Source organism: Paenibacillus sp. MAHUQ-63, assembly GCF_028765165.1.
In the GTDB taxonomy this organism is placed as follows: domain Bacteria; phylum Bacillota; class Bacilli; order Paenibacillales; family NBRC-103111; genus Paenibacillus_E.
This window is the reverse complement of sequence record NZ_JARADB010000001.1, coordinates 1,211,104-1,265,645: the sequence shown is the minus strand read 5'-3', so window position 1 is coordinate 1,265,645 and position 54,542 is coordinate 1,211,104. Positions and strand designations below refer to the sequence as shown.

General features: G+C 52.5%; 63 protein-coding genes (2 of these 63 only partly in view). 35 read left to right on the top strand and 28 right to left on the bottom strand.

Features of this window, described 5'->3' with window-relative positions:
- A protein-coding gene (locus tag PUT07_RS05570) for a helix-turn-helix domain-containing protein (RefSeq protein WP_274466823.1) crosses the window boundary here: on the top strand, positions 1-327 show its 3' portion. 15 nt of this gene lie to the left of the window's left edge; 327 of the gene's 342 nt are visible here — the last part of the coding sequence; the start codon falls outside the window, past its left edge; it ends in the stop codon at positions 325-327.
- A gap of 19 nt (positions 328-346) precedes the next feature.
- On the opposite strand, the gene PUT07_RS05565 is transcribed toward PUT07_RS05570, so the two are convergent.
- Positions 347-526, bottom strand: a complete 180-nt coding sequence (locus tag PUT07_RS05565; RefSeq protein ID WP_274466821.1) for an anti-repressor SinI family protein — start codon at positions 524-526, stop codon at positions 347-349.
- 201 nt (positions 527-727) lie between these two features.
- On the opposite strand from PUT07_RS05565, the gene PUT07_RS05560 reads away from it, so the two are divergent.
- Positions 728-1,594 carry a metallophosphoesterase gene (locus PUT07_RS05560; protein ID WP_274466819.1) on the top strand — a complete coding sequence of 289 codons (867 nt, stop codon included), beginning with the start codon at positions 728-730 and terminating at the stop codon, positions 1,592-1,594.
- Between the two features lie 91 nt (positions 1,595-1,685).
- On the opposite strand, the gene PUT07_RS05555 is transcribed toward PUT07_RS05560, so the two are convergent.
- Entirely contained in the window at positions 1,686-2,099 is a 414-nt protein-coding gene (locus PUT07_RS05555; RefSeq protein ID WP_274466818.1) for a hypothetical protein, read from the bottom strand.
- Positions 2,100-2,334: 235 nt separating this feature from the next.
- Between PUT07_RS05555 and PUT07_RS05550 the strand changes: the two genes are divergently transcribed.
- Positions 2,335-2,841 (top strand): tyrosine-type recombinase/integrase, encoded by a 507-nt coding sequence (locus PUT07_RS05550; RefSeq protein WP_274466817.1) that lies wholly within the window; start codon positions 2,335-2,337, stop codon positions 2,839-2,841.
- Between the two features lie 217 nt (positions 2,842-3,058).
- Here the strand turns inward: PUT07_RS05550 and PUT07_RS05545 are convergent, their stop codons facing one another.
- Positions 3,059-3,430 carry a helix-turn-helix domain-containing protein gene (locus PUT07_RS05545; protein WP_274466816.1) on the bottom strand — a complete coding sequence of 124 codons (372 nt, stop codon included), beginning with the start codon at positions 3,428-3,430 and terminating at the stop codon, positions 3,059-3,061.
- Positions 3,431-3,561: 131 nt separating this feature from the next.
- Between PUT07_RS05545 and PUT07_RS05540 the strand changes: the two genes are divergently transcribed.
- Complete coding sequence (locus PUT07_RS05540; RefSeq protein ID WP_274466815.1) at positions 3,562-3,990, top strand: hypothetical protein; 429 nt, start codon at positions 3,562-3,564, stop codon at positions 3,988-3,990.
- A gap of 412 nt (positions 3,991-4,402) precedes the next feature.
- Here the strand turns inward: PUT07_RS05540 and PUT07_RS05535 are convergent, their stop codons facing one another.
- Positions 4,403-4,831 (bottom strand): DUF2621 domain-containing protein, encoded by a 429-nt coding sequence (locus tag PUT07_RS05535; protein ID WP_274466814.1) that lies wholly within the window; start codon positions 4,829-4,831, stop codon positions 4,403-4,405.
- Between the two features lie 126 nt (positions 4,832-4,957).
- Here PUT07_RS05535 and PUT07_RS05530 point away from each other — a divergent pair, with 126 nt between their 5' ends.
- The 4 genes from PUT07_RS05530 (at position 4,958) to ppnP (ending at position 9,617) form a co-directional block, all read left to right on the top strand.
- On the top strand, positions 4,958-6,085 hold the full coding sequence (locus tag PUT07_RS05530) for a deoxyribonuclease IV (protein ID WP_274466812.1): 1,128 nt from the start codon (positions 4,958-4,960) through the stop codon (positions 6,083-6,085).
- 21 nt (positions 6,086-6,106) lie between these two features.
- On the top strand, positions 6,107-7,006 hold the full coding sequence (gene purU / locus PUT07_RS05525) for a formyltetrahydrofolate deformylase (RefSeq protein WP_274466811.1): 900 nt from the start codon (positions 6,107-6,109) through the stop codon (positions 7,004-7,006).
- A gap of 182 nt (positions 7,007-7,188) precedes the next feature.
- Positions 7,189-9,210, top strand: a complete 2,022-nt coding sequence (tkt, locus tag PUT07_RS05520; protein WP_274466810.1) for a transketolase — start codon at positions 7,189-7,191, stop codon at positions 9,208-9,210.
- Positions 9,211-9,299: 89 nt separating this feature from the next.
- Positions 9,300-9,617, top strand: a complete 318-nt coding sequence (ppnP, locus tag PUT07_RS05515) for a pyrimidine/purine nucleoside phosphorylase (protein ID WP_274466809.1) — start codon at positions 9,300-9,302, stop codon at positions 9,615-9,617.
- Between the two features lie 72 nt (positions 9,618-9,689).
- Here ppnP and PUT07_RS05510 read toward each other — a convergent pair whose 3' ends face one another.
- From PUT07_RS05510 to PUT07_RS05500, 3 genes are all read right to left on the bottom strand, one after another.
- Complete coding sequence (locus PUT07_RS05510) at positions 9,690-10,052, bottom strand: hypothetical protein (protein WP_274466808.1); 363 nt, start codon at positions 10,050-10,052, stop codon at positions 9,690-9,692.
- The gene (locus tag PUT07_RS05505; RefSeq protein WP_274466807.1) at positions 10,027-10,659 is read right to left on the bottom strand and encodes an ImmA/IrrE family metallo-endopeptidase; all 633 of its coding nucleotides are present in this window, start codon (positions 10,657-10,659) and stop codon (positions 10,027-10,029) included. The genes PUT07_RS05510 and PUT07_RS05505 overlap by 26 nt, the downstream gene beginning before the upstream one ends.
- A 91-nt stretch (positions 10,660-10,750) precedes the next feature.
- Positions 10,751-11,158 (bottom strand): helix-turn-helix domain-containing protein, encoded by a 408-nt coding sequence (locus PUT07_RS05500; protein ID WP_274466806.1) that lies wholly within the window; start codon positions 11,156-11,158, stop codon positions 10,751-10,753.
- A gap of 153 nt (positions 11,159-11,311) precedes the next feature.
- On the opposite strand from PUT07_RS05500, the gene PUT07_RS05495 reads away from it, so the two are divergent.
- From PUT07_RS05495 to PUT07_RS05485, 3 genes are all read left to right on the top strand, one after another.
- Positions 11,312-11,719, top strand: a complete 408-nt coding sequence (locus PUT07_RS05495) for an ArpU family phage packaging/lysis transcriptional regulator (protein ID WP_274466805.1) — start codon at positions 11,312-11,314, stop codon at positions 11,717-11,719.
- Between the two features lie 217 nt (positions 11,720-11,936).
- Positions 11,937-12,800, top strand: a complete 864-nt coding sequence (locus PUT07_RS05490; RefSeq protein ID WP_274466804.1) for a minor capsid protein — start codon at positions 11,937-11,939, stop codon at positions 12,798-12,800.
- Between the two features lie 14 nt (positions 12,801-12,814).
- On the top strand, positions 12,815-13,213 hold the full coding sequence (locus PUT07_RS05485; RefSeq protein ID WP_274466801.1) for a phage holin family protein: 399 nt from the start codon (positions 12,815-12,817) through the stop codon (positions 13,211-13,213).
- Positions 13,214-13,614: 401 nt separating this feature from the next.
- Here PUT07_RS05485 and PUT07_RS05475 read toward each other — a convergent pair whose 3' ends face one another.
- Positions 13,615-14,907, bottom strand: coding sequence for an NAD(P)-binding domain-containing protein (locus PUT07_RS05475; protein ID WP_338000741.1), 1,293 nt, complete (start codon positions 14,905-14,907; stop codon positions 13,615-13,617).
- 126 nt (positions 14,908-15,033) lie between these two features.
- Between PUT07_RS05475 and PUT07_RS05470 the strand changes: the two genes are divergently transcribed.
- The 6 genes from PUT07_RS05470 (at position 15,034) to PUT07_RS05445 (ending at position 19,253) form a co-directional block, all read left to right on the top strand.
- The gene (locus PUT07_RS05470) at positions 15,034-16,389 is read left to right on the top strand and encodes a glucose-6-phosphate isomerase (protein ID WP_274466799.1); all 1,356 of its coding nucleotides are present in this window, start codon (positions 15,034-15,036) and stop codon (positions 16,387-16,389) included.
- Positions 16,390-16,559: 170 nt separating this feature from the next.
- Complete coding sequence (locus tag PUT07_RS05465; RefSeq protein WP_274466798.1) at positions 16,560-17,201, top strand: YigZ family protein; 642 nt, start codon at positions 16,560-16,562, stop codon at positions 17,199-17,201.
- Between the two features lie 54 nt (positions 17,202-17,255).
- A complete protein-coding gene (locus PUT07_RS05460) occupies positions 17,256-17,912 on the top strand; it encodes a TetR/AcrR family transcriptional regulator (RefSeq protein ID WP_274466796.1) in 657 nt (218 codons plus the stop codon).
- Between the two features lie 120 nt (positions 17,913-18,032).
- A complete protein-coding gene (locus PUT07_RS05455; protein WP_274466794.1) occupies positions 18,033-18,257 on the top strand; it encodes a DUF1128 domain-containing protein in 225 nt (74 codons plus the stop codon).
- Between the two features lie 136 nt (positions 18,258-18,393).
- Positions 18,394-18,747 carry a hypothetical protein gene (locus tag PUT07_RS05450; RefSeq protein WP_274466793.1) on the top strand — a complete coding sequence of 118 codons (354 nt, stop codon included), beginning with the start codon at positions 18,394-18,396 and terminating at the stop codon, positions 18,745-18,747.
- 242 nt (positions 18,748-18,989) lie between these two features.
- Entirely contained in the window at positions 18,990-19,253 is a 264-nt protein-coding gene (locus tag PUT07_RS05445) for a hypothetical protein (protein ID WP_274466791.1), read from the top strand.
- A 27-nt stretch (positions 19,254-19,280) separates the two neighbouring features.
- On the opposite strand, the gene PUT07_RS05440 is transcribed toward PUT07_RS05445, so the two are convergent.
- The 8 genes from PUT07_RS05440 to PUT07_RS05405 all read right to left on the bottom strand — a co-directional run bounded on the left by PUT07_RS05440 (position 19,281) and on the right by PUT07_RS05405 (position 23,866).
- Complete coding sequence (locus PUT07_RS05440) at positions 19,281-19,610, bottom strand: hypothetical protein (protein ID WP_274466790.1); 330 nt, start codon at positions 19,608-19,610, stop codon at positions 19,281-19,283.
- Between the two features lie 23 nt (positions 19,611-19,633).
- Positions 19,634-20,227 carry a hypothetical protein gene (locus PUT07_RS05435; RefSeq protein ID WP_274466789.1) on the bottom strand — a complete coding sequence of 198 codons (594 nt, stop codon included), beginning with the start codon at positions 20,225-20,227 and terminating at the stop codon, positions 19,634-19,636.
- A gap of 8 nt (positions 20,228-20,235) precedes the next feature.
- Positions 20,236-20,454 (bottom strand): hypothetical protein, encoded by a 219-nt coding sequence (locus PUT07_RS05430; RefSeq protein WP_274466788.1) that lies wholly within the window; start codon positions 20,452-20,454, stop codon positions 20,236-20,238.
- 142 nt (positions 20,455-20,596) lie between these two features.
- On the bottom strand, positions 20,597-21,040 hold the full coding sequence (locus PUT07_RS05425; protein WP_274466787.1) for an Hsp20/alpha crystallin family protein: 444 nt from the start codon (positions 21,038-21,040) through the stop codon (positions 20,597-20,599).
- A gap of 97 nt (positions 21,041-21,137) precedes the next feature.
- Entirely contained in the window at positions 21,138-21,431 is a 294-nt protein-coding gene (locus PUT07_RS05420) for an alpha/beta-type small acid-soluble spore protein (protein WP_274466786.1), read from the bottom strand.
- A gap of 20 nt (positions 21,432-21,451) precedes the next feature.
- Complete coding sequence (locus PUT07_RS05415; protein WP_274466785.1) at positions 21,452-21,898, bottom strand: GtrA family protein; 447 nt, start codon at positions 21,896-21,898, stop codon at positions 21,452-21,454.
- 2 nt (positions 21,899-21,900) lie between these two features.
- Complete coding sequence (locus PUT07_RS05410) at positions 21,901-22,923, bottom strand: glycosyltransferase family 2 protein (RefSeq protein ID WP_274466784.1); 1,023 nt, start codon at positions 22,921-22,923, stop codon at positions 21,901-21,903.
- Positions 22,924-23,260: 337 nt separating this feature from the next.
- Entirely contained in the window at positions 23,261-23,866 is a 606-nt protein-coding gene (locus PUT07_RS05405) for a DUF2087 domain-containing protein (RefSeq protein WP_274466783.1), read from the bottom strand.
- 186 nt (positions 23,867-24,052) lie between these two features.
- Between PUT07_RS05405 and PUT07_RS05400 the strand changes: the two genes are divergently transcribed.
- Both PUT07_RS05400 and PUT07_RS05395 read left to right on the top strand, forming a co-directional pair.
- Positions 24,053-24,691 carry a futalosine hydrolase gene (locus PUT07_RS05400; RefSeq protein WP_274466782.1) on the top strand — a complete coding sequence of 213 codons (639 nt, stop codon included), beginning with the start codon at positions 24,053-24,055 and terminating at the stop codon, positions 24,689-24,691.
- A gap of 1 nt (position 24,692) precedes the next feature.
- Entirely contained in the window at positions 24,693-25,532 is an 840-nt protein-coding gene (locus PUT07_RS05395) for a 1,4-dihydroxy-6-naphthoate synthase (protein ID WP_274466781.1), read from the top strand.
- 908 nt (positions 25,533-26,440) lie between these two features.
- Here PUT07_RS05395 and PUT07_RS05390 read toward each other — a convergent pair.
- Together PUT07_RS05390 and PUT07_RS05385 are read right to left on the bottom strand one after the other, a co-directional pair.
- Positions 26,441-27,397 carry a D-2-hydroxyacid dehydrogenase gene (locus tag PUT07_RS05390; RefSeq protein WP_274466780.1) on the bottom strand — a complete coding sequence of 319 codons (957 nt, stop codon included), beginning with the start codon at positions 27,395-27,397 and terminating at the stop codon, positions 26,441-26,443.
- Positions 27,398-27,499: 102 nt separating this feature from the next.
- Positions 27,500-28,513, bottom strand: coding sequence for an RluA family pseudouridine synthase (locus PUT07_RS05385; RefSeq protein WP_274466779.1), 1,014 nt, complete (start codon positions 28,511-28,513; stop codon positions 27,500-27,502).
- 196 nt (positions 28,514-28,709) lie between these two features.
- On the opposite strand from PUT07_RS05385, the gene PUT07_RS05380 reads away from it, so the two are divergent.
- Complete coding sequence (locus PUT07_RS05380; protein ID WP_274466778.1) at positions 28,710-29,687, top strand: hypothetical protein; 978 nt, start codon at positions 28,710-28,712, stop codon at positions 29,685-29,687.
- A 143-nt stretch (positions 29,688-29,830) separates the two neighbouring features.
- On the top strand, positions 29,831-31,312 hold the full coding sequence (locus PUT07_RS05375) for an alpha/beta fold hydrolase (RefSeq protein ID WP_274466777.1): 1,482 nt from the start codon (positions 29,831-29,833) through the stop codon (positions 31,310-31,312).
- A gap of 197 nt (positions 31,313-31,509) precedes the next feature.
- Here PUT07_RS05375 and PUT07_RS05370 read toward each other — a convergent pair whose 3' ends face one another.
- On the bottom strand, positions 31,510-32,535 hold the full coding sequence (locus PUT07_RS05370) for a LacI family DNA-binding transcriptional regulator (RefSeq protein ID WP_274466776.1): 1,026 nt from the start codon (positions 32,533-32,535) through the stop codon (positions 31,510-31,512).
- Between the two features lie 133 nt (positions 32,536-32,668).
- Here PUT07_RS05370 and PUT07_RS05365 point away from each other — a divergent pair, with 133 nt between their 5' ends.
- The 5 genes from PUT07_RS05365 (at position 32,669) to PUT07_RS05345 (ending at position 38,655) form a co-directional block, all read left to right on the top strand.
- Positions 32,669-34,012, top strand: a complete 1,344-nt coding sequence (locus PUT07_RS05365) for an FAD-dependent oxidoreductase (protein WP_274466775.1) — start codon at positions 32,669-32,671, stop codon at positions 34,010-34,012.
- A gap of 129 nt (positions 34,013-34,141) precedes the next feature.
- Positions 34,142-34,366: a hypothetical protein gene (locus tag PUT07_RS05360; RefSeq protein ID WP_274466774.1), complete on the top strand. Its 225-nt coding sequence runs from the start codon at positions 34,142-34,144 to the stop codon at positions 34,364-34,366.
- A 97-nt stretch (positions 34,367-34,463) separates the two neighbouring features.
- Complete coding sequence (locus PUT07_RS05355; protein ID WP_274466773.1) at positions 34,464-36,227, top strand: B12-binding domain-containing radical SAM protein; 1,764 nt, start codon at positions 34,464-34,466, stop codon at positions 36,225-36,227.
- A 406-nt stretch (positions 36,228-36,633) separates the two neighbouring features.
- Positions 36,634-37,059 carry a pyridoxamine 5'-phosphate oxidase family protein gene (locus PUT07_RS05350; RefSeq protein WP_274466772.1) on the top strand — a complete coding sequence of 142 codons (426 nt, stop codon included), beginning with the start codon at positions 36,634-36,636 and terminating at the stop codon, positions 37,057-37,059.
- Positions 37,060-37,155: 96 nt separating this feature from the next.
- Complete coding sequence (locus tag PUT07_RS05345; protein WP_274466771.1) at positions 37,156-38,655, top strand: IMP dehydrogenase; 1,500 nt, start codon at positions 37,156-37,158, stop codon at positions 38,653-38,655.
- A gap of 57 nt (positions 38,656-38,712) precedes the next feature.
- On the opposite strand, the gene PUT07_RS05340 is transcribed toward PUT07_RS05345, so the two are convergent.
- From PUT07_RS05340 to PUT07_RS05325, 4 genes are all read right to left on the bottom strand, one after another.
- Positions 38,713-39,678 (bottom strand): type I phosphomannose isomerase catalytic subunit, encoded by a 966-nt coding sequence (locus PUT07_RS05340; protein WP_274466770.1) that lies wholly within the window; start codon positions 39,676-39,678, stop codon positions 38,713-38,715.
- A 53-nt stretch (positions 39,679-39,731) separates the two neighbouring features.
- Positions 39,732-40,310, bottom strand: coding sequence for a class I SAM-dependent methyltransferase (locus PUT07_RS05335; protein ID WP_274466769.1), 579 nt, complete (start codon positions 40,308-40,310; stop codon positions 39,732-39,734).
- A gap of 31 nt (positions 40,311-40,341) precedes the next feature.
- Positions 40,342-40,977, bottom strand: coding sequence for a c-type cytochrome (locus tag PUT07_RS05330; RefSeq protein WP_274466768.1), 636 nt, complete (start codon positions 40,975-40,977; stop codon positions 40,342-40,344).
- A gap of 82 nt (positions 40,978-41,059) precedes the next feature.
- Positions 41,060-42,019, bottom strand: a complete 960-nt coding sequence (locus PUT07_RS05325; RefSeq protein ID WP_274466767.1) for a TIGR01212 family radical SAM protein — start codon at positions 42,017-42,019, stop codon at positions 41,060-41,062.
- Positions 42,020-42,173: 154 nt separating this feature from the next.
- Here PUT07_RS05325 and PUT07_RS05320 point away from each other — a divergent pair, with 154 nt between their 5' ends.
- The 3 genes from PUT07_RS05320 to trmB all read left to right on the top strand — a co-directional run bounded on the left by PUT07_RS05320 (position 42,174) and on the right by trmB (position 44,444).
- A complete protein-coding gene (locus tag PUT07_RS05320) occupies positions 42,174-42,833 on the top strand; it encodes a WGxxGxxG family protein (protein WP_274466766.1) in 660 nt (219 codons plus the stop codon).
- Positions 42,834-43,434: 601 nt separating this feature from the next.
- Entirely contained in the window at positions 43,435-43,638 is a 204-nt protein-coding gene (locus PUT07_RS05315) for a hypothetical protein (protein WP_274466765.1), read from the top strand.
- 74 nt (positions 43,639-43,712) lie between these two features.
- Positions 43,713-44,444, top strand: coding sequence for a tRNA (guanosine(46)-N7)-methyltransferase TrmB (trmB, locus tag PUT07_RS05310; protein ID WP_274466764.1), 732 nt, complete (start codon positions 43,713-43,715; stop codon positions 44,442-44,444).
- Between the two features lie 69 nt (positions 44,445-44,513).
- Here the strand turns inward: trmB and PUT07_RS05305 are convergent, their stop codons facing one another.
- Positions 44,514-45,647, bottom strand: a complete 1,134-nt coding sequence (locus PUT07_RS05305; protein ID WP_274466762.1) for an MGDG synthase family glycosyltransferase — start codon at positions 45,645-45,647, stop codon at positions 44,514-44,516.
- A 4-nt stretch (positions 45,648-45,651) separates the two neighbouring features.
- Complete coding sequence (locus tag PUT07_RS05300) at positions 45,652-46,179, bottom strand: phosphatase PAP2 family protein (protein ID WP_274466761.1); 528 nt, start codon at positions 46,177-46,179, stop codon at positions 45,652-45,654.
- 274 nt (positions 46,180-46,453) lie between these two features.
- Between PUT07_RS05300 and PUT07_RS05295 the strand changes: the two genes are divergently transcribed.
- From PUT07_RS05295 to rplT, 5 genes are all read left to right on the top strand, one after another.
- Positions 46,454-46,636 (top strand): hypothetical protein, encoded by a 183-nt coding sequence (locus PUT07_RS05295; protein WP_274466760.1) that lies wholly within the window; start codon positions 46,454-46,456, stop codon positions 46,634-46,636.
- A gap of 346 nt (positions 46,637-46,982) precedes the next feature.
- Positions 46,983-48,218: a glycosyltransferase family 2 protein gene (locus PUT07_RS05290; protein WP_274466759.1), complete on the top strand. Its 1,236-nt coding sequence runs from the start codon at positions 46,983-46,985 to the stop codon at positions 48,216-48,218.
- A 229-nt stretch (positions 48,219-48,447) separates the two neighbouring features.
- Entirely contained in the window at positions 48,448-48,948 is a 501-nt protein-coding gene (gene infC, locus PUT07_RS05285; protein ID WP_274466758.1) for a translation initiation factor IF-3, read from the top strand.
- A 43-nt stretch (positions 48,949-48,991) separates the two neighbouring features.
- The gene (gene rpmI, locus PUT07_RS05280) at positions 48,992-49,192 is read left to right on the top strand and encodes a 50S ribosomal protein L35 (protein ID WP_274466757.1); all 201 of its coding nucleotides are present in this window, start codon (positions 48,992-48,994) and stop codon (positions 49,190-49,192) included.
- A gap of 46 nt (positions 49,193-49,238) precedes the next feature.
- Positions 49,239-49,598 (top strand): 50S ribosomal protein L20, encoded by a 360-nt coding sequence (gene rplT / locus PUT07_RS05275; RefSeq protein ID WP_274466756.1) that lies wholly within the window; start codon positions 49,239-49,241, stop codon positions 49,596-49,598.
- A gap of 239 nt (positions 49,599-49,837) precedes the next feature.
- Here the strand turns inward: rplT and PUT07_RS05270 are convergent, their stop codons facing one another.
- Genes PUT07_RS05270 through PUT07_RS05260 form a run of 3 tightly spaced genes read right to left on the bottom strand, consistent with a single transcriptional unit; the run spans position 49,838 to position 53,740 of the window.
- Positions 49,838-50,953, bottom strand: coding sequence for a GerAB/ArcD/ProY family transporter (locus PUT07_RS05270; protein ID WP_274466755.1), 1,116 nt, complete (start codon positions 50,951-50,953; stop codon positions 49,838-49,840).
- Positions 50,954-50,977: 24 nt separating this feature from the next.
- Positions 50,978-52,201 (bottom strand): Ger(x)C family spore germination protein, encoded by a 1,224-nt coding sequence (locus PUT07_RS05265; protein ID WP_274466753.1) that lies wholly within the window; start codon positions 52,199-52,201, stop codon positions 50,978-50,980.
- 18 nt (positions 52,202-52,219) lie between these two features.
- On the bottom strand, positions 52,220-53,740 hold the full coding sequence (locus PUT07_RS05260; RefSeq protein WP_274466752.1) for a spore germination protein: 1,521 nt from the start codon (positions 53,738-53,740) through the stop codon (positions 52,220-52,222).
- A gap of 515 nt (positions 53,741-54,255) precedes the next feature.
- On the opposite strand from PUT07_RS05260, the gene ilvB reads away from it, so the two are divergent.
- Positions 54,256-54,542, top strand: the 5' end (the start) of a protein-coding gene (gene ilvB / locus PUT07_RS05255) for a biosynthetic-type acetolactate synthase large subunit (RefSeq protein ID WP_274466751.1). Its footprint extends 1,459 nt past the window's final position; only the first 287 of its 1,746 coding nucleotides appear in the window; its start codon is at positions 54,256-54,258; its stop codon lies beyond the right edge, outside the window.

The window sequence follows — 54,542 nt, the reverse complement described above, 5'->3', positions numbered from 1 at the left end:
GTTCAACAACTGAGAAAAGAGAAGGGCCTGTCATTGACGGAGCTGGCTGAACGTGCAGGCGTAGCCAAGTCTTACATTAGCAGCTTGGAACGCGATATTCAGAAGAACCCTTCGATTCAGTTTCTTGAGAAGATTGCAGCTGTTCTGAAGGTACCTGTCGAGAGGCTCATCGATGAACAAGATGCGGCGGCACAGGATACGCTTGAGCTTGATCAGGAATGGTATGACATTATCAAAGAAGCGATGTCATCTGGGGTAGATAAACAGCAATTTCGGGAGTTTTTGGATTTCAACAAATGGAGAATGAAGCGACCGAACGACGAGTAGTAAGATGAATCCAGAGGATCTATGGGGACATACAAGGATTATTTTCAGTTGGCACCGGTAATTTTTGTGCCGGTTGGAAAGGGCTTCTTAGAAATGCACGGATATCTTCCGTTGTAAGACCCATCTTACGAGCGCGCATAATAAGATCGACCCACTCCACATCATACTCTTCGATATTTATCTGATTTATCTTAGTCACAAGCGACCCCTCCAAAACCGTTCTGGTGTGATACAATTCGTATCTCGTAATTTATTATCGCACGTTTTTTCAGCGAAATCAATCCTGCTAATATTAAAATTATACAAAATGTATCGGTGCTTGTGTGAATCCCCCTCGACAAATACCGCGTGAGCATCCGACATTAGGACACAAATATGGAGGAGCGGAGGGGATCATACCGTGAACGAGAAGCCTTTTAGCCGGAGGCAGTTTCTCAGATATGGTCTGAAAACCGTCGGATCTTTGGGGATTATGGCGGGAATCGGCGGTCTCTACGGCATTTGTGGGGAGCGTTATTGGATTCAGCTGCAAACGGTGCGACTAGCATACCGCCGGTATCCGGCAGCTTTGGGTGGCGTGCGAATCGTTCAGTTCAGCGATACCCATCTCGGCAGCTATTACAGCCTGGGACAAATGGAAAGAGTGGCGGGGCTGATTCAGAAGCAAAAGCCGGATATCATCTGCTTCACGGGGGATCTGTTCGATTCCAATCACGGCGAAGTGAATGAGGATGTCATCCCGATCCTGTCGCGGCTGCAAGCTGGTTTGGGGAAATACGCGGTCCTCGGCAATCATGATATGCGGCTGTCGCCCGGCAAGGTCAAGGATGTACTCGAACGATCCGGTTTTACCGTCCTGGTCAACGGCAACCGAACGATTGAGCGAGGGAATGGACGCATGCATGTGGTCGGGATCGATGAAATCTTTCATGGCAAGCCGGACTTGCGTCTCGCACTCCAAGGCGTTCATAAAGACGAGTTCGTCCTGCTGCTTGCGCATGAGCCGGATTTTGCCGATATGGCATCGGCCTATCCGGTTGATCTTCAGCTCTCGGGACATAGTCATGGCGGCCAGATTCGAATCCCCTTGTACGGCAGTCTCTTTACACCGGACCTAGGTCAAAAGTACCCTATGGGGCTTTACGCATTCGACAATAGAGAATTTTACGTTTACACAAATCGCGGGCTAGGGACAACCTTGTTCCCGATTCGATTTAATTGCCGGCCTGAAATTACCGTATTCGAACTGGCGGCGAGGCCGACATAAACGCACACAACTCCGGCAGTTGCTGCCGGAGCTGCGGTTCGTTGAGCATGAACCTGCCTCAATGCGCTTGTCCTGAAGAGCTTATCCTTATTTAGTAGCAGAACCACTTTTTCCAAATATCATAGGAATCGAAGCAATCGAGATCCTCCCAATCGATGTCGTCCCAACAGTCTTCCCAGTCTATATCGTCCAAATCCCAGTCTTTGTCATCGTTGTTGTTGTTGTTGTTGTTGTTGTTGTTGTTATTATTGCCGTTGTGGGAGTTGTCGTTGCTGTTGTGGTTATTGCTGTTATTATTGTTGTAGTTGCTATTGCTATTATTATTGCTGCTGCTGTAGGTACTTGATCCAAATAGCTTGCTTAAATCGAAAAATGAAGTAATCTTCGATAGAATGCTAGAATTTTGCGAGCTTCCCGAATTGTAGCCTGAGGCATAGGCGGATACGGGAAATGTGACGACACTCAAGAGCATGACAATGCATAGTAGTCGTACCAGTTTGAACAATATACATGGCCTCCCTTCATGATTTATTCACAAACTAGCGTTCTTTATTAAGAATTATATCGCAGGGATCGGGATTTGAGAACAGGAAAAGGCATAGATCATTTATCAAATTTGTGATACAATATGTAACATAAATAGGAGGGAGGATTGATAGAGCCATTATAGTGTCCAGCTACAGCATAAATACATAAGTAACATACAAGGTACGCGAATAAGGTTATGTGAGGTGCTATTCATGCAAGTAGTACAACCTATTAGAGATCAAGAGAAAATCGAGCAATTACAAGAGGTTTTGAAAGAACAGTCGATTCGGGACTGGCTGCTCTTCACGATCGGCATTAACTCGGGACTCCATCTTAGCGATCTGCTCTCTTTGAAAGTAAAGGACGTGATGGACCGCAACGTTGTCAGCGTCCGGGAGGAGAAGACCGGCAAAATCAAGTCATTTCAGCTCTCACCGCAACTTAAGACCTATATCAAAGAATACATTCAGTACATGGACGAAGATAATTACTTATTTCCGTCCCAGCGTACGGGCAATCCGATCAAGAGAATCCGTGTTTACCGTATTTTGAATCAAGCGGCCAAACAGGTGGGGTTGACGGATATCGGCACGCATACACTACGTAAGACCTATGGGTATCACTATTATTTAAAGACAAAAAACGTCTCCGTGCTCCGTGATTTATTCAATCAGTCCGCTCCTTCAGTGACCTTAAAGTATATTGGCGTGAATAAATAGTGATGAAATGAATGTGAGTCGACTTGACATCCAGGATACATAATGTATCATAAAAGATAAAAAAAGCTGGTGCTTTTTAAGAAAAGCTGAGCGTTAGGAGTAGTGCGTTATATGAAACAGGAATCGAAGATTTCCGTCGATATTGAAGAGATTCTTGCCCATCTGGGAATCGACATACAGAAATTTCAAACTCAAGATCACAGCGGCTCTTCCCCATCTACTCCAAAGAACGCTCAGCCCTTACAAAAGCAATGAATCGTTTGGCTTCTTCAGGCGATAATTTGCGGCCATCCACCGTCAAAGAAAACTTTTGTAAAATCGTTTCATCCGTTAAATCCAAATTCTCAACAAAGTCCCGGACATCGTGGTCGAGAACGGTTTGCTGCTGGTTCGTACGCCCAAGCAAATAGTCGATAGAAACGTCAAAGAAGTTAGCAATCTTGTTAATGGTTTCGTAATCTGGTTCACGGCGGCTTGTTTCATAATGAGAAAGAGATGCTCTAGATATTCCGATTTTGATGGATAGTTCTTCTTGCGTCAGTCCTCTTTTTTCACGTAAAAGAGCAATACGGTCTCCGTACTTCAGCATGATCATTCCTCACTGTAAGTTTTTTCTACCATTATATCCATTGGCTTTAACGAATTATACCAGAAAACTATTATAACAAAGCAGTGATTCATTTGACTAGATACAAAGTGTATGATGAGGTGCGTGAAGCTATGGTTTTCCAAAAAAGAACGAAATTAGGTTTGGTAACCCCTCTGCCAGGAAGACTGACCATCATTCAAATCCGCCAGAAGCCCATTCATACGAAACAAGCGATGATTCAAATTATGGAATTGGAGAAATCGCAATTTACTTTTGAAAGTTCATTGATACTGCCGACAGATCGTGAAGTGCTCTACGGTTTTGAGTTTTCGATGATAGGCCGAGTGTTTCGGAGCGAAGGCTGCATCAGACAGGTAAATCAAGTGAATGACAGCTGCATCTATACGGCCCATCTTCAACCTGTGAATTATGCAGAATTTGAGATGCTATATGCCATTAACCGGCTGGCTTCGATACAAAATAAAGAATTCGGCAAGTTGGCCAAAAGCTACGATTACGAGCATCTGCAGGATGACATGCTTGTTGATTATAGCTGCTAAATAAACATCTCCTTGATAAGTTACATAATGTATCTTATAATCTTTTATATATATACATATTGTAACGTGACGTGGCATATGGATGATTAAGGGGTGAAATTTATGGGCAATTTGAAAAAGGTGTTTTGTATCGAGTGTCATTCCATCATGGCTGAATGCTATGCCAAAAAAATATTTAAAACAGGCTTCTACCAAACGACAATTCCTCTGGCTCATTGTATAAAGTGCGATTCATTACGTACGGTCTGCATACATAGTTATGACGAGATAACTTCGGAGCGTTGGATTTGATGATTAAGGCGGGATTAGCTTGCTAGTGTTAGAACGGAACTATGGGAAATACGGGAGCCTCCATGATAACGACAAATAAAGCCGCTCTTTCTTGAATAAAGAAATGAGCGGCTTTTTATTTTTATTGCAATAAATGCTTATATGCGCTGTAATCGATCCGTTCTTTCTCCAGGAAGCTTGTTAAGCTCCGGTAATCGCGGCGCGGCGTCGCCAGAATGTAGCCCTCGATACAGTGCTCTCGCGTGACTTCGCTCGCTTGAGCCTCCAGCGCAACCTGTCCGATCCGGGCGGCGATGGAATGCTTGGCAATATCCCGGAAAGCCGTCGGTACCGGCGAGACAAGCTGGTCGAGAAATGCTTTGGACTCCTCCGTCCATAAATGGCGGGAGCTGTCGACATAATGATTCTGCCAGTCGAGCTTGGACTTGCCGTCTTCCTTGGGCAGCACCTTCAGAAATTTGCGAAACATGAAGTATCCGCCTACGCTCATGAAGAAAAGCAGGACGAACACCCAGAAAATAATGAACCACATGAAAAAATCGTTGGACATATATCGGTCACCTCACTAGCATCCAGTCATCTGTGATAAGAATTATACCTTATTTCTAGATTTCTTGCGACAATCCGAGTAAAATAGGAGGGTAGTAGACAGAAACTCATAAAGGAGTTAAAGATCATGCCCAAAATCGGTTCACACGTTTCGTTTTCGGATAAAGGCTTGTTAAATGCAGCTGAAGAAGCAGTTTCATACGGTTCTTCCACTTTTATGATATACACTGGCGCACCGCAAAATACACGCCGCAAACCGATCGAAGATCAATTCATCGAAGAAGGCAAAGCTTTGATGGACAAGCATGCCATTAACGAAATCGTCGTGCACGCGCCTTACATTATTAATCTCGGTTCTTACAAAAACGATACCTTCGAACTCGCCGTGCGCTTCCTGCAGGAAGAAATTCGCCGGACCGCGTACATCGGCGTGCGCAATATCGTTCTGCATCCGGGTGCCTACACGGACAAAGATGCGGAATACGGCATCGCCCGGATTGCCGAAGGTCTGAACGAAGTGCTTGCCGGTGTCAAAGATACGGATGTGAACATCGCGCTCGAGACGATGGCCGGCAAAGGGACGGAGATCGGCCGCAGCTTCGAGGAAATCGCCGAAATCATGGAGCAGGTCGAGTTCAACAACAAGCTCACCGTATGTTTGGACACCTGCCACGTGCATGACGCCGGTTATGATATCGTGAACGATCTCGACGGCGTACTGCACCATTTCGATAAGGTGGTCGGCCTCGAGAAGCTTGGCGTCATTCATTTGAACGACAGCAAGAACGCCCGCGGCGCGGGCAAAGACCGCCATGCACCGCTCGGCTCCGGCTGGATCGGCTTTGAGGCGATGAACAATGTGGCGAGCCACGAGAAGCTGCAGCATCTGCCGATGATTTTGGAGACGCCATGGATCGGCAAGGAAGACAAGACGCAGCGTCCGATGTACGAAGCGGAGATTGCGCTGCTGTCCGGCAACCTCAAAGGCCGATTCGGCGAAGAGTTCTTGGATCATGTCGAGCGCATAGACCACATGTTCGGCAAGAAGGATATCCATTTCCGCGACTATGTCCTGAAGACTTGGGATATCCTGAAGAACGACGCGAAAGCGAAAAAAGCCGACGGCCGCGAGCCGCTCGAGCGCTTGTACGACATTTTGCATGAAGAGAGATTGCTGGCTGACCTCAGCGAGGAGCAGCTTAACCAGCGTCTGATCGTGTGGCTTGCCGGCCAGGAAGTACTCAAGAAAGCTTAAAGACAACATAGGGGGATTCACATGGAACGGAGTAGTACGAACAGCTCAGCTCGCAGGGAGAGCGAATGGGCGAATAGAGCGAGAATGCTGATCTCTTGCCCTGATCAGCCCGGCATCGTGGCGGCGGTGTCGCAGTTTTTATTTGAATACGGCGCGAATATCGTGCAGTCCGATCAGTATACGATGGACCCGGAGGGCGGCATGTTCTTCATCCGGATCGAGTTTGATCTGGAGCAGCTGGAAGAGCGTGTGGAACAGCTCAAAGCCGCTTTCTCCGCGGTTGCGGACAAGTTCTCCATGGAATGGAGCTTGTCGCTGGCCAGCCAGAAGAAGCGGATCGCGATCTTCGTCTCGAAGGAGGATCATGCGCTGCTGGAGCTGCTCTGGCACTGGCGGGCAGGCGATTTGAACGCGGATATTGCGATGGTGATTTCCAATCATCCGGATATGCGTTCGCTGGTGGAGCCGTTCGGCATCCCTTACCACCATATTCCGGTTACGGCCGATACGAAGGCTGAAGCTGAGCGCCGGCAGCTGGAAGTTGTTGGCGATAAGGTGGATGCGATTGTTTTGGCGCGCTATATGCAGATTGTTTCGCCGTCCTTCATCAAGCACTACACGAATCGAATCATTAATATTCACCATTCGTTCTTGCCTGCTTTCGTAGGCGGCAAGCCGTATGCCCAAGCGCATAACCGCGGCGTCAAAATTATCGGCGCAACGGCTCACTACGTAACGGAAGAGCTGGATGGCGGCCCGATTATCGAACAGGACGTTCAACGGGTCAGCCACCGTGACAATGTGGAGGATCTGAAGCGGATCGGCCGTCATATCGAGCGGATCGTTCTCGCCAGAGCGGTTGCTTGGCATGTGGAAGACCGCATTATTGTTCACAATAACAAGACTGTAGTTTTTAATTGATGGGAAAGCTAGGCTGTATCCGTTAGGATGCAGTCTTTTTTTTGTAGAAGAAGCGAATTGTTTAGCGGTTTATTGTGGCAAAGCCTGAAAGCAAATGGTACAATAATGCAAGCGAGAAAAGTCACTTGTATGTACAAGTTAAAGACTTAGGTTAGTAAGATATATAGGAGGGAAATTTCGAAATGACAGCAACGAACAAAACAATTGAGCAATTAGCGGTCGACACGATTCGCACATTAGGAATCGACGCCGTTGAGAAAGCCAAATCCGGTCACCCTGGAATGGTCATGGGGGCTGCCCCAATGGCTTACGTATTGTGGAAACAGCATATGAAGCATAACCCGGCTAATCCGAAGTGGGTTAATCGCGACCGTTTCGTGCTTTCCGCGGGGCATGGTTCCATGCTTCTATATAGCCTGCTCCACCTGTGCGGCTATGACCTCCCGCTGGAAGAGATCAAGAACTTCCGTCAGTGGGGAAGTGCGACGCCAGGACATCCGGAATACGGTCACACCCCGGGCGTTGACGCAACAACAGGTCCGCTTGGACAAGGGATCGGTATGGCAGTCGGTATGGCAATGGCTGAGGCTCACTTGAGAGAGACTTACAACAAAGAGAACTTCCCGGTAATCGACCATTATACATATGCAATTTGCGGCGATGGCGACATGATGGAAGGCGTTTCTTCCGAGGCTGTTTCTTTGGCCGGTCACCTGAAATTAGGCAAATTGATCATGCTTTACGATTCCAATGATATCTCGCTCGACGGCGAGTTGAACATGGCGTTCTCCGAGAACGTGCAGAAGCGTTTCGAAGCTTACGGCTGGCAAGTGCTGCGCGTAGAAGAGCAGAACGATCTGGCTGCGATTTCGGCCGCGATTGCCGAAGCGAAAGCAGACACGACGCGTCCTACGCTGATCGAAGTGAAAACGACGATCGGTTTCGGAAGCCCGAACAAAGGCGGTAAAGGCGGTCATGCAGGTCCTCACGGTTCCCCGCTTGGCGGCGACGAAGTGAAGCTGACGAAGCAAGCTTACGGCTGGCCGGAAGAGCCGGACTTCCTCGTACCTGACGAAGTTCGCGCACACTATAACGAAATCGGCAAAGAAGGCGCTGCGGCAGAACAAGCTTGGAGCAGTCTGCTGAACGACTACATCAAGGCTTATCCGGAGCTTGGCAAACAATTCAGCGCAGCTGTGAACAATGAGCTGCCTGCAGGCTGGGATGCCAACCTGCCGGTATACAGCACGTCGGACAAGCCAATGGCGACTCGCGTAGCGTCCGGTAACGCCATCAATGCGATTGCGCCTCTGCTGCCGCAGTTGATCGGTGGTTCCGCTGACCTTGCGAGCTCCAATAACACGATGATCAAAGGCGAAGGTAACTACAGCGCCAGCAACTACGCAGGCCGCAACCTCTGGTTCGGCGTTCGCGAGTTCGGTATGGGTACGGCGATGAACGGTATGGCCTTACACAGCGGCGTAAAAGTATACGGCGCAACGTTCTTCGTCTTCTCCGACTACCTGCGTGCCTCCATCCGTCTGGCAGCGCTGATGAAGCTGCCGGTCATCTATGTTCTGACGCATGACAGTATCGCTGTCGGCGAAGACGGTCCGACGCATGAGCCGATCGAGCAATTGCCGGCGCTTCGCGTTATTCCGGGCATCACGGTTATTCGTCCTGCGGACGGTAACGAGACATCCGAAGCTTGGCGCTATGCGATTTCGCAATCCGAAGGACCGGTTGCACTGGTGCTGACTCGCCAGAACCTGCCGATCCTCGAAGGAACCGTAGAAGGTGCCAAAGCGAACCTGAGCAAAGGCGGATACGTTGTATCCGATGCAGCTAACGGTAAGCCGGATGCGCAAATCCTGGCAACGGGCTCTGAGGTGCAGCTGGCTGTCGCGGCGCAAAAGCTGCTGCAAGCCGAAGGCATCAACGTACGCGTTGTCAGCTTGCCAAGCTTGGAACTGTTCGAGAAACAGTCCAAAGCTTACAAAGATTCCGTCATTCTGCCTGACGTGAAGAAGCGTCTTGCAGTTGAGATGGCATTCCCGCTTGGCTGGGAGCGCTATGTTGGCGACGAAGGTTCCGTTCTGGGGATCAACACGTTCGGTGCGTCCGCGCCTGGCGACCTGGTTCTGAAAGAGTACGGCTTCTCGCCTGAGAACGTAGCTGCCAGAGTGAAAGCACTGTTGGCTTAATCCAGCCACTCCGTTTAGGTTAGTAACCATGCCATAGCCCGCCTCGTGCGGGCTTGGCATTATTCATATTAGAGGGGGAATTATTCATCATGTCCAGCTTTGAAAATGTAACGGTTTTAACGAAAGCTAACGTTTATTTCGACGGTAAAGTCACGAGCCGCACGGTTCAATTCGCCGACGGCACGAAGAAAACACTGGGCATCCTGCTTCCGGGCGAGTACGAGTTCGGTACGGATACCAAAGAAATCATGGAAATTCAAGCCGGCGAGCTGAACGTATTGCTGCCAGGCAGCACGGAGTGGATATCCATCAGCGGTCAAGGCGAGTTCACGGTCCCTGCGAACGCGAAGTTCAAGCTGGATGTCAAAACCGTCAGCGATTATATTTGTTCTTATATTAGCGAGTAAAATAAAAATCCCATACACTTGTGAACCTGGTTCACGGTGTATGGGATTTTTTGTCGTCTGGGGAGGCTCCGCTCAACGATACCAAGCGCGTACGTCCATCTGCAGCACTTCTTCAATATCGCTAAGGCGCAGCCACAGCTGCTGGATGTCGGAGAGCTGACCCTGCTCAGCGGAATGCCGCTGCTTAATGCGGGCGAGCGAGATGCCGATGGCATGGGGGCGCTCCGGATGCACGAGCAGGTCCTCCAGGAGGACCGTGATGCCTGCATCGAATTCGCCTAACTCTTCCATGGCCAGCTGCCGAAAGGGGCCCCCAAGAGGCACGTAGAGCGAGCTTTTGCCGAAGTCGAGCTCACCTGGCCGGAACCGGAGCGACAGGATCATCGGCGCGATGCCTTCTTCGTGATAATCATAGAAGACGGTTAGCTTGGCCACTGGACATCGCTCCCTTCGACTTCAATTGCTCCAGCTTAGCCATAATGGCGCAGGTTGCGTCCGACCAATTGGCCGGATTGTAGGTGCTCGTCCGGCTCTGGGCATATTGCTGGTATTCATAATCCAGTAGGCCCTGCAGCACACGCCGCTGAATCTGATCGATTCGCGCCTTGGCCAGACGGAATGTGACATGGAACTCCTCGGAGAGGTAAGCGATCATTTCATTCTTCTGCTCGGGCAGCGGCAGTTTCTTCAGCATGGAGAGAGGAAGCGCCGCGTAGAGCTGGAAAGCCGTAGCGTCCTGCTCCTGCCAGTTCACATAACGGTCCGGCATAACCATCTGATTGCCGGCGTGCCGGAGTACATGACACAGCTCATGCAAGAAGTCTTCCCACTGCTCCGTTGGGGACAGCCTTCGGTCCACATTGATGCTGAATTGCCCGTTATTCTCGATAGCCATGCTGTTCATATCCAGCGTGTAGACCCATATACGCAATTTGGCCGCCAAATGGGACATGCAAAGCTGAGCGGGGGATGTGATTTCATACTGCTCATATAAATCTTCGACCCACTGCTCCAGAGGGGTAGTTTGATAGTGTGTAAACATGACAAACACCTCGGTCTATTTGATAATGGGAATATATGTTCGGTACAACGCCATAAAGAAAAGCCCTAAGGGCCTGACTTCATTGTTGATGTTATTGTTGTTCACTATCGGGTGTACGATGCTGCTGCTGACTCTTGATAAAATGCCAGAAACGAAGCATCTCATCCCGCCGCTCTTTGGGGGCGCTTTGGAAATCCTTAAAAAATAAACTGACCTCAGGATCATCCGCATCACCAGCCCTGATCTCTGCCGGAGCCTCCAGCGCTTCTTCTTCGGTCGGAGCGAATCCGGCGAGCAGCAAGAGCTCGTCCTTGTCGGCACGGTTCAGCGCATCGGCGAGTGCGATCACCGTTTCCCTCGATGGATTGAAGCGGTTGTTCTCTATGGAGTTAATGAACGAATAACTGACACCCGACCGTTCTCCAAGTTCTCTAAGGGTTAAATGGTTCTGCTTCCGCAGCTCCCGGATCTGGCGGCCGAACTGGACCATATCTTTCATAGATTCATCACCTGTTACTTATTTTAAAGCTTGCGGCACAGAAAAAACAAGGCCATTTTTTTGTGCTTCAAAACTTTTGTGTTGAAATATTGAACAAACGCAAGTATGATTTGTTTAGAATCCCAAAACAGAAAAATAAGGGAGATGATCAGAATGTTGGAAAAATGGCTGGCGATCGGGCAGGATGAAGTGGACAAGCGGGCGACCCGCAAACGGGTGGAGAGCCTTCTCGAGGCCGTTCGGTTATCGCAATCTCTTCGTGCCGTGAGGCTTGGTCAGAGCCCATCTGCGGAGAAGATCGCGGAAAGCTCCGGCGGGTATGAAGACGCCTCTGAGGAGCTAGTATGCGCGCAGGTTGAGCAGGCATTGTTACAGTTAGATGAGCAGGAGCAGGCTGTCATTCGCGGAAGGTATTTGCATAAGAACCAGACATTCGATTACATGCTGTGCTACGAGCTTCATCTGAGCGAGCGCACCTATCGCAGGGTGAAAGCCCGGGCGATGGACAAGTTGGCCTACATGCTGCGGGCGGAGGTGATGCGGGAATCAATTGGCCGTTAGTTGGCAGTCCGCTTCGGCTCAGCCATGGTAAGATCATGACATGAACCATGAGAGAGGGTGACGCCGCTTAACAGGACGGATGTGAATCGCTCTAAAGGATCCGATAGCAAGGCCATCCAGGAGCAGGGACCGAAGGAGTGGTCAATAAAAAAATGTTTTGAATTTCAAAACAACATGGAGGAGATTACTTCCATATGCAGAGGAGTGAGCATAGTGAATGATTAACATGGCCAACCAATTGGCGATGTATTTGCAGAGGGAAGGCGAGGGCATGCCGGGCTACGATCTGTTCGTAGACAGCGATTCGCCGGCACCCGATGAAGCGGTCTTCATCAGCCATGCGGGCGGCAGCTCGGCATGGAGGCTGGATGCGCCGGGCAGCTGGCGCAAGCTGAGCCTGTTGGTTCGAAGCGCGACCCCCGGGGAGGCGGAGGCACGTATGTGGCGCATCATCGGCAAGCTTCAGGAGCCGGCGACAGGCCTCATCGAGGGGGAGGGCGGGCCGTACACGTCGCAGATTACTGCGCTACCGGCCGTGCAAGCTTTGGACAGCGCCGGCAGGTATGCGATGAGAGCCGTCCTGACGCTTAGTCAGGTCAAGCCTGTCGCCGAGTCATGGCTGGAAGCTCTGTCGCAATTCACCGAAGGTGCGCTTGGCGGGCAGTGGCGCGTCTATCGCGGCTTCAATGGCACCTGCCGGCCGTCGGTTTCCTGGCAGTGCACAGGCTGGCACAGCGCAGCCGCTTCCAGAGGGGCTTACCAGTTGTCCAAGCAGTTCGCCGGACAGCTCGCCGCAAGATCGGCTAACGAGGTGCAGTTGGCCGCTCAGTTGCTTATGCTCGGGCTGTCCGAGCAGGTCAAGCTGCCACTAGGCGGCCCGGGCTCCGGCGGCCGCTGGTTGACGGTGCTGAGCGCAGAGGCATCGATGCGTTCGGGGGATCTGTCTACGGCTTCGTTGACCGTAACATTGACCGGGGCTGCGCAGGGTGCGGGGCCTTTGATAGACAGAGCGGCCGGGAATCATCACATGCATAGGAAGGAGACATTCATTTGGCAACACCACCCCTCCAATCACCAATGAAAGGAGCAAAAAGTATGAACCAAATCATGTTCAGTTCAATCCTAGCTGTGCTCGGCGCCTGTGTGTCCTATGGCTTCGGCGGATGGAGCGAGCTGCTCTCCCTCTTTCTGATGGCGATCGCTGTCGATTACATCACGGGCATTGCCGCTTCGATGAAGGAGCAGCACGGTCTCCGCAGCCAAGCGGGCTTCTGGGGCCTGACGCGCAAAGGCTTGATGCTGCTCGTTATTATGCTGGCGCACCGGATGGATCTTTTGCTTAATACGGATCTAGTCATGACCGGAGCCATCTACTTTTATTTGGCTAATGAGTTCATTTCCATCACGGAAAACTTCGGACGGTTAGGGCTGCCGATGCCGGCGTTTTTGAAGCAGGTGATTCAGGTGCTGCGCAGCAAGGGTGAAGGGTTGTGAGCGATTGGGGCGGCCGCACAGGGTGATATGCGGGAATTTATCATACTGGTTAGTACGGACGGGGCAAGTCTTGATATATCCGTTTTGATGAGGGTACGGTGTCCTTCATACCTAACGGACAGGGAAGCCCTTATTTGACGAATTTGAGCAAATTCTGATTCTAACGGACACCAGCGCCGCTATTTCGCCGATTCCAGCACATTTATGCCCTTGAATCGGCAAATAAGGGCTCCTGTGTCCGCTCGATTTCAAAAGGGGCGATTTTGCCCCAAATAACATCCGTGGTGACCGTTAGATTGATCGGCGTCAACGAGACGCCTGGAAATGCCCCATCCCAGTAGGCGTCGCATCTGAATGTTCAAAAAACCCACACCATTCATTTGAATAGTGTGGGTTTTGCACTACAAAGCATGCTCAATATGAGCCTGAATATAATTCTCCAGCTTGATCCGCACATAAGGCGGCAGACCCGAAAGCATACAGCCGTAGCGGAACTTGTCGCCATCCGTCTCAATCCGGATCACCCGGCCGGTGATCGGCGGGAGCTCCGCTTCCTGCGGGAAGTGGATGACGATGAACATGTCCGGCGCCAGCGGCGCAGCGGTCGTAATCTGCAGGCCGCTCTCCGACAGGTCGAAGAGGGTGCCGTCGATGTTCTGGCCGGAGAAGGAGCCCTCCTGCTCCCATTGATAGATGGACAGCTTCAAGTTGATGTCCAGCTTCACGCGCGTATTCCGGCGGCGTTCGCGGCCGGACAATGGGGACGGTGGAGCCGGTGTTTCTTCGGCCTCGACATCGGGCTCGCCAGGCTTGGCGACCTGCCGGCCGATCCACTCTTCATAGACCTGGATGAGGGAGCTCATATCCTCGTCGCCCAAGCCTTTGCTTAGGCCCATCTGGAATAAGCTTGCCGTCGTTTGCAGCATCGGTGCCGGCAGTTGGAACGCTCCGGTGAGTCCCTGCGCGATTAAGAGATCCTTGAGCATGAGCTTCAGGGAGAACTGATTGCTGAAATCGCGGTTCAGAATTTTATCGCCTTTGAGATCGACCATGCGGCTGTTCGCGCCGCCGGATCGGACGATCTCCAGGAATTGATCAAGGTTAAGCCCTGCTTTCGTTGCGATCGATAAGCCTTCGGCAAGTCCGGCGAGATTAATGCCCACCATCGTGTTGTGGGCCAGCTTCGCGTAAGAACCGGAGCCGGAGGGTCCGAGGTAAAGCGCTTTGCGGCCCAGCGCAAGGAAGAGATGGTTATGTTCTTCGAACACTTCCCGGCTGCCGCCGACCATGAATGTAAGCGTGCCTTCTTCGGCATGAGGCTTACTGCCTGTAACCGGTGCATCGAGGAAGTCGACGAAGTGCGCCGCGAGCTCCTCGGCCAGCTTTTGGCTGGTTTGCGGGGAAACGGTGCTGCAATCGATAATCGTCAGAGCCGGATGAATGCCGCTCAGAATGCCCTGCTCGCTGTAAAAGGCATCCAACAATGCAGTGTCATTACTAAGCATGGTGAAAAGTACATCCGACTGACGGGCAGCCTCCGCAGGGGTGGAAGCGACTTCCGCTCCGAGCCGGGCCAGCTCGTCCGTTTTGGCGGCAGTCCGATTATATACAGTTACCATAAAACCTTTGTGAATAAGGTTAGCAGCCATGGGTTTACCCATCGTGCCAAGTCCGATAAAGCCGATACGTTTCATGATCATTCACCTCTGGAATCATTTTAACATGGGAAATCTAACCTGTGAATGCCTTCTTTACTTGCTTTTGTAGGAGCAAATAAGTATGCTAGGAAAAGGAAAAATATAGAGATGGAGGCGAGCATATTGAGCTCTAAGCTACAATTTGACTACAGCAAGGCGTTATCCTTTTTATCCCAACATGAGGTTGACTATTTGTCGGCTCAGGTAGAGTTGGCGCATAATCAACTCCATAACAAGACAGGTGCAGGTTCTGATTATTTAGGATGGGTAGACCTTCCTGAGAAGTACGACCGCGAGGAATTCGCACGCATTCAAGCGGCAGCGAAGCAGATTCAATCCGACTCCGAGGCGCTTGTCGTGATCGGAATTGGCGGTTCCTACCTGGGGGCGCGTGCTGCGCTGGAGATGCTGTCTCATTCTTTCTATAACGTTCTGCCAAAAGATAAAAGAAAAACACCTGAGATTTATTTCGTAGGAAATAATATCTCTTCTACATATGTAACTCACCTGATCCAAGCGCTGGAAGGCAAAGACTTCTCCGTCAACGTCATTTCCAAATCGGGCACGACGACCGAGCCTGCGATTGCTTTCCGTATTTTCCGTGAATTGCTCGAGAAGAAATACGGCAAAGAAGCCGCTCGCAAACGTATTTACGCAACAACGGACCAAGCAAGAGGCGCTCTGAAAACATTGGCGACGGCGGAAGGCTACGAGTCCTTCGTCATTCCGGACGATGTCGGCGGACGTTACTCCGTGCTGACGGCTGTCGGTTTGCTGCCGATTGCGACAGCAGGCATCAACATCGAGGCGATGATGAAAGGCGCAGCGGACGCACGACGCGAGTACTCGAATCCGAAGCTTAGCGAGAACCAGGCGTATCAATACGCAACAGTACGCAACGCGCTATATCGCAAAGGCAAAACGATCGAAATTCTCGTTAACTACGAGCCGTCCCTGCATTTCGTTTCCGAATGGTGGAAGCAATTGTTCGGCGAAAGCGAAGGCAAAGATTACAAAGGCATCTACCCGGCTTCCGTCGATTTCTCGACCGACCTTCACTCCATGGGTCAATTCGTTCAAGACGGCAACCGCATTCTGTTTGAAACGGTCATCCAAGTGGATCAAGTGCAGGATCATATTACGATCGGCACGGATGCGGACGATTTGGACGGGCTGAATTTCCTAAGCGGGAAAACGATGGATTTCGTGAACAAAAAAGCATTCGAAGGCACTATGCTGGCGCACACGGACGGCAACGTTCCGAACTTGATCGTGACGCTGCCAGATATGACGCCTTATACATTCGGATACATGGTTTACTTCTTCGAGAAAGCATGCGGCATCAGCGGCTACCTGATGGGCGTGAATCCTTTTGACCAACCGGGCGTTGAAGCTTACAAGAAGAACATGTTCGCGCTCCTGGGCAAACCGGGCTACGAGAAAGAGAAAGCGGAGCTGGAAGCGCGCCTGCAGAAGTAAAACGAACAGCAATGACAGACAAACGATCGATCCTTACGGATGGGTCGTTTTTTCTAATTTATAAATTTCCATTATTTATGTGGTAAATTTTCTTTCTATATTGTCGAGATCATTAGATGTGTGTAGAATGTAATGAAACAGTTGTTTCCTTCTACCAAGAAAGGTCGGCTATGCTAGCACATTTCAAAACAGTCCAATCGTACGGATCGTCCGAAATCATCATCAAGAAGTCGCGTTTCATCGGTCATGCCAAGCCCGTAGAGTCAGAAGAAGAGGCTATAGAGTTCATTGAAGCGATCAAGAAGGAGCACAGGGCGGCAACGCATAACTGCAGCGCCTATGTCATCGGGGAGAGAGACCAGATTCAGAAGCAGTCTGATGACGGGGAGCCGAGCGGCACGGCAGGCAAGCCGATTCTGGAAGTGATCAAGCATCAAGGGCTCAAGAATGTTGCGGTCGTCGTTACCCGCTATTTCGGCGGTATCATGCTCGGCGCGGGCGGACTCATTCGTGCTTATACGGATGGAGCCGTGGCGGGCATTGAAGCTGCACAACCGATTTACCAAGTGAATCATCAGCAAGTAATGATCGAAGTGGATTACACGTGGTATGGCAAAATCGAGAACGAGCTCAGGAACCAAGGCATGCTTCTGGGAAATATCGATTTTACCGACAAGGTCACGGTCACCTGCTACCCATTGGCTGCGGCGGCGGATGCTTTTATTCACTGGGCAACAGATTTTACGCAAGGTCAAGGCTTGATTATCACTGGAGAGAACGAATACATCGTTCACAAGAACCTGCCGGAATAGGCAGGTTCGAGACTAGAGAAAAATTACATAGGCTAAGGATGCGGAGGGATAGGAATGGCTAGAAAAGCAGTCGCGCAAGAGCTTAGCAGAGAACGAATACTTTCCGAGGCGCGGGAATTATTCGCTACTTTTGGCTATCGCGCTTTAACGATGCGCAGCATCGCAAAAGCAATGGGGTACAGTCATGGGGCGTTATATTATCATTTTAGCGAAAAAGCGGAGTTGTTTTACGCGTTAATTAAAGATGATTTCTCGATGCTGATGCAGCGTCAACGGGAAATGATCGTTCGCGAGCATGGGTTTAGCGTGAATCTGCTTCAGAAGTTAATGATGGAGTTCATCTGGTTCGGCCTTACCAATCCGAATCACTATGAAATGATGTTCATGCTGAATGAACCTGAACTGCAGCAATATTCCCGAACCGAGCAAGCGCAATGCCTGGAAATGTTCGCCATCGTCATTCGTCAGGTCGTTGCGGACCAGCCAGGTTACGACAGCCGGAAGTTTACACTTCCTTGGAATTTGTTTATGTCATTACACGGCCTTATTTCCTATTGCATTCAATTTAAAATTTCCTACGAAGAAGCCCGGAAGCTCGCCGAGGAGCATGTTCGTCTGATCTGCGTCAGTCTGGATTTGGATTCCTATGAGCAGCAGCGCCCGCTTGTCAAAATGGTGGGGCCGAATCTGCCGATTTCGAACGTCATATAAAGAAGGTGTGGAAGAGAGATGAGAGTCTTTCTTCTTTTTTTGTCCCCATTTTATTTTACATTAGCTCCCGCGTGCATTAATATAGGGAAAAGAGAAGCAGGGAAGGATGAAGCGATTACGATGGATTTGAACAACTGGTCGGAAGCGAACGTGGAATTTATGTTTGAGGAGATTAAGAAGAAGCTGCGCATGGCGACGGGAGGCTCAATTAAGGCGTCGAATGTGAGTGCGGAAGCGTACGAGGATTTGAAAGATTTGTATGACATGGTCGCTAGCAAAGATAGATTCAGCATTAGCGAAATTGATGCCATTACGACTGAGCTTGGGAACATTCGTAAGGGATAATCCGCAGCAATAGTGCCGCTTTTTCGGGCTGACGCCTGGAATAGCGGCATTTTTATGTGGACAAACGACTATTTTTGGGAGGAGGATGGACAGTTATCCAAGCGATGTGACCTACACAGGAGTACACTGTAGAGCAATGTATCTCTGGTGGCTAAGGAGGTGGACGCTCGTGTCCCCAGTTCGTAAAGAGGATGTTCGTAAATTGGTCGGTAAGCAAATCGTGGCTCTGAAAAAAGACGGAACCCAAGTATCCGGCAAATTGGTGAGAATTAGCGGTAACACGTTGATTGTTGCTCCACAAAAAGGGAAAAAGGTTCAAGTCAAAGCGATCATTCCATTGGTGTTGTTTGATCTCTTGGCAATTGGCACTGCACCTTATGCGTACGGTGGTTTTGGTGGCTATGGGCCTGGCTTTGGGCCTGGGTTTGGGCCTGGCTTTGGCTTTGGCGGCTTCGGCGGCGGCTTTGGCGGTCCAGGATTCTGGTTCTAAAGCAAAACAAGAGGTTGTATCGAAAGAGGACTTTCGGTACAGCCTCTTTTTACATATCAGAGGGACGTCTCCGATAAACCATTCGTACACCAAACCGGCTGCTGTTGAATAGGCTAGGGTACAGGAATCATCCCATTGCTTTGTCGACCAACGATGGAAGTGAGCTGTGTGCCGAGCTTCATTGTCTTCAAGCCGGCCGCTACGAATTAAGCCTGATAGAAGGATAGGTGACTTGTATGTGCATGCAGAAGCCCCCGGTACCGCTGGATGAAGCGCCGCTCATCCAATTCGATGCGATCCATGTGAATGCGATATCCGACGCATCCGGTATTTTCATTGGCACCAATACGCAAGTCAACTGGTCGTCGAGCGCGAAGGTGAACATGGGCCTTGGTGAAGTAAGCGGTGAGAACAACTACGTGGTCAACAATTTCAATACGATTTATGATAATGATATTATAGACGCGCCTTATACCAAAGGTGATTTCGTGATTGGCCGTCTCTAGCCCTTATAGTCTGCACGCAATGGCAGCTCACTCTGCCGTTTGCGGCGCTTCCCCGGCTTCTTCGGACTTGACGGGAGTCTGTACGGGCGAATAGGCGGAAGCCTGCATGGTAATCATCTCCTGCAGCCATTCGGGCGTTTCGCCATCGCCGACATTGAGCATATCCAGGAAGTCGGAATCGTTCAGCATGGAGCGGGTGCCGACCAATTGATTGTGATCGCCTTCCACAGCGCCGAAGCCTTGTACGGTCTTCTGATTGCTTTGGAAATCGGTGGGCCAGTTATTGCCCATGTTGATACAAGATGCACTTTCAACCGATCCGATGCGGATCGAGCCGATGATGAAAGTCGGCGACATGAACGATGGCACCTGCGAATCCCTCATTTCGTTTTGGATTGTGGCGTAAACCGGTAGCCCGTCGCGGTTCGTTCCGCAGCAGGCCCGGGCTCGGGCTGGCGTCCGGGCGCGTACTCACGACTAGGTCCGGGCTGGATCCCCAAATCTGTCTCCTGTTCAGCTTCGTGCCGGAGCCCTGGTTCCGTCTCCCGCTGAGCCTTCCGCTCATGCTCCGCGGTGGAGGGCGCGCCGTCTGCCGCTGTACGCGGCTCACGCCGCAGTCCCTCACGGCCGGGGACGGATTTCTCAGCCGGCTTCGTTCCGAAATTGTTCCCCAAATTCAGAGAGCCGCTTAACTCCTTGATATCCAAGGCGTCCAATCGAAACGTCAAGTTATCTAGGACAGGCTGATGAATATGTACGTTATCAATATGAATCTGCGGATGTTTGGCGCTAAGCTGCGACAGCTCCTCCTCCAGCTTCTTCAGACGCCTCTCCAGCTGCTGAATGGTCTGGGAAGAGGTAGTTTCCGAGCGAGCAGAGGCTGCCTTGGGCGCGGGAGGAGGTACCGCAGCAGCGCGAGCGGGAGCAGGGGCAGCAGGAGCGGCAGGCGGCGATTTTTTCTTACGAAACCACATACGGTTTCTCAGCTCTTCCTGGTCCAGGCCTGATAATCCACTTTATCGCCATCGCGGACAGCATGTTTACCGCCAATCACAACATTGCGCTCACCGCCGATGCTCCCAAGTCCCCCGTTGATCTTCGCAGAATGACGCCTTCCGACGATCCGGTTCGTTCCTTTGTTCACACTGGATGTATCTGCAAGATTGTCAATATGAATGGATTGAAAATGAATGCGCACCACAGGTATCCCCTCCATCTTCGCGTCTGCGGACAACGTCTCCCCACGAGCTCTTCTCCCCATTATATGGGGACAAAGAGCGAATCATTTCATTTTTTCCCTAAAAAACAAATAACGCTCAACCTGCCTGCTTAGCGGCTGAACGTTAGGTGAACTGAATAGGAACAACCTTCTCGCCGCCTTCCGGAGCGAGTGGGATTCGAATGATCAACAGCCCATTGTGGTACTGGGCCCGCATCTTGTCGGTCAAAGCCCTGCCCGGCAGGCGAAGCACACGCTCGAAAGCGCCGAAGAAGCGCTCGGACAGCCTCATCTGTTCATCGGTCACTTGATAAGGCCGGGCCAGCATGCCGCGGATTAACAGGGATTGATCTCTGAAGGAGAGCTGGATCTGCTCAGGGGCGGACAAGCCGGGAACCTCAGCGACAACGACAAGCTCCTGCGGTGTCTCGTACATATCGATTCTTGGTCCCGTGAGCGGGATGATGCTGGCAATGTCCTGCCAAAATTCAGGACCCAGCACATCGCCGGCTGTAGCCGACAGCCCTTTCCAATCGGGCTTTGGCGGACGGTTACCTGGTGGATTCACGGCCATCATCACCTGACTTTGACATAGGAAATAGCGCTGCAAGCAGCATGCTATTAGTCTATGTGCAGTCGCCGCGGATTATGGCTACCGCCGGTTCTCATTGCTGCGGAGGACGCTGGTCCGCCAGCTGCTGCTGCGCCATGCGGATGAGTTCCCGCACCATGGCACCGCCGATCGGACCGCCGATCTTGCCGGCATCTTCGGAGCTTAGCTGGCCGTTGTAGCCCTGCTGAAGGGGGACGCCAAGCGTTCGGGCAACTTCATATTTGACCAAATCCGGCCGCTGCGGATTGACATTATAGCCTTGATCCCGCATCACTTGGGCTTTGAGCACTCCCAAGCCATGTTCGGATCCGGGCACGATGGCCCGGTTACTTCTTCTGCGCGCCATTAGGCATCACCTCTCGGTGATTAGGATGCCCTGCTGCCGGCTTGTACATGAGTGCGGAATGTAAAATATTTGTGTCCCAAATAATTGCCAATCGTGTAGACACCGTTACCGACAAGAATAGCTCCATTATGGAGCCAGCCGGCAGGTATACCCGGCCAGATGGCGGCAGCAGCTTCCGCGAGCAGCAGACTTCCGCCATAGGACAGGCCGTAACAGATCATAATCACAACGGCGAACTTCCACCAGGAACTGCCAACCGTTGCACGGGAGCGAAACGTAAAGGTACGATTGAGGAAATAGCTGACGATGGCGCCGATGGTGTTGCCGATGAAAGTCGACGCCCAATAGTTCAAATGCAGCAAATTAAACAAAGCGAAACTGGACGACAGACCGACCAGCGTATTGAACAGCCCGACGAGCAGGAAGCGCGCGAAGCTGCCGGACAGGATGACTCGTAAAGACTTCATCTTCATAAGCGGCGAACAGAAACGGCGGCGGGGGCCTGCACGGACGGAGCTTGGCTTCCAGCCTGCTCCTGAGCGCTGCCGTTCAGCGCTTTCTCAACGACGAATAGCGGCCGCTGCTTCACCTCTTTGTAAATTTTGCCTATGTATTCGCCGATTAATCCGAGCGCTAACAGCTGTACGCCCCCGATGAACCAAACGGATAAAATAAGCGAAGTCCATCCGGTCACGGTAGCGCCGAGCAGCTTGCCGACGATCGCATAGATGCCGGCCAGAACGCTGAGCAGAAACAAGAGGAAGCCCATTAACGTTACGAACCGGATCGGGGTTACGCTGAAAGACGTAATGCCGTCGAATGCAAAAGCGAGCATTTTGCGCAGCGGATACTTGGATTCTCCGGCGAACCGTTCCTTACGGTCGTAATACACTTGCGTCGACGGGAATCCGACCAGGGGCACCATCCCGCGAAGGAAGAGGTTGACCTCCTTGAACTTCTCCAAATTATCGAGCGTGCGCTTGCTCATTAAGCGGAAATCCGCGTGATTATAATGAATTTTGACCCCCAGTGAGGTCATGAAGCGATAGAAGCCTTGAGCGGTAGCCCGCTTGAACCAAGTATCGGCCGACCGGTCCTGCCGGATGCCGTATACGATATCGTAGCCTTCACGGTACTTGACGATAAATTCCCGAATGGCATCGGTGTCATCCTGCAGATCGGCATCTATAGAAACGACACAATCGGAATAAGCCTTGGCATGGAGAAGTCCGGCGAGCAGGGCGCTTTGATGTCCGGCGTTTCGAGCCAGCTTCAGCCCGGTAACGAAGGAATTGGCGGCATGGAACCGCTCGATGAGCGACCATGTGGCATCTTTGCTGCCGTCGTCAACGAACAACATCGTGCTTGTGCTTGCAACCAGCTGGTCGGCGATCAAGGCGTCCAGGACACCGCTAAGCCGAAATACCGTTTCCGGGAGGACTTCTTCTTCGTTATAACAAGGGACCACAATGGTCAAAATGGGAGTAGCCACAATTCCTCGTCTCCATCCTAGGGTAGGTAATGATTACATAATTGGCTATAGGCTTTCATTATAGCGTAAAAGTTAACCAAAAAGTAAGCGACCGGAACGAATTTCGTCGTTCGGGCCGCTTGATGAGTCATTACCAGCCAAATCCGAAGGTACTGAGAACGATAACCAAGAGAATGTATAAAACAAGGACAACAGCTACAGCATTTCCGTATCCATAACTCATGTCTATCCCTCCCTTCTCAAAATTACTATATGTCATTCATCTAGAGGGCGTATGGATGAATGTCCCGATTACACACAAATTCCCCCCTCGTTCTCCCCGGATAGCTGATTTTCATCAAGATAGAGCTTCCCATTTGGCCCACATCTCGGGCGGGTTCAGTTCATAGATTTCGTTCTCCCGGAACATAAATTGATGCATGATAAATTCCCGGCGAATCGTGGCAAAATCGGGATGGTAGCTCTTAATCCACTCATTGAGCTCTTTCTCGGTATAGGTGCGCCCCTTATCAAGCTGACCAATGAGATGGGTAAGGACGATCAGTTTCTTCTTAAGCTGGGCGGGTATCGATTTCAGCTTGCCGTCCGGCGTGAAGAAATTGCGAATAACGGATTTCGCGAGAAGAAGATTCATGTCTGCATCCTGCATGGCGGTTGTGTCTCCTTTCCGGTTTCTGAAAATAAGCTCGGCTGTCGCGGTGGCGTTGCTGCGAATAAAATATTCGTTCAAAGTGAAATAAATCGTATTCTTGTCCCTGCGTTCATGAATAAGACTCGCTTCGCGGAGCTTGGCGGCATGATGGGTGATCGTTGCAGGCGTGAGCCCCAATTTCTCGGCCAGCACTCCGCCGCTCAGCTCGCCTTCCCCCAGCAATATGAGCATCCGGACCCGTGTCGCATCGGAGAGCGCCTTATGGTAGGCGATGATTTTGTCCAACTGCATGCGGAGGCCTCCTTGTCTTTATTGGATTAGATATACATCTAATTAGATGATATTCTAATTAGATGTGTGTGTCAACGGGCTTATGCGGAGCGGGCGCCCAAAAGTTTCTTATTTGTTGATGGTCATGTACAATAATAACTAATGTGTTTATTCTCGTTATGAACAATGAAGGAGATTGGCCTTATCATGCGTGTACTTATAATGACCGCAGTTGCGCCCGAGAGAGATGCCGTGCAGCGGGGGCTTGGCCACGACAGCAGGTTCGAGTTCGCCCTGGCCGGCGTCGGGCTCGCTGCTGCCGCTGCTAACGGCGCGATGTCGCTTGCCGCTGCGGATTATGATTTGGTGGTCGTTGCCGGCATTGCCGGCGGATTTCCCGGCGAAGCGGAGATCGGCTCGCTGGTGGTAGCTAGCGAGATCGTCGCCGCCGATCTTGGCGTGGAGCTGCTGGACGGCTTCAGCTCCTTGGACGAGCTCGGCTTCGGCTCGACGCGGATCGGCGTCGATGCCGGCGCAGCCGAGCGGCTTACGGCGGCGCTGACCGCCGCCGGCCTCACCGCGCGCCTCGCGCCGGTGCTCACGGTAGCGACGGCCACGGGGACGGCCGCTACCGCCGCCGCGCTTGCCGCGCGCGTGCCCGGGGCTGCCGCCGAAGCTATGGAAGGCTTCGGCGTTGCCACCGCCGCTGCACTGCGCGGCGTGCCTGTGCTGGAGCTCCGCGCAATCTCGAACGCGGTAGGTCCGCGCGACCGCGATGCCTGGCGCATCGGCGATGCATTGAAAGCTTTAGAAGCAGCAAGTTCAGTCCTAGCGGAGGTGCTTTAAGATGAAAATTGCGTATTCACCCTGTCCGAACGATACATTCGTATTCCACGCCTGGGCGCACGGTCTGATTCCCGGCGCTCCGGAATTGGATGTCCTCTATGCCGACATCGATATCACGAACAAGCTGGCCGCCGAGGGCTCCGGTCCCGACGTGCTGAAAATCTCCTACGCCGCCCTGCCTTGGGTGCTGCAGGAGTATGCCCTGCTGCCGTGCGGCGGCGCTCTGGGCCGCGGCTGCGGTCCGCTCGTGCTGACCAGGTCCGGCGGAGCTTCGCCGGATCCGGCCCAGCTGAGCGGCCGCCGGGTCGCCGTGCCGAGCGAGCGCTCTACCGCGTATTTGCTGTTCCGCCTCTGGGCGGCACAGCATGTGCCCGGCGGCGTGGGGGAAATCGTGGTCATGCCGTTCCACGAGATCATGCCCGCCGTGCGGGACGGCCTCATCGATGCCGGCCTTGTGATCCATGAAGCGCGCTTTACGTACCCGTCGTACGGGCTGGCGCTTCTCAAAGATCTTGGCAGCTGGTGGGAAGAGGACACCCAACTGCCGATTCCGCTCGGCGCCATTGTGGCGCGGCGCTCGATGGATCTTGAGGCGCTTGCGGGCTGGACCCGCGCCTCGGTCAAGTACGCGTGGGCGCATCCGGAAGCTTCGCGCGACTACGTCATGCAGCACGCGCAGGAGATGGACCCGCAGGTGGCGCAGGCGCATATCGACCTGTACGTGAACGAGTTCACCGCCGATCTCGGCGATGACGGCTATGGCGCCGTCCTGACCTTGCTCCAGCGGGCCGCAGAAGCAGGCATCGTGCCGCAGATGGATTATGCGGCACTGTTGAAATAGCGGCAGCTCCGTGACGGGAACTGCTTTCCCCTTGGCCGGACGGTTCCGGGCAGGTGGAACGTAGTTCTGTCCGTCTGGCGTCGCCATTGCCGCTAATTAACGCAAGGATTCTCGTCAATAAAGGGGACCGACCTTCCGTATGGAAGGCCGGTCCCCTTTTATTCATGCTTGGTGCAAGCCCCGATTCACGTTCCTGTACTCAGTCGAATCATTAACACTCCGTCTTGACGCTGCCTGCGCCATCTCCTATGCCCTTCATTGTTATCGATAGTAGTGGCGGATAACCCGAATCCAAAATGTATGCTATTTTTCATATAGATTTATCCGATTTTACTCAATCAACGAAAAATGTAGATGATTTTTCATATAGAATCAGGCGTGGGAGGCCGCTCAGACCAAATTCGCGGTCGATCATGCAGTTTGGCGTGAGTTGGCGTGGGAGACAAGAGCCGCCCTGGCACCCGCTAACCTCCGCTTCGACACATCTGCTATCTCCTTCGTCCGGCAGAGGGTTCCCGATGAAGGAAGCTTGGCGTTTACGAATCCTTGACATGGCTTGGAGTTCGATATCCGTAGCTTGAAATACGCTATTCAGCAAAGGGATTGTGGAGAACGGCCGGTTCATGTGGACGGGGAACACGAGCAGGGGAGGGGTGCCTGTTCTTGTCCGGGCGCGGGCCTAGCCTGGCCCCGGACCTCTCTAACGGACACAGCGGCCCTTATTCACCGAAAAAAGGCCGCTACAAAAATGTAACGGACACCAGAGCCGCTATTTTGCCTATTTCAGGAACGTTTCGCCCGAAAATTGGAAAATAAGGTCACTGGTGTCCGTTAGCGAAGAAGCTCGGCGTATGTTATGCGAATAGCGGCGCCTGTGTCCGTTAGACTATGGCGGGGATCGCCGATCCTCAGCCGATCACGTTCTGTGGCTGCCCGTCGATGTAGGCGCGCACATTCGCCACCGCCGTCGCCATCAGCCGGGCGCGAGCCTCCTTGGTGGCCCATGCGATATGCGGAGTGATGAGCACATTGCGCGCATGCAGCAGCGGATTGTCCGGCGTTGGCGGCTCTACCGTCAACACGTCCAGCCCGGCACCCGCCAGCCGCCCGTCATTCAGCGCCTGCGCGACATCGGCCTCGTTCAGCAAGCCGCCCCGGGCCGTATTCAGCAGCAGGGCTGTCGGCTTCATCAGCGCCAGCCGCTCGGCGTTAATGAGCTGCTGCGTCTCCTCTGTCAGCGGACAGTGGAGGGAAACGACATCGGCCTGCCGCAGCAGCTCTTCGAGCCCTGTCCAGGCAATGCCCTCCACCGGTTCCGGCGTCCGCCGTCCGCTGCCGGTGGCGATGACGTTCATGCCCATCGCCCGGGCGATGAGCGCGGTTTGCTTGCCGATCTGTCCCAGGCCGACAAGTCCCATCGTTTTGCCGCTAAGCTCGGTAAGCGGAGCAACCGTATAGCAGAAATCGACGGAGCGTTCCCACGCCCCGCTTACGACGCTGTCGCTATGCCGCTGCACCCGGTGGGCAAATTCCAGCAGCAGCGCAAAAACGAGCTGCGCCACGGAATGCGTGCTGTAAGCAGGCACATTCGTTACGAGGACATTGTGCTCCTTGGCAGCCGCAAGGTTGATGATATTGTAGCCGGTCGCCAGAACGCCGATATAGCGCAGCTTGGGCAGCTGCCGGATGGTTGCGGCAGAGAGCGGCGTCTTGTTCGTTAACACGATGTCGGCATCGGCCGCCCGATCGGTGATTTGGGCTTCGGCAGTCCGGTCATAGACCACGATGTCCCCCAGTTGATGCAAGCCATCCCAATCCAGGTCGCCGGGATTCAACGTATAGCCGTCAAGCACAACAATTCGCATGGTGCAATGACCTCCTAGTCCCTTATTCTTAAAAATTGCTTAATTTCCTTATGCAACAGCCAGTCCTCTTGTAACTATCCTCAGCTTCACAGCCTACCGGCTTCACTTCTTGGAAGGCGCATCGCGAAATGGCTGCAGGAACACCTTCGGAATGTTCGTCTCGAAACGCAAAGTTTCGCCGGTGGTCGGATGCACGAAGGCCAGTACGCGCGCGTGAAGTCCGAGGCGGCCGATTTCCTTCGATTTGGAGCCGTATTTCTTATCCCCGACGACGGGGTGGCCGATGTCCTGCATATGAACGCGGATTTGATTCTTGCGCCCGGTTTCCAGATTGACCTCCAGCAGCGAGTAATTCCGGTTCGCCTGTAACGTTTTGTAATGCGTTACGGCATGCTGGCCGTCATTCGGATACGGCGTGGAATACATTTTGAGCGACTTCGCATGTTCCTTGAGCCAAGAGGAGATCGTCCCCTCCGGCTTCTTCACCATGCCTTCCACGAGAGCGACGTAGGTTCGCTCTTTGACACTGTCCTGCCAGGTGTTCTGCAGATGCTGCTGAACCCGTTCGCTCTTCGCGAACATCATGACGCCCGAGGTGTCGCGGTCGAGCCGGTGCACGACGAAGATTCGGGCCTTCGGATCATGATTGCGCACATGCGCCGTAAGCTGGCGGTAAGCGGTTATTTGTTGTTCTTCCGGATTGGTGGCGATCGAAAGCAGGCCTGAATCCTTCTGAATCACGATAAGATCCGCATCTTCATGCAGGATGGACATACCCGCCAGAGGTATTTGTTCGACGATCTTCTCTTTGTTAATGGTCACTATCTGCTCGGGCTGCAGCGGGTGATTGTAAGCGGTGACGACCCTGCCGTTCACGGAGACTTGTCCGCGGGCGAGGATGGCTTTGACCGAGTTCCGGCCGACGCCGGACAGCTTTTCCAATAAGAAGGGCAGGAGCTCCCCCGGTTCTTTGACCGTATACTGACGTGTATTGGCTTCTTGTCCGTCTTTGGCAGAGACGGGTTTATGGGATTGTACCTTGCTGATTTTAAGTTTCGGATGGTGATTCTGGCTCTTGCCAGGGCGTTGATGCGGCTTGCCTGGATTTTTGGGCATTGTGATGACCTCCTGTTTCAACTATCGATAATAAGTCCCGGCCCGATGATGTTCCTTCCACTATATCACGTTCGCCCAAGCTTAGAAACGACGCTATCCCATTTCACTGTTCTCCGCAAGTGTAACTTTTGTGTAACCATGCAAAGAGTATAGTAATAGCATCTTATATGAATGAAAGGCGGGTACTTTTATCATAATGGGACGTTCTGATGATTTCTTATCCTTAAACTACGCGCGCAGGCTCTTCCTGCAAGGCATTCAATTGGTGCACAGACCGAAGACAACCTTCTTCATCCGGCAGCAAACGGGAGAAACGCCGCTTTATTTGGCAGATGCCATCTGCCCTGAAGCCGGGCGGGGGACGCTTGCCGTGACGAATCATTATATCGTATTCCTGGATGGAAATAAAAAAACAGTGAAGCTTTTTCCGCTGCTTAGTGTTGCCGCATGGGGCGTCGATACGGACGGGCAAGCGCCTTTCTTCTGGCTCGAAGGGATTTTCGAGCAGGGCAAGGGCAGCAGCAGCACGCATAAATGGTATACAGCCAGCCACAAGGATATGCTGGAGACGGTGACCGCGCATATGGAGCAGGGTGCGGTGGCGAAGAAAAGAGCGGCTCTTGCATGTAGCAGGGAGAAGCTTGATACCTATATGGCGGTTGTAAATACGATTTTGAACCAGCAGAGCGAGGTGATTTTGCTCGAGGGCAAGGCCGCGCTGGACGATCAAGCGGATACGCTGCTGCAGAATACCCAGGTCATGCTGGATGCGCTGTGGGAGTATTTCTTGACGCGAACGTTGGCGCAGCTGCTCGGCATTCAAGATGATGTCGTCGGGAAGCTGAAAGATCAGGTGATGTGCTACGCAGCGCTCAAGGGCAATCGGATCGCCAAAATCGTGCTCGAGGCAAGAGGGTATGCACTGCCTGCCGCAGATGTTTTCATTGATTCGGATGCTTTTATCGATGAGTATTACCAGGCGGTACTGCCGCCGTTTGAAATTTTGGAGAAGGTTCATGAGGACGTATTGGCTTTATCCGGGAAGCTTCTTCCCGAATTCGGCCGGCATGCTGATTCCCTGCGGTTTTTGGTGTCGGAAGCCGTTCAGTTAGGCTACAGGGTCACCATCGCCAACGCGATGGTTGTGGTCAAAATGTCCCGACGAATCGCGTAACTCTGGATGAGAAGAGAAAAATGAGCTAAAGTGCAATCTGCGGATTGCGCTTTTTTTCCATTTTGCCTGCGCATATTGTTTCTTGGCCGCGTTCCTTATATGATAGAACCTAACATAGCATGGAATGGAATGGTGGTGCACCGGTGGCTTTTGCACACGTCAATGGAGTCAGCCTATACTACGAACTTATACCTTCTACGAGCTGCTCCGAGGAAACAATCGTTCTCCTGCATGGAAACGGTTTTGACTCTTCACGATGGGGGCGCTTGGTAGACGGGCTGAAAGAGGATTATCGTCTTCTGCTTGTCGATTTGCGCGGATGCGGACAAAGTGAACCGACCTTGGACGAAGTTTCATGGGGTCTATTTGTCGATGATGTGTATGTCTTGACCCGGCAGCTGCAGATAGATAGCTTCCATCTGCTGGGTCACAGCTTTGGCGGATCTCTCGCCGTAGCTTTCGCCATTCGTTATCCGAATCTCGTACAATGCTTGATTCTGATCTCGATGAATATGCTTTTTCCCGAAAAGGACGGGAGTGTGGCCATCGATAGCTACTTGAATCTGATCGACTCGCATGGCCTTCCTTATACGCTTGAGAAATTTCTGGTGCCCGCCCTGACGGTCGCTCCCTTCGAGCATGAGGAAGCCCAGCGGCTTTACCATATGTATTTGGGCGTTTCCATAGCCAATTATACGAAGCTGTTTAAACTGCAAGTCCTCAGCCGGCAGCTCAGCGAGCTCCATGTGATCCAAAACCCGACCTTACTCCTTGCTGGGGAATTTGATACAGTTTATCCTTCTTCTTTCCAAAATATGACGGCTGAACGTATTCCCGGCGCGACGTTTTATATCGTTCCGCATGCGGCCAATGCCGTCTTTATCGACCAGCCCGGCGTAACGGTACAATGGATTAAGGGCTTTATCCGGCGTAAAATGGAAGGAGCTCCCGTGGTCAGAACGGCCAAAGATCTGGCAATTGCGGGATCGCTTCAGCAGATGCGGAATTCGTTCGTCCAAACGTTTTTTGCGGATGAGCGTCAGGACGATCCCGTGCTCAAAGTGGAGCTGATGTACGGCTTCCGTGTGTTTGTGAACGGTCGGGAGCTGCTGGACGGCTGGAACAAACGGTATGCCACCAATATTATGGCCTACCTTGTGATGCATCCCTCTTCCATCAAGGAGGAGCTGTGCGATGCGGTTTTCCCGAATGTTCCGCTGCCGGCAGCCATGAAAAACTTGAAAGTCTATATCAATTATTTGAAAAAGCTGCTTACGCAGGACGGGGTCTCCTTGTTGAAATCAGACCACAAACGTCTCTATTTCCAATGCAAGGTCGAATGCGATCTGGTTGATTTTCTTGAAGATTTGCAAACTGTGAGACTGATGGAGGATCGGGATGAGAAGAAATACGAACTCAGCCTCCGGCTCATCCGCTCGATGCGGCAGAAGCAAATCATGTCCGGCTTGTACGACCAATGGTTTATCGATATGAAGGCAAACGCCGAGTTCAGGCTTGGGATGCTCATGGCATGGATGTCCGAGCGGGAGGGACAGCGGGGCGACACCCGGAAGGCCGAAGAATTGCGCAAACTGGCGAATTACTATTTGAGTTCGGACGAGTGAGTGGCATGAAGTCGAGCAGAAGGAAGGCAGGGCATGCACGGAAGGACCGTACGGGATTGACGCCTACTTTCAAAGCTTTGAAATAAGCGCGGAGCAGCCCGCGTCCAGGATGCGAGGTACCGCTATCCAACAGATGAACAAACCGCCAGGAAACTTTCCTGGCGGTTTGTTCCGCTTCCAAGGCTCACTGGCCATGCTCATACGCGAGAGATTGTACTTCCTGCGACAAAATTCCCTTGCAGGCGGACGTGCTCATGCGGCAGATGCGGATTGGCGATCCGCCACAGCATCCGGTCTGCCGCACGGTAGCCCGATTCGCGGATGAACAGCTGCGGGCGCGAGCAGAGGGGGAGCGTGTCCACTTGCTCGTTGAGCAAGGCGACGAACGAGCATGTCTGCGGGATCCCCACACCCATTGCGCGCAGGGTATGATAGACAGGCGCCGCTTCCTCGTCGATGCCGCAGATCACGGCCGTCGGTTTGCGCGCCCGATACAGCGCCTCGAAGTCCTTCAGCCACTTCTCGGTGCCGTCCCGCAGGATCGCATGCTCCTCGGGATGGACCGTTCGGCCGGCTTCGTTCATCGCTTCGCAGAAAGCTTGCCAGCGAAGGACGAAGCCCCGCTGATCCCGCGTATCGCCTACGTAGAGGATGTTCGTGTGCCCCATGCGGACAAGTCTTCTTACAGACTGGAACACAGCTTCGTACACGTCCCAGATGACGCTGTCGACCCGGGATTCCGGCGGCGGGAAATTGAGCAGAATCCGCGGCAGGGGCAGCTCCAGCAGCTGGCGCTCCAGCAGGTCGTGATTCATGCGGGGCGCGATGAACACGCCTTCCGCGTACAGCAGCTCCTGCTCCTCGGCCCAGGCTTCGAACTGCGAGGGCTTCAGATCCGGCGGGATGAGCAGCGGCTGCACGGTGTGGCCGAACTCCATGAACCGCTCGTGAAGGCCTTGCAGCAGCAGGCGGTTGAAGTTCAGGGACAGCTTGTTCTGAACGAGTACGAAACGCCGCTGAACGACCGGAAAGGGAGAGATATGGTCCAGCTGCAGCGTCTGCTTCTGGTCTTTGGTCATATAGCCGAGCTCACGGGCAAGCTTGAATACTTCGCTACGGGTCTGCTCGGACATGCCGGGCAGCCCGCGCAGCGCCTTGGATACCGTCTGAATCGTCAAACCGAGCCGATCCGCTAAATCATGCAGCGTTATTCGTTTGCGCATAAGGCTGGAAGTCTCCTTTTTAAGCGTTCTATTACCGATAATTTTAAACTAATTTTAAACTAAATTGAAAGTAAATTTTAAACTATACTTGAGGAAAGCGAGGATGAATGTACAGAAGAAGGAGCGAACTTAAATGAACAAAAGCATAGAAGCGGATATCGTAGTCGTAGGCGGAGGGCCTGCCGGCGTGAACGCAGCCATTGCCGCGGGGCGGAGCGGGGCGAAGACGGTTTTGATTGAGAAATACGGGTTCATCGGAGGCATGTCGACCGCAGCGCTCGTCTATCCTTGGATGACGTTCCATACGACGGAAGGCAAACAGGTGATCAAAGGGCTGGCCCAGGAAATCATCGACCGCCTCATGGCGATGAATGCTTCGCCCGGCCACTTGCGGGACACAGTCGGCTTCGTGCACACGATTACGCCGTATCATCCCGAAATTTACAAGGTGCTGGCCGTCGACATGCTCAAGGAAGCGGGCGTGAAGCTGCTGTTTCACAGCTTCGTTGATCAGGTGGAGACGGTGGATAACCGCATTCAATCGGTGCAGCTGACGTCCAAGTCCGGTAAAATCAACGTGCGCGGCCAAGTGTTCATCGATACGACGGGCGATGCCGACCTCGCGTACTTGTCCGGCGCTCCTTGCCTGCAAGGCCGGGACGGCGATAGGCTGACACAGCCGATGACGATGAAGTTCCGGATGCGGGGCGTTGATTTGGCGGCGGTCAAACAGTATATGATCGATCATCCGGACGAGTTCTATAAGAAAACGCCGTTCGCCGAGCTGGCGGAGCTGCCGTTGTCCGGTGTGCTCGGCTATTTCAAGCACTGGAAGGAAGCGAACCTGCCGATCAACCGCGATCAGGTGCTCTTCTTCACGGGGCCGGAAGCCGACGAAGTGCTGGTGAATACGACGCGCGTGCAGGGGCTTGACGGCACCAACGTGGAGGATTTGACCGAAGCGGAGGAGCTCGGGCGCAAACAGGTGCTGATGGTGGCGGCCTTCATGCGGGATCATCTGCCGGGCTTCGAGAAGGCTTCGATCTCTTCGGTCGGCGCCCAGATCGGCATCCGCGAGACGCGCCGCATTGACGGCCAGTATGCGCTGCAAGTGGACGATGTTGTGCAGGGACGCCATTTTGAAGACGTCATCGCGCGGAGCGGGTACCCGATCGATATTCACGATCCGTCCGGCAAAGGTGTGACAGCCGCTTGGGTCCAAGGCGATGGCGCGTATGATATCCCATATCGCTGCTTGCTCCCGCAAAAAATTGAGAACCTGCTCACCGCAGGCCGGTGCATATCGACGACCCATGAAGCGCTGGCGACTACGCGTCTAACGCCAAGCTGCATGGCGACCGGTCAAGCGGCCGGCTCGGCGGCGGGCCTCGCGGTCAAGCACGGCGTGCTGCCGGGGCAAATCGACGTTGCCGAGCTGCAGGCAGTGCTCGTGCAGGATGGAGCGCTGTTGTCCTAGGACGGCGCTCGGCGGATGGAGGCTGAAGCCGGCAAGCTTCAGCCTCTGTCCGAACCTTCGCCCGTATGCCGGGCCCTCCTATAGGGAATACTGGATCTTACTCCATATGTAAGAGAAGGTGGAATTCCTATGCTTTTATATCAATTGACCCAGTGGTTCGAGGAGCGCTCCTCGTTGCAGCAGGCGCTGCATAACGGTGAACCGGAAAGTCACGGCGAGCTGCAGCAGCGGATTCAGGAGGTCGAGCAGCAGCTTCACTCGCATGCCGAACGGTGGAAAAATGCGATCCAGGAAGCCTCCTACCTGCAGTTTCCGTATGAAAATCCGATGCTCGACGACGATATGGTGCTGTAGATATGCTGCAGCTGCATGCCCGCGCCTTTGTATTTCCTCGGTTTTCGTGTAGAATTAGATAGAACGATAAACGAGAACAGAACGAGGTCTTTTTACTATGAAAGTACTTGTCACTACACTGAATGCCAAATTCATTCATACTTCCTTGGCGCTGCGCTATCTGAAAGCGTTCTGCGAGAAGGATTTCGATGTGGAAATAACCGAGTATACGATCAAAGACCCAGTGATGAACGTCGTCTCCGACCTGTATCAGAAGGCGCCGGACGTGCTGGGTTTTTCCTGTTACATTTGGAACATTGAAGAAACCATTCACATCATTCGGATGATCAAAAAAATCAGGCCGGAAATGATCATCGTGCTGGGCGGTCCCGAGGTTTCCTACGATACGGATTACTGGATGAACCGGATTCCGGAGGTCGATTTCATCGTCATGGGCGAAGGGGAGGAGACCTTCCACCAGCTGCTGACGGAGATCTCGACGACGCAGAAATATCACTTCGTGTACGGGCTCGCTTACCGCAAAGGTGACGAAGTCGTGCTGATGCCGGGCAGACCGAAGCTGAATCTGAACGACATCCCGTCCCCGCACCGGTTCCAGGAGGATTTGCCGAGCTTGCCGAACCGCGTCGTGTATTTCGAGACGAGCCGCGGCTGTCCGTTCTCGTGCCAATTCTGCCTATCCAGTATTGAGGTCGGCGTGCGGTACTTCGATATGGAGCGGACGAAGTCGGATCTCCTGTACTTGATTGATTCGGGCGCCAAGCTGATCAAATTCGTAGACCGGACGTTCAACATCAAGCGTGACTACGCGATGGAGATTTTTGAGTTTCTTATTGAAAATCATCGCGGCGTCGTCTTCCAGTTTGAGATTACGGCGGACATCATGCGGCCGGAAGTGCTGGATTACTTGGCGGAGAATGCCCCGCCGGGCACGTTCCGCTTCGAGATCGGCGTGCAGTCGACGAATGACACGACGAACGAGCTCGTGCAGCGCAGACAGAACTTCATGAAGCTGAGCCGGACCGTCTCGAAGGTGAAGAACAGCCTCAAGATCGATCAGCATCTCGATCTCATCGCAGGTCTGCCGGAGGAAGACTACAACTCCTTCCGCAAAACGTTCAACGATGTATTCGAATTGGGACCGGAAGAGCTCCAGCTCGGCTTCCTCAAAATGCTGCGCGGTACGGGCATGCGCAAGGATGCGGACAAATACGGCTACGTGTATATGGATCATGCCCCTTATGAAATTCTGGGGAATGACATTTTGCCGTTCACCGATTTAATTCGGATCAAGCGCGTGGAGGACGTGCTCGAGAAATACTGGAACGCACACCGGATGGACCATACGGTCAAATATTTGATTGCGAATGAATTTACGTCGGCCTTCGATTTTTTCCAGGAGTTCGGCGACTTCTGGGAAAGCCGCGGCTGGCAGAAGATCGGGCATCAGCTCGAGGATCTGTTCACCCGTCTGCGGGACTTCCTGCAGCATCGGGGAACGGCCAATATGCCGGTCATCGAGGGGCTTATGAAGCTGGACTATTTCCTGGGCCATAAATATAAGCCGCGCAAAATCTGGTGGGACTTCACGCTGGACAAGTCCGAGCAGATCGCCTACCTCAAGCTGCTGGCCGAGCAGCCTGAGCGCGTAAGCGGAGATTTCCATAAGCTCCGCATTCATGAGAAAGACATCCACAAGCATGTCATGATTGAGGTGCTGCCTTTCGGTTTGCAGACGTATCTGCAAACCGGTGAGCTCGACGAAGCCAGCCGGGAGCTGCTCGTCGTGTACTTCCCGCCGGATGCGCAGCAGCCGGCGAGCTACTATACGATGCCGCTGAACCAAGCGTTAGTGGTGTAGCATCAGGGGGTGTCCCCAGGTTGAATGACCTGGGGACACCTTTTTTTCATCCGCTAACCGGTTCCGCCCTACTTTGGGTCGGCAAATGTGGAAACAGGGTGCGCTATTTCCGGGAAAACAAGACATCAAGACTTGGAAGGGACTGGGAGCCTCTTTTTTGCCCATACAGCCCCATTGATTGAGTTTTCAACGAATATAGGGCACCAAATTTCCGTTTAAGGCCCATAAACAGCGGTTTATGAAAGAATAGCGCATCTCGTTTCTCTTCCCTGTGAGAAGCCGGCAGCCAAGCCGTGCAAGCGGCTCTGCATCCGTATAGAAGCGTCCCTGATCAGGGTAATCTAGGATAGTTGAGAGAGTGGAAATTGACATTACACCTGAACCTAACCTGGAAGGAGAATTACGCATGATCGGAACCCATAGCAGCAAGCTCGAGGAGCAAATTGAGAAGGTACTGGAGGCTAACTCCATCTGTTCGTTCGCAACTGTGGAGGGCAGCAAGCCGAAAGTTCGGTACATGGCGCTTTTTCACGAAGGATTAACGATATATCTGGCTACGAACCGCAAAACCGATAAAGTAGACGAGGTTAGGGACAATCCGAACGTTCATATTCTCGTAGGATTCGACGGGAAAGCGTCCTCCGATATTTTGCAAATTCAAGCGACGGCAGCGATCAGCAATGACAATGCGCTTCGCGAGAAGTTGTGGACGGATGACATGGCCAAGTGGTTCGACGGTCCTCACGACCCGAATTACGTCGTACTGGAGATTACTCCTTCGTATATGGAATACTCAAGCAAAGGATCCGAACCGCAAATCTGGAAAGGATGAAACGGGCATTTCCTGAAAAAACCATTGACCACAGGTAAGGGTTAGTGATAAGATTGAAAAAATTTACCTATGGATCGATGAGGAGGAAAACGTAAAGTGGCCACGTATTACATGGAACCATCCCGTACCTTCAGCGAGTTTCTGCTGATTCCCAACCTGACAACGAAGGAATGCACGCCGGCGAATGTGAAGCTCCGAACCCCGCTTGTGAAATTCAATAAAGGCGAGGAACCTGCAATCTCGCTGAACATCCCGTTTTCATCTGCAGTCATGCAAGCTGTATCCGATCATGGAATGGCGATCGCTTTGGCGCGTTGTGGCGGGATTTCATTTATTTATGGCTCGCAGTCGATTGAGTCGGAAGCACAGATGGTGCGGAAGGTTAAGGGGTATAAGGCCGGCTTCGTCGTCAGCCGTTCCAACTTGACACCGAATCATACGTTAAGCGATGTGCTGGCACTGAAAGAAGAAACGGGCCACTCCACTGTCGCCATTACGGACGACGGGACGGCGAACGGCGTGCTTCTTGGTATTGTAACAGGACGTGATTACCGCAAAAGCCGCGACACGCTGAACCGTCCGATTCATGAGTTCATGACGCCGTTCGAGAAGCTGATTTACGGCAAATCCGGCATCACGCTGTCCGAAGCGAACAACCTGATCTGGGATCACAAGCTGAACTGTCTGCCGATCGTCCATGAGCAGCAGCGCCTGGATACGCTTGTTTTCCGCAAAGATTACGATGAGCATAAAGAGAATCCGATGGAACTGCTGGACGGGAACAAAAGCTACATCGTCGGAGCGGGCATCAACACCAAGGATTATAAAGAGAGAGTTCCAGCGCTTGTAGAAGCGGGCGTCGATATTCTCGTCATCGACTCTTCGGACGGTTATAGCGAATGGCAGCGTGAAACGGTGCAGTACGTGAAAGAGAACTTTAATGTGAAAATCGGGGCAGGCAACGTGGTGGATCGCGAAGGCTTCCTGTACTTGGTGGAATCCGGCGCAGATTTCGTGAAGGTCGGCATCGGCGGGGGCTCCATCTGTATTACCCGCGAGCAGAAAGGGATCGGCCGCGGTCAGGCTTCCTCCATCATGGAAGTCGTCGAGGCAAGAGACCAGTATTTCAAAGAAACAGGCACGTATATTCCGATCTGCTCCGACGGTGGTATCGTTCACGACTACCATGTGACGCTCGCGCTCGCGATGGGTGCGGATTTCGTAATGCTCGGCAGATACTTCGCACGGTTCGATGAAAGCCCGACCCGTAAGTTGAAAGTCGGCAACAATTTCGTCAAAGAATATTGGGGAGAAGGCTCCAACCGCGCTCGCAACTGGCAGCGTTACGATACCGGGGGCAAGAACAAGCTCTTGTTCGAGGAAGGTGTCGATTCTTACGTTCCGTATGCTGGAAGCCTGCGTGAGAACCTGGACAAAACGATCGGCAAAATCAAGTCCACGATGTGCAATTGCGGCTCGGTAACTTTGGAAGAGCTGAGAAGCAATGCGCGAATTGCGCTCGTATCGGCGACATCGCTCGTTGAGGGCGGCGCACACGACGTCATCCTCAAGGAAAGCTCTTTGTCGGAAGAATAGGAAAGAACAAAGCGCTCCACCGCATCGCAGATGACGGTTGGAGCGCTTTGTTGTTTATTAAGGCAAGTAGCTGCGGATCACTGTCATGCCGCCTTCGAGCGCATACGTGCCCAGATTGGCCGGAAGCAAGAAGCAATCTCCCGGTTTGGCGGAGATGCTGCCATCTTCCCATTGGAGCGTTCCGCTGCCTTCGGCAATGACGAGAATGACGAAGCTTTCCGGTGATGTGCTCAGCTCCCATTTGGGTCCGACAAGCCCTTTCTCCACCGTGAAGAACGGAGACTTGGCCAGCGTCAGCCATGTGCCGGTTTCGTTCAAGTTCGTTTTCATGCGGGTCGAGCCCGAGCCTTCATACGCGATCACATTCAATGAATCTTCGATGTGAAGCTCGCGCAGCTTGCCGTCTAGTCCCGGACGGTTGTAATCGTACAGGCGGTAGGTTGTGTCGGAATTTTGCTGAATCTCCGCAACCAGCACACCTGCGCCTAACGCATGAACGGTTCCCGCCGGAATGTAGAAGGAATCGCCGGCTTCTACAGGAACTTCCTGCAGGCAGTCCAGAATGCGGTTCTCTTCAATCGCTTGCGCCAAGTCTGCGCGGCTTACGCCATCTTTCATTCCGTATATAATTTTGGCGCCCGGTTTGGCGTCCAGAATGTACCACATTTCCGTTTTGCCCAGCTCGCCCGGAGCCAGGTTCTCATAATCGTCGTTGGGATGAACCTGTACGGACAGATCGTCTTCGCAATCCAGCAGTTTGATGAGGAGCGGGAAACGTCCGTTTTTCTCGGAGAAGCCTTTGGTGCCGAATAGCGTCTTGCCGTATTTCTCCCGGATTTCGTCCAATCCAAGACCGGCCAGCTCACCGTTGATCACTTTGGTCGTGCCGTTGGGATGATCGCCGATCATCCAGCCTTCGCCAATCGCGCCTTCCGGCAGCGTGAAGCCGAATTTCTCCAGGGCTCTGCCACCCCAGACACGTTCTTTCATTTCGGGTTGAAATTGAAGCGGGTATGATTTCACTATTCTCCCTACTTTCTCTATGTAATAAAAAGCTACTAGCATTATACCATGCTCTATCTTTTTTCTACAGCTAACAGGTAGGGAGCGTGTGCGCTCGTGTTCATGAACTGGTACTTCAGTACTTGATAAGAGACGAGCGGCAGCTGCTGCGCCCAAGCTTCGACGGCCGCCGCTTCTTCGGAGCCGCCGGCGTGCCCGCTGTACAGCACGATCGTGACGATGCCTCCTTTGCGCAGCAAACGAAGGGCTGCTTCCAGCGCAGGAAGGGTTGATTCCTGCGTCGTGATCGTCGCCGGATCGGCGCCGGGCAAGTAGCCGAGGTTGAACGTAACCGCGGCTACCCGGCCATGGCGGTCCTGCGGCACAGCCGCCTCCATGAGCGCATGGCTGCATAAGCTCATATGTACAGAAGAAGATGCGTCCGGAAGCTCCTTCTCCAGACGCATCTTGGTTTGATCCAGCGCTTGCTGCTGGATGTCGAAGCCGTACACGCAGCCGCGGCGGCCCGTCAGCTTCGCCAGAAAGACGGTATCGACGCCGTTGCCCAGCGTGGCGTCGATGACCGTATCTCCGGGCTGTACGCGCTGTCCGATCAGTTGATGCGCATATCCTAGAACAGAAACAAAACCCATGCTTACTTAAGCCTCCATGCCTTTGAGACAATTATTTTTTGGCTGCCAGCCATGCGGCCAGCGTTTCGATCTCTTCGGCCTTCAGCGAACCTCCGAAAGGCGGCATTTCGTCTTTCCCTTTGACGATCTGCTGTGTGATTTCCTCTTTGGTTTTGCGCGAACCGACCTTCGTCAGGTTCGGGCCGAAGTCTCCGGCAAGCCCTGCCCCGTGGCAGGCCATGCAGTTGTCCTTGTACAGCGCCTGCGCCGCCTCGGCGCTGACCGTGTCAGCCGCCTGCGGCTTGGCTGACGGCGTTGGCGACGCGCTCGCGGGCGCGGGCGTCGGTACCGGCGTCGGCGTCGGCTTCGCCGTAGCCGCCACGGGCGCAGCGGTCGCGGCCGCTGCGGTTGGTTTCGCAGCCGCTGCGCTAGGCTGCGGCGTGCTGCTGGCCGGCGCTGCTGTCGCCGGCGCGGGTGTTGCTGCGGCAGGCGTCGCCGCAGCGGGTGTGGCCGTCGGCGCTGCCGCTGACGGCGTCGGTGCAGCCGTCACGGTCGGTGACGGCGCTGTCGTTACGGCGGCGGTCGGTGCAGCCGCCGCCGGCTCCGGCTTCGGCGCTCCTTCATTCGCGCTGCAGCCGGCCATAACGAGCATGAGTCCGAGCCAGGCAGCTCCCCATCTTACATCCATCGCAATCCTCTCCTTCATATAAGCTCTCGCTATATATTAGGAAACGATCACCATGGGCAATGGGTTTGATGCCTGCGAAAATTTAATTCGCCCGGCCTTGCCAATATTTGCCCTGCCAGGTGTTTCTTTCTTTCATAAGCTTATCGAACGCGTTGAGCACTTCCCATTTCTTAAGACTCCACATCGGCCCGATCAGCAGGTCGCGCGGCGCATCCCCCGTAAGGCGATGCACGATCATTTCCGGAGGCAGCAGCTCGAGCGTATCGACGACTAGCTTCACATATTCATCTTTTTCGAGGAATTGCAGCAAGCCTGCTTCGTATTGCTTGACCATCGGCGTTTTGCGCATTAAATGAAGCAAGTGAATTTTGATGCCCTGAACGTCCATTTGAGCGACGGCTCTGCCGGTATCCAACATCATTTCGTGCGTCTCACCCGGCAATCCATAAATAATGTGCGCACAGGTACGGATGTTATGTTTGCGCAGCTTGGCCACGGCATCCAGATAGCACTGCGTATCATGAGCGCGGTTGATGAGCGTCGAAGTGGATTCATGCACGGTTTGCAGACCCATTTCGACCCATAAGTAAGTACGCTCGTTCAGCTCGGCCAAATATTCGACGACATCGTCCGGCAGGCAGTCGGGACGGGTTGCGATCGACAAGCCGACAACGCCGGGCTGCTGCAAAATCACTTCATAATATTCCCGCAATTCTTCAACGGGAGCATACGTATTCGTATAAGCCTGGAAATACCCGATGTATTTGGCTTCCGGCCATTTCTGATGCTGAAGATCTCTGATCTTGTTGAATTGGGTCACAAGATCGTCACGGCGGCTTCCCGCGAAATCGCCTGACCCCCGCGCACTGCAAAACGTACAGCCTCCGGTGGCAATATTGCCATCGCGGTTCGGACAGGTGAAGCCGGCGTCCAGCATAACCTTGAATACTTTCTCGCCGAAAACTTCGCGCATCTCGTAATTCCATGTATGGAAACGTTTGTCCCCCCATAGCAGAGGAGACTCATGAATTGTAGTAGACATCAAGTGTTAAGCTCCTTTCCTTCCCCCCTATTGTAGCGAAAATCAAACATGAAAGCGACCCCTGCCTTTCCATCAACTCCCCCGTTAAAACGGATCGGATCGGAGCATCATAACTTTGCACGACGAACATATGCCGAGAGGGGAAATGACAACAGTGAAAAAGTTTCGTACATTGACAATGGCGGTAGCTTTGACGACAGCATTGAGCTTTGGGGCAGTTGGGGCGTATGCGAATACGAATATGAGTACATCGACGATGAATACTCATACGGGGACATCGGGGACTATGGGGACGGGGACTACGACAACATCGGGTTACACGGGGAGCAGTTATGACGCAACAACGGGGACAAGCACCGGTACCGGCTTGATGAATGGCGCAGGGACGATTGACGGCAGAACGTCAGGTACGGGAACCATGGGAACTGGTGCTACAGGAACCACGGGTGCCGTTGCTCCTTTTGTCACCTCATCGCCGAATGTAACGGCTACGCCAAACACAACGACAACAGGCTCGTACGGAACTTATGGCAACACGTATACAGGCAGAAGTACTAATGCCAACGGCACTGGCACTGGCGTCCTGGGCCAAATTAATGGCTATGGCAACAATATGATGGAACGGATGAGTACAACCGGAACGGCTTTGACGAACAACACCCATCGCGGCAATTATGATACTTCATCTTATCGCGCCTATGCCACTACCGCAAACAAGAACCATATGGACTGGGGTTGGTTGGGTCTTGTCGGTCTGATTGGACTTGCGGGTCTGAGAGGAAGCAACCGTCGCAGAGACGAGAGCTATAAGTAAATAGCGGCGAAAACCGAGACGTCCTCCAATATGGAGGGCGTTTTTGGTGTTGGGAAAGTAGGTACGGCTAATGGACAGGGAGGCCCTTATTCCATGAAAAAGGCATCTCTGAACGCCTAACGGACACGAGTGCCGTTATTTGCCCATTCATGTCTGTTTTTGAGCGGAAAATGGCCAAATAAGATCCCTGGTGTCCGTTAGCCCCAAAAATGCGACGTTTTTTGCCCAATAACGGCCGCTGTGTCCGTTAGCAGGTAAGGGCTTTGCTTTTTGCCCACACAGCAGCCGTATCCTATAGCCGCGAGAACCGCGGTGCTGAAATTCCACGCAGCTTTCCTGCAGCGTTTCGCAGCTGTCACGCACTTTCCTGCAGCGTTTCGCAGCTGTCACGCAGCTTTCCTGCAGCGTTTCGCAGCTGTCACGCAGCTTCTCGCAGCTTTTCTCAGCTCTCCCGCAGCTTCACCGCAGCTTCACCGCAGCTTCCCGCTGTTCCCCGCACTTTGCTGTCATCATGTCCAAGACACAATCTGCCATTCATAAAGGAAGGGAATCTAACCGAAACTATCATTAAAAATAGCAAAAGGAAAGAAGGTACATCTACATGGTGATAACTCGTTCTCTTTCCACAGATACGCTCTCGGTTGAATTGACGATCAATGAGGCTTTGGCGCTGAGCAGCGGTGTGAGGTTTGCCGCCTCTTCCCACATCACCGAAGAAGCAAAGCGCAAAGTGCTCCGATCCCTGGACCGGAAGCTGTTCCCCGCAACGTCCAAAACGATTGCTTATCACGAGCTGGAAGTGTAAATCCTTTGATTTTTTCCTTCGAATGGTCTATGATTTGTATTCGATAGCTTGTACGTGTAGGAGGCAAATACTAGATGCGGTTACGGGGAAGAAAAGGAATTCGGGAAGATATAGAACGTCAGAAGGAACTCGTTGTACTGAATGCCAAAGATCATCAAGGCAAATGGGCTGAGCTGTTTGGCAACAACAACCCGATTCATGCTGAGCTTGGTATGGGCAAAGGGCGTTTCATCAGCGAGATGAGCAAGAAATATCCGCACATCAATTTCATCGGTGTCGATATGTATGATGAGCTGATCCGCAAAGCGAGCGAGAAGGCGAAGGCCGCTCATGACATCCAGACATCGGATGAAGAGGACGATGTGCTCAGCATCCCTAACTTGAGACTGATGCTGTTCAATATCGAGCATATTGAAGAAGCATTCGCTCAAGGAGAGCTTGAGCGCATTTATTTGAACTTCAGCGATCCGTGGCCGAAGAAGAAGCATGCCCGCAGAAGATTGACACATCCGGGCTTTGTGGCCAAATATCAGCAAATTTTGAACGCTAACGGCGAAATTCATCTGAAAACGGACTCGCAATCATTGTTCGAGTTCTCGCTGAACTCGTTCGCGGACATGGGACTGCGGATGCGCAACATTTCCTTGAACCTTCATGCGGAAGGGTTTCACCCGGATCATGTCATGACGGAATACGAGACGAAGTTCGCTTCGCAAGGCATGAACATTCACCGCTGCGAAGTGGTGATCGGTCAAGAGGCGCTTGCCGCGCATCTGGCTGACTTGAAGAACGCCAAAGCTGAATAATACTCCATAAAGGCTCACCTTCGCTGCATCCCGGCAGTCGAAGGTGAGCCTTTGATGTTCCCGCGCCCGTCAGCCCAGCAATTGCAGGATGACCTCCGAACAATCTGCGGCCGGCATCCTTCGCCTCTGGTGATCGATGGAGCGGCGGATCGCTTGTACATCGGCATACCGGCTTGCGAGCATGGTCAGCCAATTCGCGATCGTATCCGCAGAGCGTATGCGCTCGCCGAAGCCTTGCTGGGTGAAATAGTGTACATTCTCTTCTTCCTGTCCGGGAATCGGATCATAGAACAGCATAGGAACCGATTTGGCCAGTCCTTCCGAGCACGTCATGCCGCCCGGCTTCGTAACCAGCAGATCCGAAACCTCCATTAATTTATCGATGTCCTGCGTAAATCCGAGAAGGCGGATATTAGGGTGGCGGTAGCGCTCGTCTTCGGCAAGCTTCGCCAGCATTTTCGCATTGCTGCCCAAGCAGAAGATGAACTGGATGCGGTCCCGCCATGCGACAAGATGCTCGCTCAGTGAATCGCCGCCGATCAAGCCCCAGCCGCCTCCCATGACGAGTACGGTCGGCATGGCGGATAACTGGAATTGCTGCCGGATCATGGCTTTGTCGTGCTCCTCGCGAAAGCCGGGATGCACGGGAATGCCCGTTATTTCAACCTGGGCGGGCGATATGCCGCGGCCCAACAGTTTGTTTTTGACATCTTCGGTTGAGACCATATATTTATTCACTTCGCGGCTTACCCAAGTCCCGTGTACGTCATAATCCGTAATAACTGTGCACAGGGGGATGTTAAGGCCGGATCGCTTAAGGCGGGAAACGACGACGCTGGGAAAAGGATGGGTGCACACGATCGCATGCGGAGCCCAACCTTGAATAATCGCCGCCGTCTGCGCATAACAGATGCGGTGCAGCGCTAGTTGCGTAAGACGGTTCAGCGATTTCTTGTACTGGGAGCGGTACAATCGCCCATAGAGCTTGGGGCTAGCGCTGAGCGTCTTCTTATAGGCTTGGAATACCCAAGGGGCGATGGTCGGGTGAAGGAAGGCTCCCAACTCCAGAACGCGTGTTTCAATCGTGGAACCATGTTTCTCCAGGCTGCGGGCAAGTGCATACGCTGCTTGCGTATGACCGGCTCCGAAGCCTTCGGAGAGGATGAGCACACGTTTGTTACCGTGCAAGGCATTCATTCTCATTCGTTTACCCCCATAATGCTGGTGTGAGGAGCGCGGCCGCCGTACCGATGAAACAGCCGACGATACAATCGGACGGATAGTGCAGCCCCAGATAGATGCGGGACAGGCCGACGATGAAAGCGAGCGGCAGAAGAATGGCGCCAAGGACAGGCATGGCGGCTATGAAGGGAATGATGATCGAGAAGATAGCGGTCGTATGCCCGGACGGAAAGGAGTGATCCGTGAGCGGGTTTTTGTAGGTAATGGTTTGGGGAAGTACCAGATAAGGACGAAGGCGCGGATATTTCTTCTTGATGACGGCGACCGGAATATGGCTTAGCGTCAGCGCAATGAGAGCTTGAATGCCTGCGGTTCGCATCACGCCTTGCCCGAACAATGCGAAGCATAAGGAAATGACGATCGTCGCCGTAGCTCCTCCGAGGTGGGTGATTCGGGAGAAGAAATGGTCCAGGAAGAAGTGCTGGATACGTTGATTCACAAAGTGGAACATGCGAGTTTCATGATGCTGAAGCCAGTTCACGACTTTGCTCATGAGTAGTAGCCTCCTTCAAGTTTGAGAATACCTGCTGGTTCCAAGTATAGAGAACTTTTATTAAAAGGGGATTAACGCAGTAATAAATATGAAATTAGGCGCGTTTACAAATTCAAGTTTGATGAAATCATGGAAAGTAAGGAAGAGGCTTCCTTTTCCATTTTACCCCAATCGGATGCTGGATATCCCAATCCATTGTACCTATATGGCAGACAATGGAAACCCTTACAATTTGGGATTTTTTAAAATCGTTGTCGATGAGGGGCGTTTCCGGTTGAAAGCACGCGAACAAAAGTCAGTGCTTAGGTCGTATGGCATCGATCCCGAGAAGTCCGTTATGCTGAAGGTCGGGCAGTTCAGCCCCTATCCGGAGGAAAAGCTTGGCAACGGACTTTCCGTACGGAAGAGGCTCGAATGGTATGAAGAGGAAGCCGCAGCGGGGGTCCGAGAGCCGTAATCAGGCAAGCGCGGCAAAAGTTGTCAGCGGCAGTTCAGGTGAATTATAATTAAACCCGTATCATCACGAGGGGTCACAGTCGTCTAAATGGTGAACTTTTTGTACACAATAAAATGAAAAACGTTGAAAACAGGACTTTAACGTTCTGATTTCAAGCACATGCCGCAAAGTTTGTGCGCCTTTCCCTTAAATCTCAAAGAACGGGCTATTTTTCGGACTTTGCAGACTTTGACAAACAAGGGGAAAGAGAGGAAAATCAAGAGCGGTTAATTCACCTGTACATAACTGCGCACTATGCGTATACAAAGATAGCTTGTGTGCATAAAAAAAAGGGGGACTTTGCTTCATGCTTGACAATATTGTGCTTACGTTTCAGATTGGCTTGGCGCTCGTAGGTGCGTATCAGTTTTTTCTCACGTTCTTCGGGTGGTACCGTCCAAGAAGCAAGAAGCAATTTGCGCCGCAGAAATCGTTTGCGGTCTTGGTCGCCGCACATAACGAAGAGCAGGTCGTCGGTGCACTGATCGAGAATCTGAAGGCGCTAGACTATCCGAAAGAGCTGTATGACATCTTCGTGATTTGTGACAACTGTACTGACAATACGGCCGCGATTACCCGCAGCCACGGTGTCTATGCGATGGAACGCCACAACCCGAACCTGAGAGGGAAAGGGTATGCGATCGAATGGATGCTGAAGGAGCTTTGGAAGCGCGAGCGCCAGTATGACGCCGTCGTGATGTTCGACGCCGACAACTTGGCCAGCCCGGACTACCTGCTTCACATGAACAATGATCTTTGCTCCGGTTCCCGCGTTATTCAAGCTTATCTGGACAGCAAGAACCCGAACGATTCCTGGGTTACCGGTTCCTATGCGATTTCGTATTACTTCGCCAACCGTTTCTGGCAGATGCCCCGCACGAACTTGGGTCTGGCCAACTATTTGGGCGGAACAGGCATGTGCTTCGAATCCAAGCTGCTGAAGCAGATTGGTTGGGGAGCTACTTCGCTTGTCGAGGACTTGGAGTTCTCCATGCGCTGCATCAAAATGGGCATCAGACCGACTTACAACTACGATGCGGTTGTGTACGACGAGAAGCCGCTGACGTTCAAGGCTTCCGCCAAACAGCGCCTGCGCTGGATGCAAGGACACTTCGACGTGGCCAAGCGCTACTTCTTCCCGCTGCTGTGGCAAGGGATCCGTGAAGGCAGCTGGACGAAGATCGACGCGGCGATTTATTCCGCCAACGTTTATAACTTTTTCTTCGGGGCGATCATTACCGTCATGTTGTGGATCAAATCCGTCACGCCAGGCTGGTCGGAGACGCCGATTCTGGCCGATGTCAATCCGGTTTTATTCAACACCGTGAGCTTTGCGACGTTCTTGATGCTGCCGTTCTCCATGATGATCGAGAAATCGCCGCGCGCCGTCTATAAATATTTAATTTTGTACCCGATATTCATGATATCCTGGTGGCCGATTACGTTCTATGCGTTCTTCACGCAAAACAACAAACAATGGAGCCATACCGAGCATACGCGGGTCATTCGGCTGGACGAAATGAAAAGTAAACAAGTCAGTTGACTTTTCAATTACAAGATGATATTATACTTCAAGTAAAAGCAGAAGCGCCCGCTTCTCACCTGACCGACTGTGCAGTTGGCTGGTTTGAATGAATCATCATGAATGCTCAATAGGTTGTTCATAACCTGTTATTGATGAAGATGTGGGCCGCTTTGCGCCCGCATCTTTTTTACATTCCGATAGAGAGTTACATACTTTATGGAGGTGGAATACGATTAGCAAAGACCATATGATTAACGAGGAAATTCGCGTGAAGGAAGTACGCCTGATCGGGGCGGACGGAGAACAACTCGGCATTGTGCCGATTCGCGAAGCTCTGCAAATCGCACAAGACGCGAACTTGGATTTGGTGAATGTGGCTCCGACGGCTAAGCCGCCTGTATGCCGCATCATGGATTACGGGAAATTCCGTTACGAAACGCAGAAGAAAGAGAAAGAAGCTCGCAAGAACCAGAAAGTTGTGGATATCAAAGAGATTCGCTTAAGCGCGACAATCGATGAGCATGACTTCCAAACGAAGCTTCGCAATGCGATTAAATTTCTTGGCGACGGCGATAAAGTGAAAGCCAGCGTCAGATTCCGCGGGCGCGAGATCGCGCACTCGGAGATTGGTCGCAGAGTGCTTGAACGTCTGGCTGCTGAAACAGCGGACATTTCCTCGCAGGAGCGCGCTCCTAAGCTTGAGGGAAGAAGCATGATCATGATCTTAACGCCGAAGGCTACAACATAGCTACAACATTGGCGAGAGTATACTAAATTAGGAGGAACAACACATGCCGAAAATGAAAACACACAGCAGCTTGAAAGGCCGGTTCAAAATTACGGGCACAGGCAAAGTGCTGAGATACAAACAAGGTAAGAACCACTTGCTATCCGGTAAGTCTTCTCGTACAAAACGCGTTTTGTCCACGAACCCTGTTATGGCTCCTGGCGATGTACGTCGTTTGAAACAACAACTCGCTAACATCAAGTAATTTCTGAATTCGAACATTATTTATACATCCCAGGAGGTAGTTAACAATGGCAAGAGTCAAGGGCGGATTTATTCGCGCTCACCGTCGCAAGAAAATTTTGAAACTGGCAAAAGGTTACTTCGGTTCCAAACACCGTTTATTTAAAACAGCTAAAGAGCAAGTTATGAAGTCTTTGGTGTACGCATACCGTGACCGTCGCACAACGAAACGTAATTTCCGCAGACTGTGGATTACACGTATCAACGCTGGCGCTCGTCAAAACGGTTTGAGCTACAGCAAATTGATGCACGGCCTGAAATTGGCTGGTATCGACATCAACCGCAAAATCTTGGCTGATTTGGCTGTAAACGATGCGAAAGCATTCAACGATTTGGCTACAGCTGCAAAAGCAAAAGTAAACGCGTAAGCTTCGCTTCGCGCTTCAGAAAGCTTGTCCCTTGGAGGGGCAAGCTTTTTTTATTTGCCCATGATTGCGGCGGTAAAAAGGTGGAATGTATTCTAAATTTCCTACAGAATCGTTAGCGGCGGACTTGCTGTATGGCCCACGGGCGACCAGGCCTACATGGCCGGCATGCAGTGCCGCCATAGAACACCGCACTGCGTCATATGGCGTTACCGGTGACATCCTGCCCGCGTACGGCGGGATCAAGTTGCCGGCAGCTCCTTGCTCTCATCGGGAGAAGGCCGCTTCTTCAGCTTGCGGAGCAGGATCGCGATGAACATGGCGAAGGGGAGCGCCACTTGGAAGATAGGAAACAGCTTGACGCTGACCGCCAGTCCCAACCACACATGGAAGGTATAGCTAGGCTCAAAGAAGGAAGAAATGAAAATCACGATACCGACGAAGCATACGGAATACTTGCTGTTCCCTCTCATCAGCTGAGAGACGCCATAAGCAGCGGCCCAGTAGAAAGCCGCCAATTTAACGAACAGGCCGAGAAACAGCAGCAGAGTGACGAATACATCCAGCCTCTCGAAGATATCCCCGACCTGAATGAGCTGCACGGTTTGCAGGAAGGGCAGCGTGCTGTTGCCGATGAGGGAGGGGCCAAGCACTAACAAATTAATTATATTCATGCCAATAAGAAATAGGGCGACCCCAAGATAAGAAATGGTACTGATTCGGTTAATCTTCTTCTTGTCGGCCATGAGATGCCAGAACATCAGGAAGACGACCATTTGACCGAATGGAAAGGAAACCAAATCAGGAAAGGCCGCCTTCAGGATAGGCGTGAGGCCCTTCTCCATCACCGGCTGAATATGTTCCAAACTCATCAATCTGGAGCCGAAAATAAGCAGGGAGAGTACGCCATAACTGATAAGCACAGGCAGTATCAAGCTTTCGACGACGCGGCAGAAGGTCTCGATCCCCATGATAATCATATAGGTGGCCAATAACATAACGAGCAGCATGACGACGAACTTCGGCGTTTGCGCGAGCAGCGTTACGCTCGTAATTTCGCCGAAGTCGCGCACATTACGCATGGACTCGTAGGCGAAGTAAATGGTGAAGCAGATGCTTAGAATGCCTCCGGCAATTTTGCCGAAGCACATACGCAGGAGAACGATGAGCGACTGGTCAGGGGCGATGCTTTGGATATAGAGAAACAACCGCAAGAGAAGCAAACCGAATACCGCCGCGCAAAGCATGGCGATCCAGGAATCCTGCTTGGCTTTGCTGCCGATGGCGAACAGAGGCGTGCTGCCGATTTGGAAAAGAATGATCATAACGCCTATTTGGTAGTTGCTGATTCGTTCCATGCCGATCCCCCTTCTTCCGTCGCCTTATGGATTATCGCTTTCAATAAGCTGCTTGACCGATTTGTTGTTCATGCCGATGTTCTCGATCTCGACCCGAATCGTGACATCCATCTGAATTCGCGCGAAATGATCGCCCCAGTCAGGCTGTAACTTCGCCCAGGCTTTGGGATCTTTCCGGTGGATGAGCCCTGCGAATCCAAGAACATCCGCTTTCATGGCTTGCGCTTTATGCAAAGAATTTTGCATCAGATCGGAGATGGTACCGCTGATGAGTTCCTCCAATTTGCGGGTTCCTTCCGGTTTGGAAGCATCGACCATACAGCCGTTCTCGACCAGATTCCCGCTCGCTCTAACCTCGGCCTTTATAAGCCATGCTCCTTGGTTATAAACAGGAACAACCTTGGTTGAAGCTTTGTTGATGCGAATAGCCGAGAGGGATTGCTTACTGTCCTTCGTACAAGCGAAAAATAGAATGGATTGCTTAATATCGCCCTTAATCCAGTTGAGGCCATAGCCTTCATGCCCTGTCATCCAACCGATGAGCTTGTCTTTTTGGAAAATGCCGATGCGGCCCATTTTCAGCTTCGTATCGAAATTTGTGTTTTTTAATTTTTCGATGGAGGTGGACTCGTTGCCTGTTCCTGAGATATACACTTCGGGCAGCATACTATAACCGGAGTCTCCCTGCATTCCCATTGCGAATTGATAGATCATCACTTGTTTCAGGTTGCCGTCGGTTTTGTCCTCGTTAAGCACCATGTTCTGCAGGGCAGCGCCCGGGATCTTCTCGAGCGGCAGCAGCTGCTCCAGCACATTGCGGCCTTTGTCTCTGCTGACGAGCAAGGTGACCGTTTCCCGGGAATTGGCGCTTCGCAAGTAGACTTCAATGATCGGCGAAATCCCTTTGCGGGCGGCGCTTTCGCCAATGATCACAGCCCGATTGTGCGCGAAGAACATTCTTCGAGGCATCTCCAGAGAAGCTCTTTGCACGGCTTCCTGGATGGAATCTCCGGTTGTGGAGAACACCATGACAGGCGCTTGCTGCATGCCGGTTCCGCTCATATTGGAGATGGATTGAGGGATGACGACCTGGTAGGAGACCTGCCAGTGATCTTCGACCCAATCGATAGCGGTAGCGGAAGCGATTGCGATCTTATTCAGTTCTTTCCGGTCCCAGCAGCCCGTGCACGAGCAGCAGATGACGATAGCGATGATGATGGTCCATACCGCCCGGCGCTTGAAGCTCATGATTTCCGGCCCTCCGTGTTATTTTTTCTTTGACGTTTTGGCGGGAGGAGGCTGTCGGTACACATTTTGGCTCAGTCCTTCAGGCCTTGTGAGTAATCTCCGCCAAGGAAGCCGGATGAAGATATCCTTCAAATTCGCCGGAATCAGCGGAGAAACCGGCGCCATATAAGGGACGCCGAACGATTTAATGGAGCACATGTGTATAAGAATGAACATGCATCCGAATAAGATGCCGAAGAGTCCCAGCAGTCCGGCCATCATCATGAGCATGAAGCGGATCAGTCTTGCCGCAACCGCAAGATTAATCGCCGGTGTGACAAAGTTGGAAATCGCTGTAAAAGATACCACGATCACCATCGCCGCTGATACGAGCCCGGCCTGCACCGCCGCCTGACCGAGCACCAGAGCCCCTACAATGGAGATCGCGGGGCCAACGACGCGCGGCATCCGTACGCCCGCCTCACGCAGCACCTCGAACGTAATCTCCATCAGAAACGCTTCCACGAGGGCAGGGAAAGGAACTCCTTCCCTTTGGGCGGCGAGGGAAATCAGCAGGGTGGTGGGCAGCATCTCCTGATGAAAAGTCGTGATCGCGATATAGAGAGACGGCAGCAGCATGGAGACGAAGAAAGAAGCATACCGAAGGAGACGCACGAATGAAGCTATATCATACCGCTGGTAATAGTCCTCGCTGGATTGCAGGAATTTGTAGAAGGTGATGGGCGCCATCAAAGCGAAGGGGGTACCGTCGACAAGGATCAACAGCTGACCTTCCAGAATTCCCGCTGCCGCCGCATCGGGGCGTTCGGTGTTCAGCAGGGTAGGAAAAGGCGTATAGCCCTTGTCCTCGATAAATTCCTCAATGTAAGAGCTCTCTAGTATGCTGTCCGTATCAATAAGCGAAAGCCGTCTGCGCGTTTCATTCAACACCTTTTCATTCACGATGCCGGTGATGTAGGTGATGATGATTTCGGTACGGGTCAGACGACCGATCTTCATGCTTTCAAAGCGGAGGTCCGGAGACTTGATCTTCCTGCGCAGCAAAGCCAGATTCGTCCGGATATCTTCCGTGAAACTTTCCTTGGGTCCGCGAATCACTGTTTGCGTCTGCGGTTCTTCGATTGCGCGCTTCTCCCAGCCGGTCGTACAGGCGATGAAGGCTTCGTCGAAGCCGTCGATCAAGATGGCGGTGCCGCCTTCCAGAATGGCGCTGAGCACCTCAAGCTCATGCTTAGCCTCAAATAGCTCGCTGACGGTAATGGTTTGCTGCAGAATTTCATGAATCCCGCAATATTGTTCACTGACCGATTCCGTGGCTTTGACGTTTAAGAGAGGTTGGATGAGATGCTTATGAATAGATTCGGATTGCGCGAGCCCGTCGATGTACATGAGCGCAAGGGAGTAGTGATCCTGCGTTACCTGCATATCGAGCAAGCGAATAATGATATCGGGAGAATCGCCGAGCATTTCCTGCAGTTTCGAAAGGTTGGCGTGCAAATCCTGTGATAATGGGATGGCGGGTTTCAGAGAAGATTTCATCAGCAGAAGCCCTCGTTTCCTGAATTGGTAGTATCTTCCCACACATTCGAGCGTTTTATTCGATAAGCCCTATTGACTAATGCTCCGGCGATGCATATAATAGTCCTTAATCATCTTATCTGATGAGCTACACGAATGAATCGGCTATGAAGAGGAAGAAGTCATAAGGGCACTTATGCGCAGAGAGCGTTGGGCTTGCTGAAACCATCGCCTTAATCCCTTACGTACGAAGTCACCTCGGAGCTGTTTTCCTGAAACTTGCAGTTCGGCTGCAAGCAGTAGGGAGAATCGGAAGAGCACACGTTATCGTGCTGAGGGTATGATTCATGACGAACATACCTGCTAAGGCTATGTGCTGTGAGGCGTGTAGCAAATTTGGGTGGTACCACGGAAGCTTAAACCCCTTTCGTCCCGTTTAACACGTTATACGCGTGTCCGGGATGAATGGGGTTTTTCTCATTCTCTAAAGAAGCACGATGTATGACAAGTACTTATTTTTTGAGAGGAGGATCACAATGAATGTTCAAACTGAACCAAAGAGGTCTAAGGAAGAACTAATTGACAAGCTGACGAAGCCGGACCTGATCACAGGCTCCGAAATTCTGCTAAGAAGCTTATTGCTGGAGGGTGTGGACTGCGTCTTCGGCTATCCGGGCGGCGCTGTTCTGTACATTTACGATGCGATGCATGGCTTTTCCGATTTCAACCACCTGCTGACAAGACATGAGCAAGGAGCCATTCATGCTGCCGACGGCTACGCGCGTTCCACAGGCAAAGTTGGCGTATGTATCGCTACATCAGG

Excerpts from the sequence above, each read along its gene's own strand:
- PUT07_RS05550 (WP_274466817.1), top strand. The coding sequence starts at position 2,335 with ATGCAAGTAGTACAACCTATTAGAGATCAAGAGAAAATCGAGCAATTA.
- PUT07_RS05545 (WP_274466816.1), bottom strand. The coding sequence starts at position 3,430 with ATGCTGAAGTACGGAGACCGTATTGCTCTTTTACGTGAAAAAAGAGGA.
- PUT07_RS05540 (WP_274466815.1), top strand. The coding sequence starts at position 3,562 with ATGGTTTTCCAAAAAAGAACGAAATTAGGTTTGGTAACCCCTCTGCCA.
- PUT07_RS05535 (WP_274466814.1), bottom strand. The coding sequence starts at position 4,831 with ATGTCCAACGATTTTTTCATGTGGTTCATTATTTTCTGGGTGTTCGTC.
- PUT07_RS05530 (WP_274466812.1), top strand. The coding sequence starts at position 4,958 with ATGCCCAAAATCGGTTCACACGTTTCGTTTTCGGATAAAGGCTTGTTA.
- purU (WP_274466811.1), top strand. The coding sequence starts at position 6,107 with ATGGAACGGAGTAGTACGAACAGCTCAGCTCGCAGGGAGAGCGAATGG.
- tkt (WP_274466810.1), top strand. The coding sequence starts at position 7,189 with ATGACAGCAACGAACAAAACAATTGAGCAATTAGCGGTCGACACGATT.
- ppnP (WP_274466809.1), top strand. The coding sequence starts at position 9,300 with ATGTCCAGCTTTGAAAATGTAACGGTTTTAACGAAAGCTAACGTTTAT.
- PUT07_RS05505 (WP_274466807.1), bottom strand. The coding sequence starts at position 10,659 with ATGTTTACACACTATCAAACTACCCCTCTGGAGCAGTGGGTCGAAGAT.
- PUT07_RS05500 (WP_274466806.1), bottom strand. The coding sequence starts at position 11,158 with ATGAAAGATATGGTCCAGTTCGGCCGCCAGATCCGGGAGCTGCGGAAG.
- PUT07_RS05495 (WP_274466805.1), top strand. The coding sequence starts at position 11,312 with ATGTTGGAAAAATGGCTGGCGATCGGGCAGGATGAAGTGGACAAGCGG.
- PUT07_RS05490 (WP_274466804.1), top strand. The coding sequence starts at position 11,937 with ATGATTAACATGGCCAACCAATTGGCGATGTATTTGCAGAGGGAAGGC.
- PUT07_RS05485 (WP_274466801.1), top strand. The coding sequence starts at position 12,815 with ATGAACCAAATCATGTTCAGTTCAATCCTAGCTGTGCTCGGCGCCTGT.
- PUT07_RS05475 (WP_338000741.1), bottom strand. The coding sequence starts at position 14,907 with ATGAAACGTATCGGCTTTATCGGACTTGGCACGATGGGTAAACCCATG.
- PUT07_RS05465 (WP_274466798.1), top strand. The coding sequence starts at position 16,560 with ATGCTAGCACATTTCAAAACAGTCCAATCGTACGGATCGTCCGAAATC.
- PUT07_RS05460 (WP_274466796.1), top strand. The coding sequence starts at position 17,256 with ATGGCTAGAAAAGCAGTCGCGCAAGAGCTTAGCAGAGAACGAATACTT.
- PUT07_RS05455 (WP_274466794.1), top strand. The coding sequence starts at position 18,033 with ATGGATTTGAACAACTGGTCGGAAGCGAACGTGGAATTTATGTTTGAG.
- PUT07_RS05450 (WP_274466793.1), top strand. The coding sequence starts at position 18,394 with ATGTATCTCTGGTGGCTAAGGAGGTGGACGCTCGTGTCCCCAGTTCGT.
- PUT07_RS05445 (WP_274466791.1), top strand. The coding sequence starts at position 18,990 with ATGCAGAAGCCCCCGGTACCGCTGGATGAAGCGCCGCTCATCCAATTC.
- PUT07_RS05440 (WP_274466790.1), bottom strand. The coding sequence starts at position 19,610 with ATGTCGCCGACTTTCATCATCGGCTCGATCCGCATCGGATCGGTTGAA.
- PUT07_RS05435 (WP_274466789.1), bottom strand. The coding sequence starts at position 20,227 with ATGTGGTTTCGTAAGAAAAAATCGCCGCCTGCCGCTCCTGCTGCCCCT.
- PUT07_RS05420 (WP_274466786.1), bottom strand. The coding sequence starts at position 21,431 with ATGGCGCGCAGAAGAAGTAACCGGGCCATCGTGCCCGGATCCGAACAT.
- PUT07_RS05415 (WP_274466785.1), bottom strand. The coding sequence starts at position 21,898 with ATGAAGTCTTTACGAGTCATCCTGTCCGGCAGCTTCGCGCGCTTCCTG.
- PUT07_RS05405 (WP_274466783.1), bottom strand. The coding sequence starts at position 23,866 with ATGCAGTTGGACAAAATCATCGCCTACCATAAGGCGCTCTCCGATGCG.
- PUT07_RS05400 (WP_274466782.1), top strand. The coding sequence starts at position 24,053 with ATGCGTGTACTTATAATGACCGCAGTTGCGCCCGAGAGAGATGCCGTG.
- PUT07_RS05395 (WP_274466781.1), top strand. The coding sequence starts at position 24,693 with ATGAAAATTGCGTATTCACCCTGTCCGAACGATACATTCGTATTCCAC.
- PUT07_RS05390 (WP_274466780.1), bottom strand. The coding sequence starts at position 27,397 with ATGCGAATTGTTGTGCTTGACGGCTATACGTTGAATCCCGGCGACCTG.
- PUT07_RS05385 (WP_274466779.1), bottom strand. The coding sequence starts at position 28,513 with ATGCCCAAAAATCCAGGCAAGCCGCATCAACGCCCTGGCAAGAGCCAG.
- PUT07_RS05380 (WP_274466778.1), top strand. The coding sequence starts at position 28,710 with ATGGGACGTTCTGATGATTTCTTATCCTTAAACTACGCGCGCAGGCTC.
- PUT07_RS05370 (WP_274466776.1), bottom strand. The coding sequence starts at position 32,535 with ATGCGCAAACGAATAACGCTGCATGATTTAGCGGATCGGCTCGGTTTG.
- PUT07_RS05365 (WP_274466775.1), top strand. The coding sequence starts at position 32,669 with ATGAACAAAAGCATAGAAGCGGATATCGTAGTCGTAGGCGGAGGGCCT.
- PUT07_RS05360 (WP_274466774.1), top strand. The coding sequence starts at position 34,142 with ATGCTTTTATATCAATTGACCCAGTGGTTCGAGGAGCGCTCCTCGTTG.
- PUT07_RS05355 (WP_274466773.1), top strand. The coding sequence starts at position 34,464 with ATGAAAGTACTTGTCACTACACTGAATGCCAAATTCATTCATACTTCC.
- PUT07_RS05350 (WP_274466772.1), top strand. The coding sequence starts at position 36,634 with ATGATCGGAACCCATAGCAGCAAGCTCGAGGAGCAAATTGAGAAGGTA.
- PUT07_RS05335 (WP_274466769.1), bottom strand. The coding sequence starts at position 40,310 with ATGGGTTTTGTTTCTGTTCTAGGATATGCGCATCAACTGATCGGACAG.
- PUT07_RS05330 (WP_274466768.1), bottom strand. The coding sequence starts at position 40,977 with ATGGATGTAAGATGGGGAGCTGCCTGGCTCGGACTCATGCTCGTTATG.
- PUT07_RS05325 (WP_274466767.1), bottom strand. The coding sequence starts at position 42,019 with ATGTCTACTACAATTCATGAGTCTCCTCTGCTATGGGGGGACAAACGT.
- PUT07_RS05315 (WP_274466765.1), top strand. The coding sequence starts at position 43,435 with ATGGTGATAACTCGTTCTCTTTCCACAGATACGCTCTCGGTTGAATTG.
- trmB (WP_274466764.1), top strand. The coding sequence starts at position 43,713 with ATGCGGTTACGGGGAAGAAAAGGAATTCGGGAAGATATAGAACGTCAG.
- PUT07_RS05305 (WP_274466762.1), bottom strand. The coding sequence starts at position 45,647 with ATGAGAATGAATGCCTTGCACGGTAACAAACGTGTGCTCATCCTCTCC.
- PUT07_RS05300 (WP_274466761.1), bottom strand. The coding sequence starts at position 46,179 with ATGAGCAAAGTCGTGAACTGGCTTCAGCATCATGAAACTCGCATGTTC.
- PUT07_RS05290 (WP_274466759.1), top strand. The coding sequence starts at position 46,983 with ATGCTTGACAATATTGTGCTTACGTTTCAGATTGGCTTGGCGCTCGTA.
- infC (WP_274466758.1), top strand. The coding sequence starts at position 48,448 with ATGATTAACGAGGAAATTCGCGTGAAGGAAGTACGCCTGATCGGGGCG.
- rpmI (WP_274466757.1), top strand. The coding sequence starts at position 48,992 with ATGCCGAAAATGAAAACACACAGCAGCTTGAAAGGCCGGTTCAAAATT.
- rplT (WP_274466756.1), top strand. The coding sequence starts at position 49,239 with ATGGCAAGAGTCAAGGGCGGATTTATTCGCGCTCACCGTCGCAAGAAA.
- PUT07_RS05270 (WP_274466755.1), bottom strand. The coding sequence starts at position 50,953 with ATGGAACGAATCAGCAACTACCAAATAGGCGTTATGATCATTCTTTTC.
- PUT07_RS05265 (WP_274466753.1), bottom strand. The coding sequence starts at position 52,201 with ATGAGCTTCAAGCGCCGGGCGGTATGGACCATCATCATCGCTATCGTC.
- PUT07_RS05260 (WP_274466752.1), bottom strand. The coding sequence starts at position 53,740 with ATGAAATCTTCTCTGAAACCCGCCATCCCATTATCACAGGATTTGCAC.